Below are 55,162 nucleotides of genomic sequence, written 5' to 3' on the forward strand. Positions count from 1 at the left end.
CGATGCGCATGGCTGCTGTTGCAGGCGGGACAGTGCAACCGCTGCCGGGCCACGCTTTCGATCAGTGCCACGGCGGCGTTCTGCGATCCTGCCCCGCGCAGCAGAGCAGTGCTCGCCAAACGCTGGCGACGGCTCAGTGCGGCGAACTGGGCGATGAAGGTTTTCCATTCGGCTGGCTGCATGGAAGGCTCCCGTTTGTCTGCGATGCACAGTCAGACAGCCGGGGCTGGGGAAGATTCCTTGAGTTCCCCTATTTGTCGGGGACAGAGCCTAAAAAAAAACCGCTGCAGGCAGCGGTTTTCAGGTAACTCCAACGCTTACCTTACAGGAAGCGGTCGAGTATCTTGCGCGTCGTCTTGTCGATATTAAACATGTCGCGTATCAAAAAGTGGATGCCGTGGTTGTCGGCGATCAAGAGCGACGCGGCACCGATGCGGCGGATGTCTTCCTCGCCTTTCAGCACGAATTGCGTCTCGCCCCGGTCCGTGTCGACATGCCAGGTGCATGGCGTGGCGAAGCTGGAGACGCTTTTCACGCGCGCGATCTCGGGCATGAATTCGCGTCCTTCCAGCTCTTCCTGCAGCAGGCTGCGCGCCGGCTCCGGCATGGCGTCGAGGCGGTCGATCCACGCCACTTCCTTGCCGTTGCCCAGCACCAGCGAAATGCCTTCGTCCGGCGACTGGATGGGGAAGGCGCGCACGGGCGCCACGCCTTCAAAGACCTGGCCGTCCGCGTCCGTCATCACCAGCTTGCCGAAAGGGTCGCGGCTTAATGTAAAAGTTGTACTGGCCATGCTTATTCCTTGTCATCCAGGGCGAGTTCGTTGTTGCGCGCCTGTGCTTCGTAGAGGCGGAAATAGGCGCCCTCTTTCGCCATCAGTTCATCGTGACTGCCCACTTCGACGACCTGGCCACGGTCCAGCACCACCAGACGGTCGGCCCGGTGCAGGGTCGACAGCCTGTGCGCGATGGCGATCGTCGTGCGGCCCTGCACCAGATTGTCGAGCGCCTTCTGGATCTCTTTTTCCGTTTCCGAATCGACCGACGATGTCGCTTCATCCATGATCAGGATGCGCGGGTCGATCAGCAGGGCGCGGGCGATCGAGATGCGCTGGCGTTCGCCGCCGGACAAGCCCTGGCCACGTTCGCCCACCATCGAATCGTAGCCTTGCGGCAGGCGCAAGATGAATTCGTGCGCATGCGCGGCGCGCGCGGCGGCGATGATCTCCTGGCGCGTCGCGTGCGGCTTGCCGTAGGCGATATTTTCCGCGATGGTGCCGAAGAACAGGAACGGTTCCTGCAGCACCAGGCCGATATTGCGGCGGTAGTCGGACACGGCGAACGAACGGATGTCGACGCCGTCGAGCAAAATCGCCCCTTCCGACACGTCGTAGAAACGGCAGATCAGGTTGACCAGCGTGCTCTTGCCCGAACCGCTGTGGCCCACCAGGCCGATCATCTCGCCCGCCTTGATGTTCAGGGTGATGCCGCGGTTGACGGCGCGGTTGCCATAACGGAAACCGACTTCGCGCAAATCGATCCTGCCTTCGATCTTCTCCAGTTTCACGGGCTGCGCCGGTTCCGGCACGCTCGACACGTGGTCGAGGATGTCGAAGATGCGCTTGGCGGCGGACGCCGATTTCTGCGTCACGGAGACGATGCGGCTCATGGAATCGAGGCGGCCATAAAAACGCGTGCTGTAGGCGATGAAGGCGGTCAGCACGCCGACGGTGATTTCGCCGCGCGACAGTTGCCAGATGCCGAAGCACCAGATGACCAATAAGCCCATCTCAGTCAGGAAGGAAACCGTCGGCGAGAACAGCGACCAGACCTTGTTCAACTTGTCGTTGACGGCCAGGTTGTGCGCGTTGGCGTCGCGGAAGCGGGCCGCTTCGCGCTTTTCCTGCGCAAACGCTTTGACGACTCGAATGCCGGGGATGGTATCGGCCAGCACGTTGGTCACTTCGCTCCACACGCGGTCGATCTTTTCAAAGCCCGTGCGCAAACGGTCGCGCACCAGGTGGATCATCCACGCGATGAAGGGCAGCGGCGCCAGCGTCATGATGGCCAGCCACGGATTCATCGACCACAGGATCACGCCCGTCATGATGATCATCAGCACGTCGGAAGCGAAATCGAGCAGGTGCAGCGAGAGGAAGACGCAGATGCGGTCGCTGCCGCTGCCGATGCGCGCCATCAGGTCGCCCGTGCGCTTGCCGCCGAAAAATTCCAGCGACAGCTTCATCAGGTGTTCATACGTGGCCGAGCGCAAGTCGGCGCCCATGCGTTCGGACACCAGGGCCAGCACATAGGTCTTGCCCCAGCCCAGCAGCCAGGCCAGCAGGGCCGAACCGAGCAAGCCGCTCATGTAGTACACCACCAGCCACGGATCGATATGCTTGCCGTTCTGATACGGAATCAGCACATTGTCCATCAGCGGCGCCGTCAGGTAGGGCGGAATCATGTGCGCGGCCGTGGAGAGCAGCATCAGCATGAAGCCCAGGGCCAGCTGGCCACGGTAGGGATGGGCGAAACGCCACAGGCGGAACAGGGTCCAGGTCGATGGCGGCGTATGCAGCACCTTGGCGCAGATCGGACATTCTTCCTGCTCCGGCTCCAGAGGCGCCTTGCAGCTGGGACACACTTCCTGCTCCGCTTCCAGCACGGGCTGGCCCGTCAGGTGGCTGTCGAGGCGCTCGACGAACTGTTCCAGCACGCGGATCGCATGCAGATTCTGGCCCAGGGTAAAACGCCACGACGCCAGGCGGCCGTGGTCGTCGAACAATTCCAGGAGGCCGACGCCGGCGTGGTCGTGGTGCGTCAGGCGCAGTCCATGGCGGAAAGACCAACTTTTCCAGGTGGTATCGCCCGGGGAACGGGCCAGTAAACGCTTCTCTGTGACAACAATTATGCCTTTTGTGAAACGTAATCGCGCATCGAGGTCAACCTCAACGCTACTTAAAACGTTCTCCCCTGGAGAAAGCTTGCTTTCCACTTCCGCCAGCCAGTGTTCCGGCAGCGAGGTAAGGGGAATAGTTGTTGCAGGAACACTCAGTTCAGTTGTCATCGTAAAGCATACTCCGGCTCGAGGCCAAGCCCTTCAGGGCGGGATTTGGGGGATGGGGCAGACGCCCGATCAATGTTTGTGTATTGCGCGATGGCGAGGTAGATGCACCAGTGGCAATTTCCTGTATTGTATCGAATGGATGCCTGCAGGTAATGAATGATGGCAAAACGGAGCAAAAAAATGCGCGGCCATCGTACAGGGGCAAGTATACAACAGCCCGCTGTTGCGCAAATGCTCCAGCTTAGCCCGGAGTCGGTAACTTTATAACAAGTATGGCAACAATTAGTAACAATTAGAATGACAACACCAGCAGAATACGAGAAGCAAACGCGACAAGAGGCCGCTAAAAGTGGCACACTGCGCATACCCGGGATAAAGAACCAAGCACGAGCCTGAAAAGACTCTGTAAAGCCAACATAAAGTATCTGGCGCCCAGACGCCTGGCTTGTTATCAAGAAACCACTTACATGATCAAGAAGAAGAACATCGAATTCGTCCGCGTCACCCACTTGCGCGGCCCCAACATCTGGACTTACCGCCCGGTGATTGAAGCCTGGGTCGACATCGGCGAACTGGAAGACTATCCATCGAATACCCTGCCCGGCCTGTACGAGCGCCTGGTGGCGTGGCTGCCCGGCATGATCGAGCACCGCTGCGGCGTGGGCGAACGGGGCGGCTTTTTCGAGCGCCTGCGCGAAGGCACATGGTCGGCTCACATCCTCGAACACGTGGTGCTGGAACTGCAAAACCTGGCCGGCATGCGCACGGGCTTCGGCCAGACGCGCTCGACCAGCCAGCGCGGCGTCTACAAGATGGCCTTCCGCACGCGCGAAGAGCACGTGGGCCGCGCCGCCCTGGCCGCCGCGCGCGAACTGCTGATGGCCGCCATCAATGATGAAGCCTACGACCTGGAAGCGGCCCTGGCGCCGCTGCGCGACATGGTCGACTCGCGCTGCCTGGGCCCGAGCACGGCGAGCATCGTCGATGCGGCCACCGAGCGCCGCATCCCTTCCTTGCGCCTGAACGACGGCAACCTGGTGCAGCTGGGCCACGGCGCCGCGCAGCGCCGCATCTGGACGGCCGAAACAGACCGCACCAGCGCGATTGCCGAAGGCATCGCCAGCGACAAGGATCTGACCAAATTCCTGCTCAAATCGTGCGGCGTGCGCGTGCCCGAAGGCAGCCTGGTGCGCAGCGCCGAAGCGGCCTGGGAAGAAGCGCAGGACATCGGCGTGCCCGTCGTCGTCAAGCCGTATGACGGCAACCATGGCCGCGGCGTGTCGCTGAACCTGATGACCGAAAGCGACGTCAAGGCCGCCTATGAACTGGCCGCGCGCAAGGGCGACAGCTCCGCCGTGCTGGTGGAAAGCTTCATCACGGGCGACGAACACCGTCTGCTCGTCGTCGGCAACAAGCTGATCGCGGCCGCCAAGGGCGAATCCTTGTGGGTCGACGGCGATGGCACTTCCAGCGTGCTGGAACTGGTGAACACGCAGATCAATATCGATCCGCGCCGCGGCGAAGGCGAAGATTTCCCGCTCGGCACCGTCAAGCCGCATGAATCGGGCGAGATCATCCTCGAACTGCAGCGCCAGGGCATGACCGCCCTGTCCGTGCCGCAGGCGGGCCAGAAAGTGCTGATCCAGCCGAACGGCAACGTGGCCATCGACGTCACGGACGACGTGCACCCGTCCGTCGTGCATGCGGCCCTGCTGGCCGCGCGCGTGGTCGGCCTCGATATCGCCGGCATCGACCTGGTCACCACCGACATCACGCGTCCGCTGGAAGAGCAGCGCGGCGCCATCATCGAAGTCAATGCCAGCCCCGGCCTGCTGGCGCACATCAAGCCAGGCGTGGGCCAGCCCCGCCCTGTCGGCGCGGCCATCGTCGACCACCTGTTCGCGGCCGAGGAAACGGGCCGCATTCCGCTGATCGGCGTGACGGGCACGCGCGGCACCAGCCTGATCGTGCGCATGCTGTGCAAACTGCTCAATCTGTCGGGCCTGCATACGGGCGCCGTCTGCAGCGAAGGCATGTATCTGGACCAGCGCCGCGTCGTCAGCAGCGATTGCGTGAACTGGGACGCGGGCCAGCGCCTGCTGCTCAACCGCACCGTGCAGACGGCCCTGTTCGAGAGCAATCCGCGCATGATCCTGGCCGAAGGCCTGGCCTACGACAAGTGCCAGATCGGCGTCGTCACGGACATGGGCAGCCTCGATAGCGTCAAGGATTTCGACGTGCTGGACGAAGCGGGCCTGTACAAGGCCGTGCGCAGCCAGGTCGACGTGGTCGTGCCGACGGGCGTGGCCGTGCTCAACGCCGCCAACGCGCACGTGCTGGAACTGGCCGAACTGTGCGACGGCACGGTGACCCTGTATGCGCAGGATGGCAGCTTGCCCGCCATTGCGGCGCAACTGGCCGCCGGCCAGCGCGCCGTATTCGTGCGCGGCAACCACATCGTGCTGGCCGAAGGCGGCATCGAAACGGTCCTGCTGTGCCTGGACCTGCTGAAACCGGCCACGGCCGGCAATGTCGACAGCGTGCTGGCCGTGGCCGCCGCCGCCTGGGCCCTGAACCTGCCCGTCGACCTGATTTGCGCGGGCCTGCGCACCTTCGATGCGGCCCCCGGCTGCATCGGGAACTAAGGCAAAGCAGCACTCAAGCCCGGCTACGGCCGGGCCCACAAGAACACAACAGGATTACGGTTTAATTATGGAAGTATCTCGCGTACGGGCCTTGCGGGGCCCTAACCTCTGGAGCCACGACACCGCCGTGGAAGCCATTGTTTCCTGCACCACGCAGGAACTCGACATCGCCCAGCTGCCCGGCTTCGAAGCCCGCCTGCGCGCACTCTTTCCGCAACTGAGCCCGCTGCAACCGCTGGGCAATTACAACGCCGCGCCGATGGCGCAGGTGCTGGAACTGGCGGCGCTGGGCCTGCAGGCGCAAGCCGGCTGCCCCGTCACCTTCAGCCGCACCACGCCGACGCTGGAAACGGGCATCTTCCAGGTCGTCGTCGAATACTCGGAAGAAGCCGTCGGCCGCCTGGCCCTGGAACTGGCACAGCAGCTGTGCCGCGCCGCGCTCGACGACGCACCGTTCGACCTGGCCGGCGCCCTGCACCAGCTGCAGGAACTCGATGAAGACGTGCGCCTGGGCCCATCGACGGGCGCCATCGTCAACGCCGCCGTGGCGCGCAACATCCCGTTCCGCCGCCTGACCGAAGGCAGCCTGGTGACGTTCGGCTGGGGCAGCAAGCAGCGCAAGATCCAGGCCGCCGAAATGGACGGCACCAGCGCGATTGCCGAAGCCATCGCGCAGGACAAGGAACTGACGAAAAAACTGCTCGATTCGGCCGGCGTGCCCGTGCCGCAAGGCCGCGTCGCCATCGACGTGGACGACGCCTGGGCCGCCGCCTGCGAGATCGGCCTGCCCGTCGTAGTGAAACCGAAGGATGGCAACCAGGGCAAGGGCGTCACCGTCAATGTCACCACGCGCGAGCAGCTGACGGCCGGCTTCCTCGCGGCGCAGGAATTCCGCGACGACATCCTCGTCGAACGCTATCTGCCGGGCCACGATTTCCGCTTGCTCGTCATCGGCAACAAGATGGTGGCAGCGGCCCGCCGCGATCCGCCGCAAGTGGTGGGCGACGGCCAGCACACGGTGCGCGAACTGGTCGATCAGGTCAATCTGGACCCGCGCCGCGGCAGCGGCCACGCCACCTCGCTGACGAAAATCCGCTTCGACGACATCGCCCTGGCCAGCCTGGCCAAGCAGGGCTACGTGGCCGAATCGGTGCCGCCCGTGGGCCAGCGCGTGATCCTGCGCAATAACGCCAACCTGTCGACGGGCGGCTCGGCCACCGACGTCACCGTCGACGTGCACCCGGAAGTGGCGGCGCGCGCCGTCGCCGCCGCGCACATGGTGGGCCTCGATATCTGCGGCGTGGACGTAGTGTCCGACAGCATCCTGAAACCGCTGGAAGAGCAGAACGCCGGCATCGTCGAAGTCAACGCAGCACCAGGTTTGCGCATGCACCTGGCGCCCTCGTTCGGCAAGCCGCGTCCCGTCGGCGAAGCCATCATCGCCGCCATGTTCGCCGAGGGCGACGATGGCCGCATTCCCGTCGTCGCCGTCACGGGCACCAACGGCAAGACCACCACCGTGCGCCTGATCGCCCACCTGCTCACCACCTCCGGCCTGCGCACGGGCATGACGAACACGGATGGCGTGTACATCGAAGGACGCCAGATCGACAGCGGCGACTGCAGCGGCCCGCGCAGCGCGCGCAACGTGCTGCTGCACCCGGACGTGGACGCGGCCGTGTTCGAGACGGCGCGCGGCGGCATGCTGCGCGAAGGCCTGGCCTTCGACCGCTGCCAGGTCGCCGTGGTCACCAACATCGGCGCGGGCGACCACCTGGGCCTGAACTACATCACCACCGTGGAAGACCTGGCGGTATTGAAGCGCGTGATCGTGCAGAACGTGGCCGACAGCGGCGTGGCCGTCCTGAACGCCACCGACCCGGCCGTGGCCCGCATGGCCAAGAATTGCAGCGGCACGGTGACCTTCTTCGCCGCCGACAAGACGCATCCCGTGATGGCCACGCACCGCGCGCAGGGCAACCGCGTCGTGTACGTGGAAGACGGCAAGCTGGTCGCGGCGCAAGGCAAGGAACGCCACGAAATCGCCCTGTCGCAAGTGCCCATCACGCGCAACGGCGCCATCGGCTTCCAGGTCGACAACGTCATGGCGTCGCTGGCCGCCGCCTGGGCCGTGGGCCTGGACTGGAAAACCATCGCGCTGGGCCTGAAAACCTTTGCCAATGAAGCCGACAACGCGCCGGGCCGCTTCAACGTGTTCGACTATCGTGGCGCCACGCTGATCGCCGACTACGGCCACAATCCGGACGCCATCCTGGCGCTGGTGCAGGCCGTCGAAAGCATGCCGGCCAAGCGCCGCTCGGTGGTCATCAGCGGCGCAGGCGACCGCCGCGACGAAGACATCCGTCAGCAGACGGAAATCCTCGGCGCCGCCTTCGACGACGTGCTGCTGTACCAGGACCAGTGCCAGCGCGGCCGCGCCGACGGTGAAGTCGTGGCCTTGCTGCGCCAGGGCCTGGACGGCGCCAAGCGCACCAGCCATATCGATGAAATCAACGGCGAATTCGTCGCCATCGACAAGGCCCTGGCGCGTTTGAGCGAAGGCGATCTGTGCCTGATCCTGATCGACCAGGTGGAAGAAGCGCTGGCGCACATCGCCAAGCGCGTCGCCGAAGCGTAAGCGCGCCAACTGCGCGCAAGGGCGGCCTGCGGGCCGCCTTTTTTTTCGCCTCTGCGCGGCCGGCGCACCGGCGCGCATTTCATCGGCAGCGAACAGCGATGCCTGGGTGCGCCGCCAGGGCGCATGAATGCAGCAGGGATACCGGAATTGATATTGACTTCGCAAAAGAAGTCATTTGTGGGGCAAAGTCATTCCCACCTACCATGTTTCTTGAGCAGGTTCCAGCTCTGGCGGCGACTGCCGCAGCGTTCTCAACATAACTAAAATACAGGTGGAGACAAGATGAAGCAATCGATGGCAACGGGCACCCGCACGTCCCGGCACAACACACGTCTGACCTTGAAGGCCACAGTGGCCGCGCTGGCCGGCGCCGGCCTGCTGAGCAGCGCGTCCGTCTGGGCGCAACAGGCGCCCGCCGCGGAAACACCAGCGGCAGAAGTGGCAGAAACAGCACCGGCGGCAGCGCCAGCCGACAGCGGCATCGCCGTCGTCGCCGTCACGGGCGTGCGCAGGGCGGCACAGAGCGCGCAGACGATCAAGAAAAACAACGACCAGGTGGTCGACTCCATCGTCGCCGATGAAATCGGCAAATTCCCCGACAAGAACGTGGCCGAAATCCTCGGCCGCGTGACGGGCGTGCAGATCCGCCGCGAAAGCGGCGAGGCCGGCACCGTCATCATCCGCGGCTTGCCCGGCGTGGTGACCCTGCTCAACGGCCGCGAGATGTTCACCTCGGTGGGCCGCAGCCTGTACCTGGCCGACATTCCGACGGCCATGCTGCAGCGCGTGGACGTGTACAAATCGCAGGGCGCCGACATGGTCGAAGGCGGCACGGCCGGCGTGATCGACGTGCGCACCAACCGCCCGTTCGACTTCAAGGGCTTTACGGCATCGGGCAATGTGCGCGCCGAACACCGCGACAAGGCCGGCTCGACGGACCCGAACGTCAGCGGCATGGTCTCGAACCGCTGGAAGACCCCATACGGCGAATTCGGCGCCCTGCTTGGCTTGTCCTACCAGCGCGGCAGATACTATGACGAGACGATCTGGAACGCCGAACCCGTCAAACGCCCCGAAGCGGGTAACATCACGGGCCCCGATTCCGTCGGCATGATCCCGACCGTGGGCGACCGCAAGCGCTACGCGGCCAATGCCGCTTTCCAGTGGCGCCCGAACTCGCAGGTGGAAGTGTATGCGGAAGGCATGTCGACCCTGATCAAGCATGCGTTCGACAGCCAGTTCTTCGTCGGTTCGCTGCCCTGGGGCCAGAACCCGGACATCACCCTGATCCCCGGCACCAGCCAGGCGGCCACGGTGGGCAAGATCGACGGCCCGTGGTCGCCGTTTACCCTCGGTTCGACACAGGCGCGGCGCGACCGCTCGATCGGTTCGCAAGGCGCCATCGGCGCGCGCTGGGACATCACGCCGCAGCTGCGCGCCACGACGGAACTGGCGCGCACGGTGAGCAACTTCGAGCGCGAATTTCCCATCCTCGACTTCCTCGCCCATCCGACCAGCGTGATCGGCAGCACGAACGTCAACGGTGGCGCGCAGATCAGCTACCCCGGCTACAACATGCTGGCCCCGAAGAACTACACGCTGCTCGGCTTCTACGATAACCACAGCCACGACGAAGGCAGCTCGACCGACTGGCGCGGCGACCTTACCTACGACATGGACAGCACGGGCTTTTTCCGCGAATTTTCGGGCGGCGTGCGCCTGGCCAAGCGCAAGGCCGAATCGATCCGCGAAAAAAATGGCCAGGGCGGGTTGACGTCGATTATGACTGCGGACGCCATTCCCGGCCTGGCTTGCGCCTCGCACGAGAACACGGGCAACTTCGGCCTGCAAAGCTGGCTCACGCCCTGCCGCGACTTCATGCTCAACAACACGGCCGCGCTGCGCCAGCTGTTTACGGGCAGCAGCGAACGCAGCCCGGACGATCCGATGACCCACTACAAGGATGTGGAAAAAACCAATGCCGTCTACGGCAAGGCCCGCATCGGCTTTGACCTGGCGCAGGTGCCGGTCGATGGCACGCTGGGCGTGCGCGTGGTGCAGACCAAGCAGGACTTGCAAGGCAATTCCTCGCAAAACGGCATCGTCACTCCCGTGCGCGTGACGACGTCGGATACGGACGTGCTGCCCAGCCTGACCCTGAAAGCCCTGCTGCGCCAGGACCTGATCGCCCGCCTGACCGCCGGCAAAGCCGTGCAGCGCCCGAACTTCGCCGACTTCAACCCCGGCGTGAGCCTGGGCCAGAGCCTGGAAATGGTGCGCCCGACTGGCAGCGGCGGCAATCCCGACCTCAAACCCGTGGAAGGCAAGAACCTCGATGCAGCGCTGGAATGGTATTTCGCCCAGACGGGTTCCGTCACGGCCACCGTGTTCCGCCACAACTTCAAGAACTACATTCTCTCCGGCTCGGCCAAGGAAACGTACGGCGGCATCGAGTACGACATCACGCGTCCGCGCAACACCTCGAAGGGCCATCTGCAAGGTCTGGAAATGGCTTACCAGCAGTTCTACGACAAGCTGCCCGGCTGGATGAGCGGACTGGGCCTGCAGGCGAACGCCACCTACATGACGGGCGAGCTGGAAGAGTTGAATGGCAGCGTGCACCCGTTCACGGGCATGTCGAAGTGGTCGGCCAATATCGTCGGCCTGTACGAACAGGGACCGTGGTCGGCGCGCCTGGCCTACAGCTGGCGCGACAAATATGTCGACGACTACAACTACCGCGGCAAGGGCATCCACCTGACCGTGGCGCCGACCAAGACCCTGGACGCATCGGTCTCGTACAAGCTCAACCCGCACACCACGGTGACGCTGGACGCGAACAACCTGCTCGACTCGACCTACCGCGACTACCACGACACGCCCGACTATGTGCGCGATGTGCGGCGCTATGACAAGGTCGTCGGTTTATCGATACGCTGGAGCTACTAACTCATATCCCCCTTTCTTCCTTCGAGGGTTTTCAGCGCCAGCCGGCAACGGTTGGCGTTTTTTTGCCTTGTGGAATCTATCCGACAGTGGAATTGATCTGGCGCAAAGCGGTGGTGTCGGGGCGCTTTTATGCTGGCAGCTTGACTAGCGAACCCGGCGGGGGACAGCATGCGCGATGCACGGCACGTCGATATACAGTTATTTCAACCCGACATCCCGGTACGGCTCGACATGCGCACGGCGGCGCTGGTCGAACATGCGCTGGCCTTGCAGGAAATGGCCGGCACGGGCGCCGCCGCCCTGTTTTTGCATTGCCACGACGTGCCCCTGCCCACCGCCTTGCGCGTGCTGACGACGGGACCGCGCCGCAAACCGGCCGGGCCGCATCTGTTTGCCCGCCTGCGTCCGCGCACGGCCGCCCGGGTGCAAGGCGCGCCGCTACCGGCGCGCTGACGAATCCTGTACCATCGCCGCAACCTATCAAATGAGGCACGGCGATGCAGGCAGCGACACCCCACGATTCCTATGCGGCACTGATGGACCTGATCAAGGCGCGCCATGCGGAACTGAGCCCGCAATTCCAGGCCGGTGCCCGCTACCTGGCCGACCATCCGGACGAAGTGGCCGTCTCATCGATGCGCAGCATCGCCGCGCGCGCGCAGGTGCAGTCGGCCGCCCTCGTGCGCCTGGCGCAGCAGCTGGGCTTTGCCGGCTGGCCCGAACTGAAAGCCATCTTCGTCGAACGCCTGCGCGCGGGCCAGGCCGGCTATGCGGCAAAGGCGGGCGCGCTGGCCGGCAAAGAGGGGAAAGAGCGCGACCTGGTCACGGAAGTGTTCACGGCGCAGCAGCGCAACCTGGCCGCCACGGAAAGCGCCAACCACACCGCCCTGGACGCGGCCGCCAGCCTGCTGCAGGCGGCACCCCGCGTGCACGTGGCCGGCTTTCGCGCCGCCCATCCGATCGCCTACACCCTGCACTACCTGTACCGGCTGCTGCGCCCCAGCGTGCAGCTGCTGAGCGGCCAGGGCGGCACCCTGGAAATGGACTTGCGCGCCCTGCAGGCGGGCGAAGCCGTCGTCATCGTCAGCTTCGCGCCGTATTCGAGCGAAGCGCTGCTGGTGGCGCAGGCGGCGCGCCAGGCCGGCTGCCAGGTCGTCGCCATCAGCGACAGCGCCATGTCGCCGCTGGCCCTGCAGGCAGACGCCAGCATCGTCATCGCCGTCGACAGCCCCTCGTTCTTCCCTTCCATCGTGGCCGGCGTCGCTGCCGTGGAAAGCCTGGTGGAATTGCTGGTGGCGCGCGCGGGGCCGGATGCCGTCACGGCCATCGGCGCGGCGGAAAGCCAGCTGCGGGCGCTGGGCGCCTATGCAAAAACATCGAATGATGTAAATTAAAACAAAATACATCAATCGTTGTAATGCGGCGCAACGCCTCCTATAATCGGCCATTCCCCCTTTGCCGATAAGAAAGCGATGCCATGAGCCATGTCTTCCACCGCAGCCTGACCGCCACCTACCCTGTCGCCGCGGGCGGCGACGGTCCCTACCTGATCGATGCCGACGGCAAGCGCTACCTGGACGCCTGCGGTGGCGCCGCCGTCTCTTGCCTCGGCCATTCGGATGCGGCCGTGACCGCCGCCGTGCAGCGGCAGATTGCCACGATGGCGTACGCGCACAGCGCGTTTTTCACCAGCGCACCGATGGAGCAGCTGGCCGATTTTCTCGTCGCGCGGGCGCCAGACGGCATCGACAGCGTGTATTTCGTCTCGGGCGGTTCGGAAGCGGTGGAAAGCGCGCTGAAAATGGCGCGCCAGTATTTCGTCGAGCGGGGCCAGCCGCAGCGCCGCCACGTCATCGCGCGCCGCCAGAGCTATCACGGCAACACCCTGGGCGCGCTGGCCACGGGCGGCAACGCCTGGCGCCGCCAGCAGTTCGAACCGCTGCTGATTGGCGTGACCCACGTATCACCCTGCTATGCCTGGCGTGACCAGCAGGCGCATGAAACGGATGCTGATTACGTGGCGCGCCTGGGCCAGGAGCTGGAAGACCATATCGCCGCGCTGGGCGCGGAGAACGTCATGGCCTTCATCGCCGAGCCCGTCGTCGGCGCCACGGCCGGCGCCCTGCCCGCCGTCGCCGGCTATTTTGCGCGCATGCGCGCCATCTGCCAGCGCCACGGCATCCTCCTGATCCTCGACGAAGTCATGTGCGGCATGGGGCGCACGGGCAGCCTGTTCGCCTGCGAGCAGGAAGCCATCACTGCCGACCTGATCTGCATCGCCAAGGGCCTGGGCGCAGGTTACCAGCCCATCGGCGCCGTGATGGTGTCGAAGGACATCCGCGAGACCATCCGCGCCGGCACGGGCTTCTTCCAGCACGGCCACACGTATATCGGCCACGCCACGGCCTGCGCCGCCGCCCTGGCCGTGCAGCGGCAGATCGAGGAGCGCGATTTATTGGCCAACGTGCGCGCCATGGGCAGCTTGCTGCAGGAGCGGCTGCGCCAGCGTTTCGGCGAGCACCCGCACGTGGGCGACATCCGCGGCCGCGGCCTGTTCCTGGGGCTGGAACTGGTGCAGGAGCGCGCCAGCAAACAGCCGTTCGACCCGGCCCGCCGCCTGCACGCGCGCATCAAGGCGCAAGCCATGCAGAACGGGCTGATGTGCTACCCCATGGGCGGCACCATCGACGGCCTGCACGGCGACCACATCCTGCTGGCGCCGCCCTACATCATCGACGCCAGCCACGTCGAGGAAATCGTCGACAAGCTGGGCATGGCCATTGATGCCTGCGTGGCGTAGCCGCGCCTGCCTGCAGCGGAAGCGCGCAAAGGCGACTGCCAGCAACTTTTGTTCACCCCTTGTCAATACCAATTGACTTATTCGAAACAATCGTTTTAAATCAGGAAGTTACTCAAAATCAATCATTTTGCGCACACAGCCATCACAATTCCCTTCCCGATGCCTGCTGCGCATCTTGATGCACTCTGAAGCCAAGGTATATGGAACTGCTCGACTCCCTGCGTCAGACCCCGTCGCAAGACGACACGATCAGCGGTCACTACGAAGTGCGCCGCTTGCTGGGCGAAGGCGGTTTCGGCCATGTATTCGAAGCGTGGGATGCCAAGCTGTGCCGTAGCGTGGCGCTGAAGCGCCTGAAACCGCAAGCCGATGTGCTGCATCCCGAAAAACTCATCAATGAAGCGCGCCTGGCCGCCTCGCTCAGGCATGCAGCCTTCGTACGCATTTTCGCCATCGAAGGCCAGGGCACGAGCCAGTCCATCGTCATGGAACTGGTCGAAGGCCAGACCCTGGGACAATTCATGCACAGCGGCAAGGCTGACCTGCAGTCTGCGCTCGACATCGCCTACCAGATCGCCGACGCCATGGACGAGGCGCATGCGATGGACTTGGTCCATGGCGACCTGAAACCATCGAACCTGATGCTGGAAGCAAACGGCAGGGTGCGCATCCTCGACTTCGGCCTGGCGCGCCACATCGACCCGCAAGCCACACAAACGACCACCCTGTGCGACCTGCAGGGCACGATCGCCTACATGGCGCCCGAGCGCCTGATGGGTCGCCTGCCCGACACGCGCGGCGACGTGTATGCCTTGGGCGCCATGCTCTACGAAATGCTGGCCGGCCAGCGCCACTTCGCCCACCTGAACGGCCTGGCCCTGGCCGCCGCCCACATGCAGGCAACAGAACCGTGGCCCGACCTGCCGGACTCCGTCCCGCCCGCCATCAACGCCCTCGTGCGCGCGATGACGGCGCACGATCCGGCCGAACGGCCACGCACCATGCGCGACGTGCGCGAGGCGATAGGCGGGGGGCACAGGGAGACGACAACATTGGCAACACCTGTCGTGGCGACGCCACCGCCATTAGATGTGGCGCCCGCAGTCTCTATCCGCTTGCCCATTCCACGCAAGCGCACATTACAAATCACTGCCGGGATTGCGCTGCTGGCTTTGGCTGCATGGCAAATGCCAATCATTTCTTCCACAGTGAAGTCATTCATCACAGCCAAAGAAGCGCCCGCACCTTTTTCGGAAATCGCCAGCATGGCAGCCGGTATGGAAGCTCTGCGGGTTTTCGACCGCGAGACCAGCCAGACGCAAGCGATCGAACATTTCAACACGGTACTCAAGCATAGTCCGCACAATGCGGCCGCAGCGGCAGGTCTCTCCCTCGCCTACAGCCTGCGCTACATTGGCGATGGCCGCGATGATACCTGGCTCCAGCGCGCCGATGCCAGTGCCCAGCAGGCCCTGATGTCCGACAATCAAGTGGCACTGGCCCATGTCGCCCATGCTTGGGTTCTGGATCTTCAAGGCAAGCAGGATGCGGCAATGCAGGCAACGGCGATTGCGCTCAATCTCGATCCACATAATATGCTGGGACTTGCAGGCAAAGCGCGCCTGTTGATACAGGCAAGTAAATTTGACTTGGCTCAAGTGACGCTGGACAAGGCCATCGAAATTTATCCACGCGAACGCCTTTTCCCTTTGCTCTTAGGCATGATGCGTTATCGTCAAACAGATTATGCAATGGCAGAGCAAGCCTTCCGCACCAGCATAAAACTGGACCCGCAATCGTCAAACGCCTACGCCTATCTGAATGCGGTTCTCCTACGCCAGAATCGCAATGATGAGGCACTTCAAGTACTTCAACAAGGCTTGCAACTACAACCGCATTGGGAGCTATACAGCAACCTTGGTACAAGCCTCTTTGCGAAAGGCGACTATTTAGGAGCAGTGCAGGCTTTTGAAAATGCAGTCTCATCCAATAAGGGTGGCCCTGGCATTTATATGCTTTGGGCTAACCTTGCTGATGCACAACGTTGGATCCCTGCACAAGCCGCCGCCTCCAAAAAATCTTATCAACGCGCAGTCACATTGCTCAAGCCGATATTGGCGCGCCAGCCTGACAATGCCACCTTTAACTCCCGTATGGCGCTGTACTCAGCCTATCTGGGAGAAAAAAAATATGCCATGGAACGGATGCGGCAAGCTATTTCAATTGCACCTGACAGCGCTGATGTCCATTTCAGAGCAGCCTTGACCCATGAGTTACTTGGCAATCGTACAGAAGCGATTCAGGCAGTGCTACATGCCTCCAAACTCGGCTACCCCATCAACCTGATCGATTCGGCCCCCGATCTGTTGAACCTGCGGCGAGATGCCCGCTACCAGCAATTTCTTATCAACATGGAAAGAGATAGTAAAAAATGACACTTGTAAGCCCTTGGATGAAGCTATCCGTACACTTCGATGCAGATCAAATCACCAACCAATTGGATTACAGCTTCACCTCGTGCGATGGAACGGCAGACCCCCGCCACGGTCCCTACATGGGCGGCGTACACTTCCAGAAAGGCCAGCACGTTTACCTCGACGTTACCTGCTGTGGCTCCAAGGAAAGCGGCTTCACCTCGTTCCAGATCGTCGACTGCTGCATCATCACCGTACCGCAATTGACGCAAATCGGTCCGAAAGTACCGACCGTGTACTCGCCGCCATCCCCATTCTTGCAAGCCGTGGGCGCCACCTATCATTTACCACTGGACTTCGAAATTCAGCAACTGCTGGGCGAACCGGAACTGCCGCCCCTGCACCGCATCCGCCAGGAGTGGAAACACAATCTGGACGTAGGCTATGCTGCCGGTCGCTGGGAATTGTCCTTCGTCATGACCGTGCGCATTATGCGCGGCGAAGACGTTCAACCGGAACTGCGCGTATTTTCTTTCGACCCGGAAAGTTCGGTCGGCGGTACCGTCGCTCTTTAAGGTCTGGCACCACTGGCTGAAACAGAAACGCATTACTGGAACAGGGCGCGAGCCCTTACGCGCCACTACCCTGTAAAACGCGAATGACGCCAGGCTTTATGTCAGCACACAAGCTAGTGTGCTGACCGTCAGTAGTAGACGCGTTGTTGGCTGGAGATATTCCTTCCTCGCAGGTATCTACTCCGCCTCGGCCGACTTTGAAAAATGGACGTGTCCCGCGACCTTCGCCAGTTCCAGTGCCAAATTTCAGTAATATGGATGGTGACATAACCATTCTGACGCCACTCACTTCCTTGTCCTGACCGCATCGAAATAAAAGCCGTTCCAATAGACCAGGATGCGGCCCGGTTCCTTCAAAAAGAGGTGGGTGCAGCAGACGTCGATCGCCGTGACCGGGTCGGGCAACCCCATGTTTGCCGAGCTCACATGCCCCTGCTCTCGAAACGAGCGCGCCAAGTCGTTGACGCTTCGCTCGTAGCTCGGCGATGCAAACGCCCCTCCATTAAACACGAACTTGTCCTTGGTGACCGCGACGGTTTTGCCGATCAACGCGCGCGCCTGCCGGTCCGACATCGAGGCGATGTCGGCGGCGTCGATCACCTTCGTCAACCGCTACTGGCCAAGGATGTCCGCGTTGAGCTCGGCTCCGGCGCGCACGCCAGGAACTGGCTCGGCATCCACAGCCGCCGTTATGACGGATGCCCACACCAGCACCACGAGGAAGAGCGCGAGACCACCTGCAATTTGCGGATCCTTCCAGGAACGGCGCTCATCGACATGACTCTTCCTTTCGTGATGTGGTCCTGATGCTCTGTGGCCTTATGCTGCGTGCCTTTGGTGCTGTGGCCAGGTGCTGAGCCTGAGCTGGCGGGCTACTTCGCCGCGTCGCGGAAAGGTGTACGTTGCTGGTATGGCCGGTGAGAAAAGTCTATCCAATCGATTAGGTGTAGGGGCGTATGACGCGCAGCGTGGCGTTTCCCCTCATGCGGCACCATAGCGATGCAGATGGCAATGCTAGATCAAACCCATACCTCGCCTGCTCTCGGTCTTGTTTTTCGCGCGGCAGTTGCGCCAGATTGCCACCGGCCATCGTGTAAAAATAGTCCAGAACCTGATTTGGGTCTTCGAGCTTCAGCATAGTGTGATGCCGATGCTCGGGCAGGACGATGGCCACGGCATGCGGCCCGCCTGTCCACATGCTACGCTCAATTGCGCCCCTTTGCAGTAGCCTGCGGAACAGATTCCATTCGTAGATTGCGACACCATCGATCTGATAAGCGCTGAAAGACGGCAGCGTGTGCACAACGACATAATGCGAGTTCGCGAGAATATGCTGGTCGGTCAGCCTGATATCGCCCAGTGCGCCCTTAATCTTTGCAAGCACGTCCTTTTCCGTAAGTCGTTGGCGCAAGGCGACCAGTCGCTTCACGCCTTTCGTCAGCGGCCAATTCTTGCCGCCCCAATAATTCAATTCATCGCCCAGATCAGCCGTACGGCTATTGCGCTTCCACTTCGCCTGGATGAAAAATATCTGCCGCCGCGCCACCTCGAAAATGATCAGGTCGCAGTCGTACATCTTGCCTTTGCCATTTTCGCTCCGCTTGAATCCGGCCCGCGCCACATAATCCGCTGGAGAAACGCGTCGCGTGATGTATTCCGTAATTTCCTTTTCAAATTTTTCGCCGAGGTCACGGGCCTGCTCCCCGCTCAAGGCGGCGGATTTGCAGCAATGGACCGCGTGTCCGAGCCCCGTTTTTCCCAGGCTCAGGCAGCCGCCAGCGTGCACGTAAATGCCGCGATTAGATGGAATAGCAGCGGCGCGATCAGCCAGCACGAGGTTCAGCAGGTCTCGATCAAGTTCAAGTCGCTCACATAGAGCATCGTTCGGTATGACACCCGCTTCGTCGGCGAGTCGGACAATTTCAAGCAGCGCGAACCAACGACACAGTTCGCGCGCGCCGCTGATCAGTTCCGACGAGGAGGCATCGCGTGCCATATACGCGCCGATAGAGAAGAAACTGTCCAGAAAAGCGTCTTCCAGCGTGTCGAGCAGCTCGGGCCGCAACAGTGTCAGGATGCTGGCGGTGCGGGTCAGGTCGCCATGACGCAGGTGGGTAATAACGTCACGCAGCACCAGCGTCAACGACAGTTGAGACTGCGCCTCCATGGTCGTTGTGATCGTCCGGTTGTACAAGATTTCTCCACCGTGCGGCGTGAAGGAAAACGTCACCAGTTGGCGCGTTACCTGCGCTTCCAATATCCCCATCAGCGTCAGGAAGACCACTTCGTGGAAGCTGAATGCACGCACGGCAACCCGGCTGCTGTCAGCGTCGAGCTTGAACCGCTGGTTTGGCTGCTCGCTGCGCTGATGAACGAAGTCGGCGTGATCGCGGACGAGTTCCTCCAGCAGTTCGACCTGTCGGGCGAGCACCAGTTCCGGAACCAGCGGAAGTTGGTCAGGTCCCAACTGCGCGACCTGCTGAAAGACGCGCTCAGCCTGGTGCACCTGCGACAACAATGTTCCACCTCGCCACGTCGGCATTGAGCTTGCCAGCGCCCGATAAACCTGCGCCAGATGCGGCAACCGCTCAGCCACCAGCGCACAACTTTCGTCGGTAAAGGGCTTTCTAAAAAAACGGGAAAGTGTCTTCCTTTCCGGCTCTTCCAGCATGGCGGCATCGAGATATATCAGCATGGGCAACAGAAAGCGATGGCATCAGGTCGAATAATGATAAACGAGTTTATGATTGTTGCCACCTGTTGCTTTTGAGAGCGGCCCTATGACCAGCGTCTTTCCAGCTGCAATCGCCAGAGCGCAGCATGCCAAGATTGACTGGGCCCACGAATAACGATGGCCACTTTCGCGAAATGGAGAGCGGAGCCTCCCCGTCCCGAAACACTCGCTCGATGGTCTACTTGAAGACTTGCTCTGCAAAGGCGGCCACGGCCACGGCCAAAGCAAGCACATCGTCTTGCGAAATGGAAATAGAATTTCATTCTACCCAGGCCGCCCCGACCTCCACGAGCGCGGCTTTTTCACACCCGCACGCAATACCCCGCTCCGCCCGCCGAAAGCGGTAAAATGACGGCCTTGAACCCAAGCTCCGCTCCACTGGCGCGGCTTGGCACGCACAACAGCACCACCCACAGCCCGGCAGGCATGCCTTCCCTGCCGCCGGACCAACGACAAAGAACACATGACCACCGTCCCAAAAGAAATCAACGCCGCCGCGGCAAAGAAGAATTCGGCTGAAAAGCTCACGCCCATGATGCAGTAGCGTGTTTCCTCTATGGCGCACTCAGCCGTACTTCAAAAGTTACGCCAAAAGATACGCTTCATCAGACATTGAAAGACCTTGCACTGGACGTTGATGCGACTCCGCCCCCCCTGCCATGGCGAACTAAATACTCCATCATATTTTTCTTGCTTTTCGGGCATAATGAGTCTTAAAGCATCTACAAAAATGAAAACATGGCCACTCGTAAAACTCCATTACCTCCGGCGCAGGCCAACTTGAATCTTGAACAGATGCGGAAGGGAATCACGCGCCTGTATCGCCTAATAGAAGAAATTGAAAACTTTGACGCAGCGATACTCACGCAGCGTTGGGGGCCTGAGCAGAAGGCTCTAGAAACCACTATTGAAGGAACCTTAACCTCCGTTTTTGGCCATCAAACAGTTGAATATCAGCGTTACGCAGATGCGATCCGGCTAGACAATGGGGGGGTTTACTTCACGTACGGCGGAACGAATCGCCATGAAGAGGCTCTGAAGGCACGTACTTACGTGGCAGAAGGTAAATCTGCGTCAGTTCAAATTTTGAAATCTGCAATCAACTGGCTGCAAGAAGAAATTAACGACTTACCTGAGCCTGAGACTAACTCAGGTGTCTCACCAGCTGCCACCAAGGTATCGCGAAAGATTTTCATCGTGCACGGCCACGATGATACTGCCCGGCTGACTGTTGCGCGATTTATTGAGCGCATTGGCTTTGATGCAATTATATTGAGTGAGCAAGCAAATCAGGGTAGAACCATCATTGAAAAGATAGAAGCACACGGCGATGTGGGGTTTGCCGTTGTTCTGTTGACCCCCGATGACGTAGGAGGGAAAACTGCTGATACATTGCAACCACGTGCCCGTCAAAATGTATTACTTGAACTTGGTTATTTTATGTGCCGGCTTGGACGAAGCCGAGTCTGCACACTAGCAAAAGGGAGTTTAGAGATTCCAACTGACTTTGCTGGAATGGTATGGGAACCCTTGGATGATGCCGGCGCTTGGAAGTTGGCGTTGGCACGCGAGCTTAAAGCCACGGGCTACGCTGTTGATTGGAATCTGGTTATGGGTTGACGACACAGGGATTGTGATTCCTGTTGTCGTGGGTTCGAGCCCCATCAGCCACCCCACAGAATGAGTAGGAAAATCAAAGGGTTACACGCTTCGGCTTGTAACCCTTTTTTTGTATTTTCCAACGATTTTTTAGATTTTCCAATGCCCCAACAACGCAGACACCGTTCAGCCAGCGCTCAGTGCAGACGTCTGCAATTACCTGGCTCCCCTGTAAAACCGATCTAGCCACTGTTTGCGCTTGCACAGTTCGCTCTGGAATGCACGTTGTAAGCTGGTGCAACTCGGCAAAGCCCACTCCTTTAATCTCCGCCATGTTTTATCCGCAGGCAATTCCCGTTTGTATTTTTCTCGCAGCCTGCAGTGGCACGGCCGGTACTAACCGCATGGAAAATACGATCCTACTTGGTGAAGATAGTTTCACATTGGCAGCACGTATCGGAACGCCCACCAGCCATCATCACCAGGGCGACATGCTACAGCTCAACTACGGCAGCGTGGCCGCCGGCTGCCAGGTCATCGTGCTGATCGACCAGGCGCAGCGCGTAGCTGGCTGGGCGTCATCGGGCAATCATTGCGTGAAAGGTGGGATAGGCCTTAAAGACGTGCTGGAGTAACTTTATCGCAGTATGCGCGCCTCACTCTTCGACAACTCGCGTTCTTTGAGATCGATATCGATCAGCCACCCGCCTCGTTCCAACTGCTCGGGCCGGCTCTCAAATGCGTCCCGCAAACGCAAGCCTCCCAGCTCGAACGACTCTTCCGACATCCACTCGATGTGACAGTCTATCAAACGCCCCTCCGGAAACGTGGATATCTGATGACTGCGCAGCTCGGCGCAAGTGGTGTGCCGCTGTAGCACATTTGAGTAGTCGTCGGCCACAGCCAGCAACCCGCGCGAGCCACTGCTCTCGCGCGCAAGTTTTTTCGGTAGCGCTACTCCGGATCGATACAGTTCCTTGACCCGGAATCCGATCGCTTTTTCCGGCACGAAAAGTTTGCACACCCAGGTCTGGGCAACCTCGCGGGCGTGGCCAGACTCGCCCCTCGTTGCCTCAATGCCGCTCAGCACCAGATTCCATCCCTGTGCCCGCACCAGCTTGGGCCTGCCAAGCTGCGCCAGAATGCGCGGCGCGCCTATCGTCTGCAAGCGCGCTACTTTTGACGGACGTCGATTCCCCTCCAGCGTGACTTCAACCACCAGCAACTCCAATAGTATGGCACCCTCGACCACCGGCGCGGGTGCTCCCAGCACTGCCCCGCCCTCGCGCCGTCGCTTCGCCCATACCTTCATCACGCACTCCGAATGAACTGTACATACATACAGTATATTGGCAAAAATAAGCAACGAGAAGGCGAAATTTGTAACTAGAAGAGCCCGCCCTGCCCCACGGGCGTAACTGGCGCAGACGCTTTCGCACGGATTCGAGACTGCATCGGATCTGGCTGCGCAACGAGCAGGTCGGCAGGATACTGCCGATAAACGTCCTCTTCCGACACCAGCGAGCCGTCCAGCCAGCCTTGATACTGGTCCGGGTCCAGGATCATCACCATGCGCTTTTCGTCGTCTGGCTTGTGGAAGCGCTGCATCAACGGGTGCCCGTCGGCGTTAATCGTCAGCATCGAGAACGACAGCAGCTGGTCGACCGGGCGGTATTCCCAGATGCCAGCAATGGCCACCGGCCCGCCATCAGCGCGCTCGATGCGCCAGCGAACTGGCTTACCAGTTTCGTAATTAGGCTCGAAGAAGTTGGTGGCAGGGATGATGCAGAATTGCTTGCGCTTCCAAGCATTGCGGAAGGATGGCTTGTTGGCCACCGTCTCGGTGCGGGCGTTGTAAGTCTGACGGGCCAGCTTGTGGACGGCCCAGTGGGGCACCATGCCGAACATGGCGGGGGCGATTTCCAGCTCGCTTGGCGCCTCGTGCGAACCGCGCAGGATAGGTGCCATGTAGCCGGGCCATGCCTCCGGAGGTAGATCAAGCAGAGGGTATCCGGCCCGAAAGCTTTCTTCGATCTGCTCTTTACGGCTTGGGGTGTAATCAGCGCACATAGATCACCATACTTAAACATTGACAAGTATAGCTAAATTAACGGTTAAGCAATCAAAGCCGCTGTCGCCAAACTCCTTGCCCTTTCAGCACTAGTAATGGTCACTGTTGCCATCTGCAATGCAGCAGCGGCCTCCTGAACAGTGAAATCTCGAAGTATAAAATAATCCGCTTTCTTCCGAAGATGCTTCAATTTGGCTAGATTACGGGCCACAACTATTGCCTCACTACGGCCGGGGCGTACGGTCTTCGACCAAAGAATGACTGCGTCGATTACGGCCTTATGTGAACTCTTACCAGAAATATCAGCCTCAGACGGCTGGATGTCCTTAGGAAGCGAATCAGATGCCGCATGCAGTGTCGCATAGTAGGCGCGCGATGCAACACTTCGCAAATCAGACTCGCATGGGTCTTCTCCCACTATATTGCTTACGGACAAGCGACGCGCAGTACCCAATAAATCAACATGAGTGATGCTCATCGCACCTCCTCCGAAAGCACCGAGTACCCTACCCAGTATTTAGAAGGGTCAAAATCTGGAACTTGGTCAAACAAACGTTCGCCCAGCTCGCGGTCTAGCTCATCAACTCTCTCCGCGCTAACAGGAAGTGTAATGAAAGCCATTATGCAATTATCTTGTTTATCACTTTCAACGATAATTGAAAAAAACGACGTTCTTCGCTCACGAAGAACTTCAAATGCAACACTGTTGCACTTCACCAACATTGCCTCATCCAACTCCGCTGCCAAGATCACCGAACTTGCAGAACGAATACCCTCCTCCTCCGGATATGGCTGGGTAGGAGAGCGAGTGTTGTATTTTTCACACAAGAGTGCCGCTTGTTTGAGTTGACCGGAGTTAGACGTGTAGCGGATTAATTCTCGGAACAAAGCAAGGTCGGTTGGCGTATGGTCACTTGCCTCCTGCACATATGGCAAAGCCTCGGCGAATTTCCCAAGTACTTGCAAAGCTGTAGCATAATTTGAGAGCGTCAGCGAGTCACGCTGCAAGCGCAACGCGTTTCGATAATTAGAATCCAGCCCCTCTTCATCCCACTCAAGCAATGCTATATTTCCAAGAGCCATATAGCCTAAGTGAGGATCAACCGCGAGGTTGCGAACCACATCATTCTTAATCCGACGAAGTGTCATTTCATCAATAGAAACAAGTGGGTTTAGATACGGGCTTAGCTTATCAAAAGCATCTTGAATTTTAGTGAGCGCGATTGGTGTCATGCGTGTGATTATTGCACAAAATTTACGACATATAAATTTACCCTAGTCCGACGGATCTTGCGATAGCGCAAGAAAAGGCAAATTCCACACAATCCGAACAGGCACATGGTACGAAAACGGAGCAAGGTTTAGGGATTGATCGACCCATCGTTAGCGCCGTTAAGCATACAAACGACAGATCGAAATTGCGGGATGATGCGGTCGGCCAGGCGTCGTTTGCCGCCGATCCAGGGGATGATGGGTAGTGCCAAAATGTGTACCTCCTAGTGGTAAAGTCAAATTCCTCCCGTGAGGCAATCCAAGCCTACTCACCAGGCGCCGGCTGATTGCTGCTGTTAGCGCAGCGGCAATCAACCATCCGTTCTATGGCGCCATGCCATTTTCACGCACGAATGCCTGGCATGCGCGGCCTGTCGCAGCCACTTCCTCCGTCTGCAAAATCAAGGCTTGAATATCTCGCGCCACCGCGTCAGGAAGTAGCCCGCCGGCGGGATCGGCTGCAGCGCCTCCTTCGGCGCCACTGGCACCGGCCGGGGCGGCAGGTCCTGAATTTGCACAGAACGCGGGGCGCCGCATGCGCTCAGCAGCAGCAAGGCGAACGCGAATATCGTTGATTTCGTCATCGTAGACTTTCTTCACGGCCGCCGCCTTGGCGGCCTGTTGTCGGGCTTGCGCCAAGTTCTCGGCAGCGCGCCGCGCCACCGCCTTCGTTTCCGCTGCCACGCGGGTCTTCTTGTCGGCATCCCACAACGACTGCACGGCCGCACGCCCCTGGCCAATGCCCTGTGCACGCTGGTGTAGCATGCCAGCGCCGGCCAGCACGCACACCAGCGTAGCGCCATAAAGCCAGCTAGGCACCATGCCCGTCAGCCTGGACAGCGCGATCACGCCAGCACCCGCTGCGCCACTGCGAACAGCGCCAAGCGCTCAGCCAGGCCATTCGTGCCGCCGTTGATCCGCCGTGTAACCTTCACCTGGTCGCCAGCATCGGCCAGGGCGTTCAGTCCCTTCGTCTGCCAGAACCAGCCGGCCGAGCGGCAGGCGTCGATGGCCTGCTCGAGCAGCTCGGGCTGAGCCAGCAGGTCCAGGCCCAGCGCCATGCCGCAGGCGGCGTAGTTCGCGCGGCCGGTTACCTGCAACAGGCCACGCCCACGGAAGCGCCCGCCGTCGCCCGCGCGCACGTTGCCCAGGTCGGCGCGACCTTCGTAGGCTTGGCCGCTGGCCAGCTCACGCACATAACGCAGCTGGCCAGACTCATGCCCGACCTGGGACAGGAACGACGCTTGGCGCGCCGGCGTTGTAATGCAGAATTCCACCATGGCCGCATTCAACGGCGCCAGGAAGGTGACCGCACGAGTGCGGGCCAGCGGCATGATGGCCACTAGCTGGGCCAAGGTGACGGCGCTCACAGGCCACCCCGCACGTCCTTGACTGCGGCGGCCACGTCGCGCGCAAGCTCGCCGATGTCCTTGTCCTTGCGCTTGTCGAGCCAGCGCACCGTGGCGCCCAGCACCCACCAGGCAGGCAAGCCAGCGGCCACCATCAGCGGCGCGGCGATGAAGAGGAAGCCCACCGCAGGATCACTGCCATACAGGGCCGCCACATCCTTTGCGCTATCGAACAAGGTTGGCCACCAGGAGCGCACGGCGACGACCAGCGCGGGGCCGAACAGAATGGAAAAGAGCGTGGACACGAAAAAGCGCGTAAATGCTTCTTTCTTGGTCTTGGGCCACATGAACATGAATCCCAGCGAGGTTGCGGCAGCGCCGGCCAGGACCGGGAGGCCAAAAAATTTAATCAGTGCGCCGCCAGCGGCGGTCGTTTCGAGGGCCATGAATACCTTTCAGGTAGTTGAAATAAAAAAACCCGCCGAAGCGGGTAATTGGAGAGGGGGTCGGTTAGATCGCAGCTGAATCGAACGCCTCGCGGATGACAGGGGGCGCTGCCGCGATGATTGCTGCATAGGCAGACTTCACAGCCGCCTTTAAGCTATCGAGGTCTGTCGCCCCCATCACATCGGGAACCACGGTGATGTCGAGCAGCGCCTGGCGGGCGCTCGCAACTGCCTGAGCGGTCATGGTATCGGCGGCCAGCAATGCAGCCATCCCGATCCCGGCCAAGCGGTTGAGTACCTGTTCGCGGATAACGCGAACAGAGTCCAGGTATGCGGTTGCGATTGGCGCGAATGGGGGCGCTGGTGCGGGGGTAAAGGTAAACTTACCTTCGCAGAACGCGATTGCGTCGCCACGGCAAATTGCCGCACGCAGGTCTCCTTCGGTGACCGCATCATCAATCTCTACCGCATCCGCCGGCCATGTTCCAGCAACGTCATAGTCTTCCCGCAACTCCGAGGCATAAAAGCCTCCGGTTGAAACTGAGAAAAAGATACTCATTTAGCATTTCCTTTATTTGCCGATTGCAATGTATGACGGGGTAATTCCCCCAGAGATAGTTATGCCATTCCAGGTAAAAATCTTTGCCCCCGACAACGAAGTTATGCCAGCATTAATAACGGATGGATTGGCTGAAGGAACGTTTCCGCTGGATTCGTAGAATGGAAATATGTGTAAAAGTGCCGTGGGGAACGCCGTAGGGAATGTCACAGTTGAAGTACCAGACCCGTCTGAGGTTGAGCCATAACCCCACTGCATAATCTCGCCGCTTGGCAATTTCCGCCACCCGTTCGGTGCGAGGGACGCGCCAAAAATAGCAGCATAGACCGAGTTCCCCAATCCGAGCAGCTCGTTTCGTACTGCGGCCATTGTCGCCACTTTCGTGGTGTTGTCGAATTGCGCAGCAGTTTGAAAAACCCCAGCAGAGCGAAGCGCTTTGAGCAGCTGGGTATAGTCAGCTTTGGCCGGCACTACGCCAGCCGCCAGCACGATATTGCGCAACTCCTCCTGAAGCATATTAAGAAAACTTGCACGTACCAGCGTGGCCTCTTTCACACCGGGAACGCCCTCGGTAAAAAAACCCTCTCTGCCAGCCGCTTCCGGCTCTGGTAACGCCGCTGCGGCGCTAGGATCATCAATACGGTACATAGAGTTCCTTGTTAGGTGTAAGTAAAAAAAACGACTGTGTGAGCTGGCGCGACCTTCCGGAGTTCGCACTCCAGCACTGCATTGCCAATCGATGTCAACGGCTCACCAGCCATCGACAAGCCCGCGCGAAACGCAAACGAACTATGTAATGGAGTGCTCACCCGCCAGGCATGCGCGAAGGCATTTCCACACAGGGGCAGGCCAGCACGCAATATCCCAGCCCGCGCCGGGATGAACTGCGTAATATCAATGGCATACCCAAGGCTCAGGGCAAACGACTTCATGTAGTTAACGGACTGGCCTCCTGTCGCTGTAAAACGTGCGACCACCTGTGCCCGACGGCCTTGCAGCGTGGGAGCTGGACCTGCGCATGGGTCAGGCAATCCGAGCGCGGCCTCCCATTCAGGCAGTAATTCAACGGTTGTCGTTGGGAATCCATCAACCAGTAAATGGTTGGCGCGCAGGTTCTGTCGCGCATAGATCGGCGTCAAGCCGGCAAGTGCAGACGTCTGCACTGCATCAGGCGCGCGTGGCCAAGCAGGCCCGCGCGGCAATAGGGACTGCAACGCGCTGAGGTAATCAGCGGCGGTATATACTGGTGCCATAGGATTATGAGTAGGTAATAACGCCGACAGTCGGCAGCGTGCCGGCGGCGTTGATGATGTCAGTCGTGGGCGCAACAATCACAAAGTCACTGACGCCTGCAACCGCAGCAATGGCGGACCAGGCGAACGCGATCGGCGTACTGCCTCCGGTAGCCTTCCCTGTACGAAAAAACACATCGGCAAGTGCGGCCCGGACAGCGTCTTGCTTCCCCACCGGAATACCAGAAAGCGAAAAATTTACGGGGGCGGCCAATGGCGCAACCACATAGACCAGCGCAGTGACGGGCTGCACTGGGAAAATATGATTGGCAACGACCAGCTGGTCGCCGTTCGCCGCGATCGCCCGAGGCTCTTCCGAAGCCACACCATTCCCACCTTGAGGAAAACCTGCTTGCGCTGCGTTGGCGTTATCAAACATGACGTACAAAACGACCGTGCCAGCACCGAAAGAGTTAGGGGAGCACCATGCGCGCGTAACACCAGGCACCTCTTTGGCCCAGCCCACGTAATCGCTACGATCGCCGCCTTGCGGCGTGCTTTGGTAGGCTTCAAGCATGCGGCTACGAAAAGGGGCGTCTTTTTCAATATCAGCGCCGCCAGTGAAGGCTACACTCACCACGCCGTTGGCCTGAATGCCGGCGTGCGCTTGGCTAAGGGACATGACAACGCCCACCGCCGCATTGCCAAATGCCCCCGCGCTACCTGCTGGATCAGCGGTGATGGTGGCGCGGACCGTCACGCGGCCACCAATCTCCACCGCATCATCCAAGGTGGATGCAGTTGCGCCATCGCCGCGTACCAGGGTTGTCCCTGCCCCGATAACCGAACCACTCGTGGCAGAGAAAGTCACCTTCCCTGTTGCCGACGTCGCCCCCTTACGGTAGATTCCTTTCAAGGCTGCCCAGCCTTCAAGATACTCGTCTGTGGCGGTAAATGGATTGGCCTGCAGGGCGATCCAGTCCAGATAGCCATAATGCAAATTTGCTAGGTTCGCCTGCGCAATGCCTGCGATATTGAGGTTAGAGAAGCGCAGCAAGGCATCTGCGCCTGGCAACGCTGCGGAAATGTCCTGCGCGACCTGGCTACGCAGATCGCTTAACGTGGGACGTGTATATGGCATCAGTTAATCACTTTCCAAACCCAGCTTGAATTCATCGGAATTAATGAACCCTGGTCGTTGTAGGCCACAACATTGGCCGCGAGCATCGTGGGCGCCGACCATTGCGTCGTGATATCGAACCTGGCCACCACGCGATCAGCAATGAGCCATTGCAGCGCCTCAGCGATGTAGTCGTTTGCCCGCCGTAGCGTTTCCGTGGTTTGCTTGGCTCGATCGAGCAGCCACATGCGCGAACCCACCTTGTACGGCTGGTCGACGTCGCCAACCCATCCACGAGGATCGCGCGTTCCGTCAGAGATGACATCATCTGGATTTGCCTCCCGATCGGAAAAGAGGCTGATAATGATGGCCGTCTCCAGATCGCTACCTGTCTGCAGCGCCAGGCCGTCCATCGCCCAGTCAGCGCGACCCAGGTCGCGCACCCATATTGTTGCTGTATCACTCATGTTGGTATCGGCTTTCCTGATTGATCGCTGCCAGACTTCACACCAGCGGTCAGATGGCTGACCAGGCTGACGCCAGAGGCTGTGACATCGCCGGTTGCGTCAAGATCGCCATGCAGCTTGATACTGCCGTGTATCGTGATCGGCAGCTCTGCACTCTGGATGACAATGCCGCCATGGGTGAGATGCACCGACTGGCCGAGGCTGTCGTAAATGGCGACTTCACCCGACGCCAGGCTTTTCATGCGGTAGGCCTGGCTGCCGATAGTGACCGCGATTCCATTGGTCCGATTGCCACCCATGAATGAAACGAACACATCAGATCCGATTGGAGGATTCGACGTAAAGCCGAAGTCGTGTGGCGCCGGCAGGTTGTCGATGATTTCCATGCTGCCGAACCTCACCTGCAGTTTCTGCACTGGTCCGCTGTCGTCCACAAAGGTCACACGTCCCCGGCCGAACGCCAGCAGCATGCAACGGTACAGCCGCTCAATCGCCCCGATCATGGCGCGCCCGCTGCCGGCACATCAGCCAGCACCTTGTACAGCAGCATTGGCTGCGGAATGAAGGCGTCCGGCGGCATGATTACCAGCTCGCATGTCGTACCGCTCTGCCCATCACGCTTGTAGCTCACTTCACTGATCAGCCAGGTCGTGGGCGCCAGCTTTAATGCCGGAAAGTCCACCGCTACCAGAGTGTTCGGTGCATACAACGCACCGGCGGAATCACGCCAGCCGTCGGTGCGTACCTGCAACCGCCGCGAGCGGCCAGATCGGCGGGCCACTTCCCAGTTGGCGCGCCGCTTGAGCACATCAAATCCGCTATCTCCCGATTCCGCGATCAGCACCTTGCGACGATGACGCGGCACATTCGGATCGGTCACGGTGGCGACCAGGTTCCCGTCATCGCCGGCATCCGAGAACGTGTCCAGGTTCTGAATGAACGCCAGCACTTCGGAAAATCGTTGGTCCATGGAATACTCCAAGGAAGCTGACTGTACGTTGACACCCTGCTTGAAACCGCTGGCCGCCGATACTTTCCCCGTTTGAGTCAGAAACAGATTGCCCGCAGGATCATCATAGGCAAGCAGCCCCGCATACCGGCACAGGCGTTCGATGATCTCGAAGGCTTTTTCTCCCAACATCAGGTTGAACTGATGTAGAGGCGGCCCGGCGTCAGTTACATCCGTGCTGACGCTGATCGGATAGGAGGCATCGCCCGTCAGTGAAATCCCATACGGAGCAGCGAGCTTGCGTGCGATTTCCAGCACGCTCGATCCGCTAATCTGTCCACCTGGCCACTCGGCATCGCAATCGACCAGGTCCGCACACTTACCTCGGCCGACAACACGGATTGCGTGAGTTCCGGCATCCATGGAAGGAATGAAGCGGTCGACGTAGCCGGTCATGACCAGATCGCTGCCTAACAACACCTGACACGCGTCGCCTGGTTGAATGACGAAAGCACCAACCTCCTCTGGATAGAGTTCGGTCATGACCACCTCGAAATCACTAGGGCACCGTTCGATGCCGCGCGTGACTCGTACCGAGGTCCAACCGGACAAAAGTCGACCTCCGACAATTAATGTGAGATCATCAGCCATATTGTTCTTTATGAAATGTGAATACCATGAGCATCGTTGTTGCGTTGACGATCATCTTTTCGGATGGATATATGGGCGGCTCAGTGCATGCCAGGGACTTCAAGACGATGGCCGAATGTCGGAAATTCGCGCCCCAGTTGGTGCGCTACTACACGTCCAATGGGCATCCCGCATCGTTCGTATGCGAACGGGCCGAAAAAATGGAGCGCAGAGGCCCCCCTGAAACACACTCTATTCAAACCCTGCCAGCCGGCTAACTACGAAGAGCGCGCTTTGAAGCTGGTGGGCATAAAGGCCGGATGAATCGGATTTGCCTGTCCCACCAACTCATCGGCCCGCCCAGGTGTGCGATACAACCGCTGGGCCAACACCGGCGCCGGCACCGGCTGCACGCTGGTGACCTCGATAATGGATGCCAGGCCGGCGCCACGCGTGGCCAAATCCAGCGACACCGCAGACCGCACTTCTCGCAATCCATTGAATGTGGCATCCTGCCCCTGGTCGCCAGCGATCGTAATTTCAGCATCGAGCAACGCGCAAACCGCATCGCGCACCGCCGCCGCATCCTCCACGGAAGTGGGCTGATAAGCAGCAGACGCACGGGCCAGTGCTACGACAGCGGCCCGTCGAAACATGTCGCCAGTGGCGTGTTGCACCAAGGCCATTGCCGATCCAATTGCCGACGACGTGGCCGGATCAGGGGGCACATTGACAGCCAGAATGGACAGCAAACGCATAGCGTCGCCCGGTTGCACTGCCGCATCCTTGACTGCGGCCGCCAATTCCTGCGCCGCGTCAACAAGTTCACTTCCAGTACTCATGTTCCCAACCCCGATGCCGTTGACGTTAGTTTTTCGACTGCACTCGACACAGCTGTGCGAGCGGCCGAGCCAAGCGCTATCAGCTTGGGAATGGAATTGGCAGCACTGGAGACGGCACCAGCAGCCACTGCGATGCCGGCTATACCACCGCCCTTGGCATAGCGGCCAAAGCCCCCCTTGAGCGTGCCCACCATGTTGTATAAGTTCGTCGCATCGTTGGCCAAACGCTGCGCCTGACGCCCCCAGATAGCCGCCGTGCTGGCGACCTTAGCAACAACTGCGGCACCTTGTTTGAGAGCAGCGCCGGCACTCGCCAGAAAGTCGCCCTTGGCTGCAGCATCGGCTTGTGCGCATGCCTTCATGACCGCCGAACCTGTCGACACCAGCACACTCGGGAAAACCCGTTTCCCTGACTCGATGAACGTGAAACTTAGTTGGAATACCCGTCCCTGCTCCCACTTTTCCTCAGCCACGCATTCAACTGCACTGGCGGTGAGCTGACCAAGCGTCGGGTGTATCAGCTCCCCACTACCTGCGGTCTCAGCTGCGGCGATCATGCGGTCACGCTGGGCAATCACGTCATCACCAACCAGGAATCCCGTCATGGTGATGCGACGCACCGCTCGGCCCAAGTCTTCCACCCAGACTGTATCGCGGTACGGATATTCATGAACCGCCGTGCGGCGGCCGAACTTGATACCTCCTCCCAGGACACCAAAAGGCACACCGCGCCAGGAGGCGGGCCGCAGCTGGCCGGCCCAACCTGCACCCGAGCCACCGCCCAGGCCACTACTACCGAAATCGGCGGCAACGCGCTTGATGGTGTTATCAGCAATGCTGATAGTAGTAGTGATCGACTGCAACGCGCCCAGGGCGCTATCGATACTCATCCTGCCGCCAACGTCGGCATCGCGTGACTGACCCTTACTGGGACCATATTTCCACCTTTCGTACTCGCCGTTGCCGTCGTGCCAGCTGGCGCATTTTTAAAATCGACCACAACCCTGGCCACAGCCTTCTCGACCATATCCTTGCTAAAGCCGCCCTGGTTACCCTCTTGCCTGATGATGGCCGATACGAGTGGTGCCACAGTTGCCTTATCTGTGAGATCGAGCTTCTGATTCGGGCCAAAACCAGTATTCTTGGCCATCGCATCGATGTAGGCTGCCGTATTGTTTTCGCTTGCTGGCGCCCACTTACCGATAATGCTGGCGATAGTGTTGAGACCATGCTTGCTTTGCTGAGTTTGCAGGTTTTGGATCATCGCGCTCAAGCCGGCTTCAGGCGTCGCAAACCGGGCAAAACCGTCTTCACGTGGGGTATTGCCCCATGTGCGCAGGTTGCCCGGATTGTTGTTTCGGATGCCGCGTGGGCGCGTGTCGCTGCCTGGTGACGACTCCCAGTCACCAGATGCGCCGTGGCCGTTAAACCGTCCACCTCCTGGCATGGCCGAGGAAGCCCCCTGACCTTCGGGCGTAGCACTCCATCCATCGCTGACGCCCTTTGCGCCCTTAGCGAGCTTATCGGTAGATGCGGCGATCTTGCCCTGTCCACTGGCAGCATCATCCGACATGTCACCCCACATCCGGCGCCACCACTTGGCGAGCCGGTCCCAGTTCTCATAGATGAGCACCGCAACTGTCGCAATGGCGGTCAGGATGGCAGTAATTGGATTGGCCAGCATCGCAAGACGCAACAGCCCCAGCGCACGGATCAGCACAGGGATGGTGACGGCTGCCAATCTAACCAGAGTGATACCAAACGAAGCGATGCTGAGCAGAAATGGCCCCGCCATGACGCCCATTACCAACAGAGCGGCAGTCTTCCAGCCACCGAGTGCATCGACAGTGTCTGAAATGCGAGACAGGAAGCTACTCATGCCGTTTAGCACGTCATTAAAACTGATGCGATTTAGCCAGTTTGCAAACGCCTCGACAAACTCGGTGACACGGGTGGCGATCAGATCACGATTGGCCACAATCCACGCGGTCAGCCGTTCGATAAATGGCTGCAGCACCGGGATCAGGCGGTCACCGATAGATGTCTTAAGGCCATCCGTCGCCATATTAAGGTAGATCATCTTCAGGCCAAAGCCCTCTGCAGCTGCAATGCCAGCCTGCGTGCGCGCCCCACCGAACTCAGCGACCTGGCGCTGATACTCCTCGATACCCTGCGCTCCTTTTCGCAACAAGGGCAATGCGGCTTCGATGCCGAACTGGCGGGCCACCAGGCTTTGCACCTGGGCACTCTTGATTCCGGCGATATAAGTTGCAATGTCTTTGAAGCCACGGGCCGCATCAATGGAGCCATCAGCAGTCTTATGGATACTGACGCCAATCTTGTTAAGAAGCATCAGCGCGGACTGGTTGCGCCCGAACAGCGCATCTTCCATCGTATCGCCAACCGCTTTTAGGCTACCTGTGAGCTGTTCTGACGACACGCCGGCCAGGCGCGCCGCGCCACGCATCGACATCAGGTCCGAGGTGGCCACGCCCAGCGTTCCTGCCGTCTTGCTCACTTCAAACCCAAGTTCCCCCCAACCTGTGGCCAGCGCGAACAGGCCTGCAATCGAACCGACACCAATCACGGCGGTCATTGGCGCGACGATCGACGACACCTTCCCGGCAACATCGCCGGCCGCGCGCCCCACGCCAAGCATCGCCTTTCCCACCTTGTCCAGACCCATGGCATTGGAAAACTGCCGTACAGACTGTTGAATTCGCACCAGCGGCTGGGTCACGCGGTTTAGCGAATTATTAATCCGCTGCACCGTCTGAGTTGCCCGGTCCACCGCCGAAATGACGATCTGAAAATTATTTGCCATTTACTCAGTCCCTGCCGCTTTGATGATCCTGTGCGCCTGGTCATTCCACCATGCCAGTTCGGTCCAGGTCAGGGACCATGCATCATGCGGCCCCCAACCGTAGTACTTGGTAAGTTCTGCGACTACATCTCGCCAGTTGCCAGGCCACCACCCGTAAAGCTTCCCAAAAAATCGGCGGCCTCCTGAAAGTCGCGCTGCGACAACTTCTCAACAGCGCCACGAGGTACCTTGGCGATGATCGAAATCAGTGCAATGGCAATGTCAACGTTGCCGCCGGCCTTCGATGCTTTCGACAATTCACCTGCCGTCGGCTCACGCAGGTTCAGGGTGCTGTATTCGACTTCGCCCAGCTTGACTGGTTTGCGCAGCTCCAATGTTTTCTCTTCTTCGGCCGGAGCCACCACTGCGGTATTTACTTGATTCATGATTTACGCCTCCTCGACGCTGAAACCTTCCCATTTCACTTCGAATGTTGCCTCGGTGGTTTTCACCTCCAAGTCACCCACGGTCCACATGTTGCGACCGATAATCGTCTTGCCATTGGCCAGTTCGACAGTGACGGTAACGTTCGTCATTGCATTGAAGCTAGCCACGCTCAAGCCGCCGGCATCACGGATAGATCCGGACATGCTGCCTTGCTTCGGCTTTTCCGAATAACCATGCACCCGGTCCTGCCCCATCAGCGTCTCGCGGGCCACCTTCGACACGCTATAGGCGAAATCACCAGCCAGCATGTAGTTGGTGCCGTCGACTGTCAGGTAAGCAATCCCGGCCAGCCGGTTGGTTGTATCTGCCATAAAGGCTCCCTAAAATATAATTGGCCGCACGTGGCGGCCGCGGTTAGCTTACTGAAGACGGAACTGATTCAGCAACGCAAAAACGCGCAACTGGTTGATCAAAATTCCGGGGAACAGGACGTCCACCCGGTTCGGATTCTGACTGTTTTGCTGCACAATCAACCCTTCCTTGAAGGCATCGCCGTTCTGCACGAAACCATCCGCTTCCAGCTCGCGGTACTTGGCGATCAAATCGGCCCGGATAATGTTCGGCGTGACGATGGCCGAGCCGGACGCAAAGCGCGTGCCATCTGCCGCCAGCTTCACGCGTGCGTATTTCGACGTCACCATCGTCTTGAGCGCACGAAGGACATAGGCCAGTGTGAACATCGTTTCGATCTGCAAATAACTGTTGTCGACGTTGCCGAAACCGTTTTTCTGATACGTCGTAATCAGGTTTTGAATGGCCACCGTCCCGTCGTCAGCCACAGAAAATGTTGAAATACCGGAGTACAGCAAGGAATTTTGCTCCGTCAGCTGGAAGCGCATCTGCAACGGTGGCGCCAGCACGCCCTGAATTGCCACCGTTTGCAGCGGCAATGCGGGGTCCGCTCGCAGGCTTACCGCTGCGGCGCCAGCCATCGATGCCGCCCAGAGCCAGGTGGGCGTGGGCGAGCCGTTGACGCCCATTACGGTTCCGTGCTGATCGTTACGCGCAGTGCCAAAGGTCACCTGCGCGCCAAAGGTGCCCTTGTAAGCAGCAAAATAGTGCCCGTACAGTTGCTGATTCCAGGCCCAGCGCCCCGTGCTGTCATTGAGCAAGCTTTTGAGGGCATCGAGGGACGCTGTGTCCGTGTACGGGCTGACGATGAAATCAAACTCCTGGCTACCCAAGTTCGCCAGGGCCACAGCCAACGAGGGTGCGGTGGCGCCGCCAGCCATTGGTCCCAGCGTTGCCGTCAATCCGGCCGGCAGCGCCTCGCCACCGCGCGTGCCCAGGTAATTAAACTGCAGGTCGATATCGTTGCCGCACGGCCCCTTATTGACGGCGGTAAGCGTGACGACGCCCACCGCCGCCACCGCATTCACAGGGCAGGCCGCATCGGTATTGATCAGCGCGGCCAAGGCAGTGGCCAGCTGGGCCACCGTTTGGCTGGTCAAGGCCGGCAAAGCGTAGCGCACGCCTGCGATGTACAGGTACACCGTGCCGTTGATCGTAGGGGGCATCAAAAAGGTGACCGTGCCGACAGCGGCCAATGCAGCCGCATCGTCCGAGAGGGGCAGGTACCACACCTCACCGAACGTATCGTTCACGCGGTACGCCGCTGTCATCAATGCCAGCATCGAATCCTGACCGCCGGCAATTGCGGCGTCCGCCGCCCCCTGGGAAATAATAGGGACATTGGGCACGGCAGTTCCAGCGGCCGTGATCTGGCCAATGATCAGGGCGCGCTGATTGGACTGGGCGCTGTTGGCCCGCGAGTTGTCAACCTCGGCGTAAAACAGGGGTACCCGGATATTGGCCGGGATATTTTTAAAAGGGAGGGTCATTCCTTGCTCCGGTTTTTCGATGTCGCTGCATCGGCCATGGCCGATTTCTCCGCCACTGCCACTGCAATGACGACATCCTGGTCATGAATCCGGCGCTGCCAATAGGGCGCGTCGGGCACCTCCCTGCCCTGTTCGGGCAAGAAGTCGTGCAAATCAGGGTCCGGAATCCGCAGACCCGGCGCAGGTTTTAAAAACATGGTGAACTCCTGAAGTAAGAGCGTGAAATTGCGTCAGCCAGCCACATCGTGGCTTGATGCGAACATTGGATTGGGATGATTACCGGTTGAGTCGTAGGCCTGGCCAGCGGTAAAGACAAGACCGAAGTCTCCCAAATCCACTGGATCACCGGGTTTGAATGCGTCGAAATTTTCCGGCAACTCGGCCTGCAAAGTCATACGGGCAGCCCCAAAATGAACGCGGCCATCCGCCGTAACCTCTGTGCGCGTATCGCAGGTGACCAGGGCCGCCGCACAGGTCAAGTCATAACTCGAAAAGAGCGCCGTCTCGATGGCGAAACACAATGCCTCAATGGCATCCTGTGCGGACTCAGCGGTCATCCCGCTCACTCGTGCCTCAATTTCGATACCGACGGTCGTAGAGAATGTCGGCTGACCTTTCGATAGGGAAACCTTCCGGTCATCCGGCGAGCGCAAGAGAATCGCCGGCAAATCTTCCGGAGGCGTATCCCAGTCGCCAGGTGAGTCAATGGTCACCTGGGAAAAGGTTTCTCCGGTCAGGGCAGCCAGGGCAAGCAGGCGGATATGCCTGCGCGCCAGGATGGATGTGTTGGCCATCACTCCCCCACGTAATTCAGCAGCAATAGCGCGCCGCCTATACCGCTCAGCTGCACTTCCTTGACTACGAAGGTACCGCCGCCATGTAACGCGGTCGACTTGATAGCCACACGATCCTTCTGCTTCGGAGGAATAGGAAAGTCGGACAACAACACCCCCAATGCAGGCATCTCCGTCGTCACGCCCATACCACCTGTCAAGTCGAGGCTTTTATAGGCTTCATGGAAGGTTCCCTGGATATCAAACGCTGCACCAGCCATCGGCTGGTAGCGCGCCTGATCACCAAACACAGCCATGACTGGACCGTTGACCATCCGGTTCCAGTCGATCATTCTGCAGGAGGGGGTTGTTCACCGTCCCCGTCCTTTTCAAAAGCCGGCCCCGGCGCGATGGTTGGCGCGGTCGCCGCAGGATCGAGCAGGTAGCCCCCCTTGCGCAGCCACGCCACTTCATCCGAAGGCAGTGTCACTTCACCACCTGGGCCGACGTTAACGCCGTCAAATTTGACGGTGCGGCCTGGCGCGACCACCGCTTTAACAAGCTTTTCAGTTTTGGCCATGATCAGAATACTTTCGGAGTTGCGACGGTTGCGCAGAGCGAGGCGTTGACTCGGGACGGGATGACAATCGGCGATGACTGCATCATGATCAGGCGCTGGGCCGGATCGTTTTCGACCCACGTCTTCGGTGCGTATGGCAAGGCCGTGTAGTTAAAGGCCGGGTCCAGGATCAGGCCGAAGGCGCGCGTACCCATCAGGTCGGGGCCGCTCATGATGACCTTGCCGTCATCCACCATGGCACGCTCGACGCCGTTCTCATCGATGTACCAGTCGTTGTAGACCCACAGATCGTACTGGCCCCATTTGCCCTTGTACTGGGCGCCGCGCTGGACCTGCGCGCCGATATTCACGTTGTTGCCTTCGCCGGAACGTGGGTAATGCAGCGACGTTTTGACGTTGCTGTCGAGCTTGAAGTATTTCCACGAAGTGGTCGTGAAAATCAAATCGGTAGCAGTACCGCCCGATTTTTTCAGGATGACATGCCCCCACTCTTCGATGCTGTCCGAAGGCGCGGTATAAATGCCATTGGCGCCGACCGCCGCAAAAGCCGTATCCCATTTGTCAGCGCCCGTCAATGCGAGTGACAAGCTCGGATCGCGGCCGAAGTCGACCAGTACGGCCGGGAAACCATCGCCCACGATCAGCACCGTACCATTCATGAGGGCTGATGCCGCCATCCATTCCAGGCGGCGGTCGATCATGTCGATCTGATCCGACAGTTCTGCTTCGAGGTTGGCTGCTTCGCGGTCGGCGCCGCTCAATTCCCCGCCGATACGCTCGCCGATCATGCGACGTACAGGCTTGCGCAGGTCCGGGGCACGCTTATCCTTGATATACGCCGGCTTAAACTGGTTGGTCTGTTGACGGCGCTGCTCGACCAGCTTGCCCTGCACGAGCGGCGAGACAAATGGCGACATGCGGCGCAGGCCGACATCAACGTCGATCGAAACGAACTCGGTGTCGGACATCACGATGTTCGGGAAAAAGCGATCCAGCAGAAACTTCTGCGGGCGCTTCAAATTGGGCACCACACCGATCAAGGCATTGGTGTTAAACAAAAACGAGCCAGTAGGCATACATTACTCCGGGAGTTTGGACGAAAAAAAAGCCCTCGTTAGAGGGCCTTAGTGGGCGTTGCTGGTCAGGTCGGATCGGCAGCGGATACCGAACCCTTGACGTAGATGGACAAGGGCCGCAGGGCAGCGGCTGCGGCACCGAGTGTGATGCCAGTGCCAAGCGTCATTGCGGCGCCGTTGAATTCCCCGGCGATATAAACACCGGCGCTCACATCGCCAGTGGTCGCATCAACGTTGTCGACAGCAACGACTGCCGGGTTCTGCGAACCATCCGCTGCAGCGGCGAGCGCCAGAACGTACTTCCCCGAGGCCGTGATACGGCCAAGTACGGCGCCACGCGGGAACACCTGGCCCGCCAGCACGGTCACGTTATCCGTAACAAGAGCATGGCGACCCGCGATCAGCTGATCCGGGACAAAGGTTTCGGCATAAATGCCGGGGATCTGCGGGCTACCACCCACCGAGTTGACGGTCAGACTCATGTTGCGCTTCCTTTAAGTGACGGGTTGAAAACTATTTTTCGCCGCGACGGGCCCTGCCGGCGGCGACAATCTTGGCCGCGATGGCCGCATCGCTGCCATTTGCAGGAGCAGCCGCAGCACCAGCGCCGACGTTCTGCGGCTTGACACCGGCCATGCGGCTGGCCAGGCTGGCCGGCTGCGGCGCGCCACTCGCAGCGAAGGTCTCCAGCATGCTGATCGCATCGGCGCTGGACATGCTCGTATTGAAGGCCAGGTGCGCGGCCACGTCCGGCCGCGTGCCTGCTGCAGCGCATTTGAAGATCGAGGCGCAGCGGGCGCGCTCAGATTTGCGCGCTGCCTTTTCCTTGTCGTCTTCGTCATCTTCAGCTTTCTTGGCCCTTTTGGCTTCGTCTTCCTTTTTCTTTTCTTCTTTTTCTTCTTCTTCCGCGCGGCGGGCGTCTTCTTTCTTTTTCTCTTCTTCCTCTTCGTCTTCCATGCGCCGGGCATAGTCTTCGTCGGATTCGTCACTGCGCTGCTTTTTGTCGTCATCATCGTCTTCGACTGCAGCCGAGGCGGACATGCCCAGCAAGTGGGCAAAAGGCAAAGCTGCTGCCATTCTCGAAATTTTGCTCATGTGTTCTCCAAAGTAAAAGGTTAGGCAATTTCAGTAAGCAATGCCCGAAATGCGGCATCAGGGGCCATCACATCATCCGCAAGCGCCTGGCCGACACCAGCCGCCCCCAGGTACGTTGCGGCCTGGGTATCGCGGACCAACTTGTCCGAGATATTCCGATTGCGGGCAACGGTAGTCACAAACAATTCACCCATCATGTCGATATCGCCCTGGAAGCGCGCAAGCGCCTCCGGGGACAGGGGAATTTCAGGATGTCCATCGGCCTTCGACTCGCCGTAGGTGATGAACGTCACCTTGAAGCCGGCTCCGGTCAGCGCCTTCGACCAGTCCATGTGCATCCAGATGACGCCGACCGAGCCGACACCACCAGTACGCGGGACCGTGATACGGTCAGCGGCGCTGGCAATCGCGTAGGCCGCAGAATAAGCGCACTCGTTCAAGATCGACCAGATCGGTTTCTTGCCGCGTGCACGGTAGATTGCGTCTACCAGGTCGAAGCAGCCAGCCACTTCACCACCCGGACTGTCGATATCGAGCATGATCGCCTTCACATCAGGATCGCTCAACGCGGTCAGGAAGTTCTGGCGGATACCGTCATAACCAGTCATGCCGGAAAATGGCCGCAACGAACCAAGTTTCTGCACCAGCGTGCCGTACACCTCGATGATGGCGACGCCAGCGACCACCTCATAGCCCGCGCGGCCATTACGACCCGGCGATGAATAGACCTCATCGTCCTCCATCATCAGCGGCGCAGGGTTCAGCCGTGCGATCTGGCTGATACCCAAGCGGTCGGCCAGCGCCGCCATGATCACCTCGGCCTTGCCGGGTGCGATTGCCAGCGGCGTGTTGAACAGGCGCTGCGCCAAAAATTCAAATTTCATCAGGTTGCCTTTTCATCTTCAATTGCAGACGTCACTTCGTACCCGGCCGCCCATTCCGGCAGCTTGATGCCCAGCTCTTTGAAGCGCGCGATCTCGATGGCACGCTGGTTCAGCGTCTCGCGCCAATCCACACCACCAAGTTCGGCTGCCTCGTCTTCCAGCGTGGACAGACCTGCATCCATGCCGAGAATGGCACCCTGGCGCTCTTTCACTGGATCGATGATGCCGCGACCTGGTCCCATCCACTTGGCCCGTGAGTAAGCCGTCCGGAACTCGTGATACTGCGGTGCGCCACGTGGCAAAGGCAGGTTGTCGACTTCCATCGCTTCTTCGGCAAAGACGCTGACAAGCGACTGGCCGAAGCCCACCGCATAATCGTTGCGCCGCCGCGATAGCGTTTTCCACGCCTCCAGCATGGCGCCACGCGCCGAGCTGTAGTTCACGTCCGACCAGTCGTTGCTGACCTGCTGCGCGGACAAACCGGTACCAGCCGCAAAATTGCGCAGGACCGCAGCCTCAAACGCCTGAAAGTTGGCGTTTGGCCGCGTCGCCGTGACCGCGTTGATTTTCTCGCCAGGGAACAGGATTGGCATGCGTGAGCCGCCCAGCTTGATCCTGCGGTCGTCATGAAACTCTTTGCGCTGCTCCTGGTAGCCTGAAAGCTGTTCGCTGTCCATCGCCTCTTCCACCAACGCCGGGTCATACGGCGATTCGATGTAAGCGGCAAAAATGGCATTGATGATCGATGCATCCAGCTCGGCGCCGTCATACTTAACCAGCATTTTCAGCCGCTGCAGCACGGGAGCAAAGATGCCTACGCCTCGGTGTTGACCGCCACGCTCGTGGTCAAAATCGTGGATGATGATCGGCCGGCCCCAACTGGTTTCGCGCTCGATGCGCTCCCACGTCACCGACTTGGCACCGGCGAAGAAGTCACCCTGGTGCGCGCGGCGGATGTGATACGCAACAGCCGCGCCGTATGCATCAATCTCGACGCCGCCACGCACTTCGTTGTTGTCAAACACCAGCTGCGGGTTCGACAGGCGATCCGGGTCGAGAATCTGGATGGCGGTTGCATATCGCGCACGCCCAGGGCCCTGACGCTCGGGGAGCCAATGCACCATAGCTAGCGCATCGCCATCAACAATCTTGTGGCGAAAGCCCAACCGCATTTGCTGGCCCACCGTCATTTCGCGCTGAGTGTCGCTGTAACGGCCAATATCGTTCGACCAGGTTCTGTAGCTGGCCTCCAAGCACTGGCCGAACTCATCGGCCCACACGTGGTCGAATTCCTTGATTCCCGTGTGAGCGCGCAAGGCTGCATAATCCGGCTTGAAAATAGGCCGGAAGGAAGCACCGATCGCGTTGTCCAGGATGCGTGTGACAGCGCCGGATGCCCAGCCATCGTTGCGTACCATGTCGCGCACACGCGAGATGATTCGGTCGCGGTGCATGTTGAGGTCGCCATCAGGCGAACCCAGGTATGGATTCCAGTCGGCCATGTGGTCGCCGTACATGTCGGCGGCGTCGTATGGAGCACCACCGGCACCTGACAGCATCAACGCGCGGCCGCGATGCGGAGGCAGCGGCTGACCATTTGGCCCGAGAATTTTGACGGGGCTGCCCATCAGAATCGGAACCGCATTGGTCGACGCGCACGGCTGACGATGCCCAGTTGCTGCTGCAGCGTCCGGATCAGCACGACCAACTGCGAAATATTCGTCTGGGTATAGGTTACGGCGCGCGCACCGTCGCCCTGGGTATACGAATAAGACGTTCCCTTAGCGCCCGACGACAGGTCGATGTAGGCTTGCTGCGCCTCAGCCAGCGTCTTTTTCAGCGCGTCAGTGGATATGCCGGCCAGCAAGCTGGTGGATGCATTAAATGGTGTCATGAAATTCCTACGCGAATCGATTGGTACGTTTTTTCAATGCCGACGGAGCGGCGACGGATACGACTCGCACGGCTACCGGCGCCGGCGCGGTTGTGGCTTCTACCGGTTGCTGTGCCACAGCCGGTAGCATGGCTTCCAGCGCGGCTGCAACTGCGCTCTTGAGCGGTGCCGCGACATCACTCGGCAGCACCGGCACATCGGGCTGCTCATCGTCGTCAAACAATGCGGCCTGGCTCAACTTGGCCTCCAGCGAACTCCACTGAGCCGGCGTGCGAAGATGAACCTTTGCCGCGCGGCTTGCATGCAACGCATACACCTCGCAGTCCAGTACCTCGTTGCGGCGCCCGATCTTCTTTTGCCAGGCCTTGACGATATGGCCGTTGCTGGTCCGAACTGGTGCCTTGACCTCCGACTCCAGCAGCTGGCTGTAATACTCCGGGCTGGCGTTCCGGTAGGTATGGAACCTGCCAGGCCCGTCCCCTTCCAGCGACACCCGGCCACGCTCGCCTATCAGCAGGTCCTTGGCGCGCGACGTGCCGACGATGAACACCTGCAGGCCATACTTCGCGGCCTTGGTGTTGCGCCGGTTCGTGTCCTTTGTGGGCACCGGCCGCGCAAAGATCTCGGAATCCGTCAGGCTCGAACCCTTGATGGCCATGACGAATTCGATACCCTTGCGCTGGCGGTTTCGCACCCACTTGTATGTGGCGTCGGACGTCGTGCCGTCCGACGTATCCAGGCTGACGGCGGAAACGCCAATCTTGAAACCACGCACCGAGCGGTATTTATGAAACAAGATTGCGTCCAGGTCAGCCCACACGGGATCTTCATACACGCCAGGCGTGCCGAATATCCGGATGTACTGCACCAGCCAGCTCTCTTCGCCACGGCCATAAGCGCGCAACACCACCTCGATGCGGTCATGCTGGATATCGATACCGGCGACAAGGATCAGGCCACCAATCGGGATCGTGTTTGCCTCGTAATCCAGTTCGCGCTCCTGCAGCGCACCAGCGGTAGGCATGTCGCCCTTATACGTATAAGGCAAGCCCTTGCTGCTGTTTACAAATGCGATCAGCGGCCCCGCATCGCCCCGACTCAGGTCATGTAGTGCCGTCAACCACTTTTCCATCAGCAGCGACATGCGCGAGCCGGGGAACGGGCTCATCAGTTCATTGAAGTAAAAGCCGGCGACGCCACGAAACGGCGCAGTAGCAACCCAACTCCCCTTGCGCACGTAGCGATTTTTTTGTGCATCGTTCCAGGTGCTGCCGCAGGCCGGGCATGCGTAGTAGGCTGTCTCGGGCTGCTTGGTGCCAAAGATCGGATGGTTCTGCAGCGGGTCTTCCAGGCAGCGCAGGTTCTCAAAGTCGAGCGGATGCGCCTCGCCACAATCGCCGCACGGGATCATCGCCTGGCGCTTGTCCGAATTATCCATTTCAGCGACGACAGCCGAAACACCCTCGATCGTCGGCGTGCCGCCAATAATCAGCTTCGGCCGAGCGTAGGTCTTCACCCGCTCCTCGGCCAGCTTGATCGAGTCCCCCTGCCCCCTCAGATTCAAATTGCAATCGTCGGGTTCTTCCACGAACACTCGCGGCGTCGGCGTCGACTTCACCGAGGACGGCGAATTCGAGCCGACCAGCTTCAAGAAGCCGCCAGGGAACCGCTTGAATAACTGGCGCTGCTGCGCCTTCCTGCTGCGCAGGTCGATCTTGCCGCGCAAGCGGGGCGTCGCGTCGACCATTGGCTCAAACTTCTCGGCCATGTATTCCTTGGCCGACGCTTCCTTCGGGAACAGCCCGAGGATCGGCGACGGGTCACTGTCGACCCACTTCGCCAGGGCGTTGCCAATCACGCCCGAGGTCCATGCGATCTGTGCGGATTTCTGCCCGACCACCTTGCGCACGGTTGGATCGTCGATCGCATCGAGCGGCCCGTTTTCCCAGGCCAGGTAGGGTGTCACGTCCAAGTTGTACTTGCCCGGCAGCTGCGACTCCAGCTCGGACAAGTAACGGTATTTCCGCGCCCAGGCGCGGGTACTGATTTTCGGTGCAGGCGCCCAGCGCCGCTGGACTTCTTTAATCGTCGTCGTCACCGTCGAGCGCATCATCGCTTTCAGGATCGGGTTCATCAGAATCGAATGCGTCAACATCAAAACTCTCCAGCTTGGCCAGCGAGGCCTCGATCTGCACCAGGATCAGATCGGTATCGACCGTGACGTTATGCAGTGCATGAATCTCACCAACCAGCCTGAGCGGCAGCGACAGCAGTTCTGTCTTGGCCGCGATGATATGGTCAGACCAGGCGCGCTCGAATAGCGCGGCCGGCGCCAACTGGCCCAGCCGTTCGGCCAGGTCCACCTCCACCATGTCCGCCTTCAACCTGTCCAGGCGGTCACGCGGCTTTTCTGCTGAGCGGCGCGCGATGTCGCGCTCGATCATCCACTGGATGACCTTGGCAGTGTCGTAGCTGTTTCCAACGCCCCGCCCCCCATTGATTTCAAAAGGGAAGCCAGGTTCTTTCTGCCACTCGGTGAATGTCCGCTCTGACACTCCCATGATTTCCGACAGGTCGCGCTTGTTGACCAGCTTTCCCATATCGGTACCCAGTAATCTAAAAAGGAAGGAAGCGTATGCAATTCCTCAGCTAGAGAAAGAACGGGGCGCGCAATGCCCTCGGGAGCAAAACCCCCAGGGAGGACCCGTTGATTTCCGCACTGCCCTTACACTCGACCGGCCGGTCCTCAGGGACGGGCAGTCCCCATTGCTTTGATCATTGCCTTTTCCATTTCGGCATTGAAGTTGGCATTGACCATTGCCGTTGCCCGAGCGTGGTAGCCTAGATGTATCCTGACTGCGAGCGCATCACCGAATCGAATCAACAGCTTCAGTGCCCCGGACGTGTTGACACCCCGCGAACTGATGCGCGTCTTGCCTGTCTTTTTGTTGGTGATCGTTGCCTTAGCTGCAGTGCGCTGCCATACACCATTGACGATGCCTTTCTTTGTCCTGACCGGGCCAATGAAGATATCGCTGCGCCCCTTCAACGCGGCCAGCGTACCCTTGCGTAACTGCCCATACTGATTGAGCGCGATGTCCTTGGGATTGAGGAGCGCCTTGCCGGCCAGCTTATGCACACCGCCACGCTCATAAGGCTCCAGATACTCTGCCGCCTTGTCCATCACGTACACCTTGGCCACCAGGTTATCCTTGCGCGCCGCCATCGCCTTCACCGAGCGCAGCGTAAACGGCGACGGGTTCTTGAGCTTGGCGGACAGGTTCTTAACCGCATCAGCAGCTACCAACTTGGACAGCGACGTCAATGCTAAGGCTGTGGCATATGGCATTTGCCGCTTGGCCAAGTCGCTCAACCCGCGCTCTACGTCTGCGAGATTGGTCCGGACGGATATTTCAAGGGCCATTCTTTCTCCATCCAGTACATGTGCAGACGTCTGCACAAAACACCCCACAAGAAAAGCGGCCGCCTTGTGGTTGAAGGGTGCGCCCCTGCGCCCTATCATCAACACAAATAAAAAAGCCCACCGAAGTGGGCAAGCACCAGAAACGAATGTATCCCCCGCTATGGAGCGGATCGAGATAGATCACCTCTTTCGCTGTTGAGAAATCGTCTCGTTAAACGCAAAAAAGCCCGCTTGTGCGGGCTTTAGGCGTTACTGCTGCGAGAATGACCGAAATATACACCCGCTGTAACAGCCACGTCAAGCTATTGCAAAAACTCCTCGACCACGCCATCAGCAACAAAGCTTGGTGCGAGGCGGCTATAGGCCATCTGTTCAAGCTCCCGCACATGCCCGTGCAGCTTTGTCGATGCCCGCTGGTAGGTCATGTGGCTTGCGCCGAATGACTTGGCCAGGTCGCGCACCGTGATGTCCAGTTGCTTATGATTGGCGAACAATCGCCCCAGCATGCAGTCGATAGCATGCGGGTTCAGTCCAGGGAACATTGGCCGGAACCAATCCGCCAATCCCTTGATGGCCTCGATGCGCTCAACCGAGAATGCAAAGCGGCGATGGCCATCCACATCTTCGAAATCCGTCTGCCCGTACTTCGCCTGCAGCACCCACATTTCCGTCTTCGGCAGCCGATGCTTTACCGCCTGCAGCACCAGGGCGCACTGGGCGCGGACCTCGTTGCCATCCAGTCCGCCAAAGTTAATTGTTCCCGACGCCGTGCCGCGCAGCTGCTCCAGCCAGCAACGCTGCCGGCCGTTCAATTGCACCGACTCCATGGCCTTGATCAGCGCCGCCCGTAACGGCGCATCTTGCTTTGCCTCCTGGGCCATGATAAGGAATGACACATGCACCGCCTGCCCCACATTTTCAAATACCGCTTCTTCCGCTTTCACTTCCATCGCCTAGCCCCTTTTCTCGTTATCAATCGCTTGCTGATCCAATGCTGCCTGCCATGCCACTTCACCCGTCCGCCTCTCATACTGCCCAGGCGTCCTATCCAGCGGCACGCCCCAATAAACCGGCGTACCCACCTCATGCCCATTCTCGATAGCGTGAAACCCCTGCCCACCGCGCACGCCGCGCCGTATCGCCGCGTCCACCACCTCCGCCCCAAATGCCTCACGGAACGCATCTATGATTGCCGCTACTTGGGGCATCTGCTCCCTCATGTTGCTGTTGCTCATGCCACTCTCCTGCTATTTCGTCCTACCTCAAAAAGGTGGGCCAAAAGGTTGGACGGCTGAAACCCGCATGCTTGCTTGCTTTGCCAACCTCCCAACCTACCCAACCTATTTCTAGGTTTGACTGGAAAGGGGTTTGCCGAAAAAGGCCATACACGCGCACGTATACGTGCGTGCGTACGCATGTGCGCTTGCGCGGTTGGGTTGGCGAGGTTGGAAGGTTGGCGGGGCCGCATTCCATGCGGGTTCCAGCCGTCCAACCTCAAATTGACGAGGTTGGACGGATGGTCCAGCCTGGTCGATGTGACGCGCACCGCCGCCCGCAATTCCGCCTTTTCCGCCTGCGCACACGGCGCCCACGATCCCTGGCAGACGATTGCTATAGCAATGCCCGTTACGTTAGAAGGGAAGCGGAACATCATCGTCCTCCCGTGTTGGTTCAGCACCGGGCTTAGGCGCCGGCGCTGGGCGCGCGTAGAACCGCTCGCGCGCACCCGATGTTTCCCTGTCCTTGGTCCAGCCCAGCTTGCGCATGATCGCGCCGATACGCATCGTTTCCAGCTTGGCCGGGCCCAGCTTCGATATCTCGAAGTGCAGGCCACGCGTCAGCAGGTCCAGCACAGTGACTCGATTGATCTTGCCAGTGACTTTCTCATTGCCATCGCCATCTATGCCTTCCAGGTAGCGGTAGATATGGCCATGCCACGGATCTGGTATCTCGCGGTACTCCTGCTCCGGCGAGATCAGGCGGTCCTGCTGCTCGCGCGTCGGGTACCACAGCACGCCGGCATTCATCATCGCCACCGCCTCGCCGAACAGCTGGTCGCGGTCATTGATCAAGGCATCCATGTCGATGCGACCAGTGGCCACTGGCCAGAAGCGCCGGTTTCCGGTCGTGTCCTTGAAATACTCGCCCTCATTGGTCGTTGCCGCAAAGGCGCAGCGGCGCGGCATATTCTTCATGCGTCGGCCGTACGGCTCCCGGAATCGGTCGACGGTCGACGACATGAACGCCTTGATGGCGGTGACTTCGGATCGGTTGAACTGCTCCAGTTCGGCAACCTCGTACAGCAGCACGCCCTGGATCGACAGGTAGCCGTCTTTTTCACCCATGCGGAATGGCGTGTCGGCAAACCAGTCGCCGCCCAACACCTTCAGCGCGGTCGACTTACCCTCGCCCTGGCCACCCTCGAACACGGGCGCATGATCGTGCTTCACACCTGGGCGATAAGCACGTACCACCACGCCGACAAAGAACATAGTGGCCACCAGGCGCAGATATTCGCTGTCGACGCAGCCCCAATATTGCGACAAGGCCGAAGCAACGCGCGGCACGCCATCCCACATGGCGCCGCAGCGGTCCATATAGTCGGTCACAGGATTGAACGCATGTTCGCGCGCGGCTTGGGCGACACCGCGCTCGATGTCGCCGATGGCGGCCAGCAGCAGACTATGGTGCTGCGACAGATACACGCCGAGGTGGAAATCGTCGCCCTCGGTCCACTCGCCCGGCTCGCTGCGCCATGGCGTTGGCCGTCGCTTCACCTGCAGGCCGGAAAACAGGTCCAGCCCCACCAGGCCGATCAGGCGTGGATCGCCCTGCATGACCATGTACACATTCTCGCGGCAGCCCTTGACACCACCGTTCGCCGTCTGAATCAACTGCGACCGCAGCTGCTTAGGCGACATGCCCGCGCCAGCTGGCAAAGGGGTAGATCCATCTCCAGGCAAGGAATCCATTTGCTCGTCGACCCAATCAGGTACGTCATCCCCGGTCTTGGCCGGCGCCGCGACCGGCTCGGCGACATGCTCTGTCTCGACCTCTGCGACGCGCAACTTCGTCACCCAGGACATCACCTCGTCGACGCTGGCGCCGCCATCGATCAGGTCGGCCACGTCCCAGCCATCGGCCACTTCACCTGGTGCAGGAACGTCAACGAAAAATACCGTGCAGCCCAAGCCGCGCAGGATGCCGCCAATCTTGATCATCGCCGCCATACCGGGCTGGTCCGCTTCCGGCATCAGCTCGCCGGCCCGCTTGTGCTTTTCTTTGTAGCGCTTGGCGTCAGCGTCAGACCACAAAATGACCGTGCGGCCGGCCAGCGGCGTCCAGTCGCTCTTGTCCACCGCCTTGCTGCCGCCAACCCAGGACACGGCGTCAAACTCGGCGGCGAGCATGTCGTGTACACGATCGGCGCATTTCTCGCCTTCAATCACCAGTACCGGCAATTCCGGCCGCAGCGGGCCACGCAGGTAAAGCGGGCGAGGCACTGGAAACGACATCCACCGCCATTCACGCCGATTCGTTACAGGGTGGTGCGCGAACACGCACGGCAGCACTTCCTTGCCGCCGTCCGAGGTAGTGAAGCGATAGATCACGCCCAGCAGCTGGCCGCCCTGGTCGCGGTATTCCCACGACATATCGGGCTTGCCGCGCACCACATGTGCCTTCGGATACGGCCCAGCATCGGCCGGGACGGGCAAAATTGGCGCCCAAGGCGTCTTTATTTTTGCCTCGGAAAGCGCCTGTACCCCTTTGTCCGCTTGCGCGGGCGCGCGACTAGGGGTGTTTTTCGGCTGGGCCGAAACGATAGGGCGCGTTGCCCCAGGTGACGAAGAATCGGAGGGCGTCAGCGTAATGCCCAGCTGCGCGGCTAGGTCGGCGCACGCCTTGCCCTGCTTCACGCCGTGGATGTGCGCATAGAGGGAAATGAGATCAGCGCCGGCTACGCCGTCGTCGGAAAAATCAGCCCATACGCCGGCTTTATCCCCTTCGAGCCGGATACGCATTGATTTGCCGGCTTCGCCGGAGGAAGAACCAATACAAAACTCGATCCCTTCACGCACGCCGCTCGGGAACCAGGAGCTAAGTAGGGACTCAATGGAAAGGATGGCCGCGCTGTTGACTGCGGAAAAATCGTCGAGAGTCACGCGGTACGCACCTTCGCCTTGTGCGCAACGCGCTGGCTACCGTAGCGGGACGGAATCTGTGCGTAGTCCAGTGCACCTTCGCGCACCAGCCCGGCCCGCGCCATGTGACGAGCAGACAATGGTGCCTTAGATGGCACATGGCGCGGGCCTGCAACTTGACCTACCGTCGACATCGCCGTGATAGTCGCAGGACAGGCATACTCGCGCCCGCGCTGCGTAACTGTGTACTGACCAGCCTCGATACGCACCACGTTGCAGCGAGTCAGCGAGTTGACAATATCGCGCTCGAACGAGGTGATGGTGCCACTCCAGGCTATGGCATGCATCCAGGTTGTCAAGTCCGTGCGGCCGCCCAGCTGGAGCAACTTGCGCAGGGCGATGTCAGGACGCGTACCGGTGCGAGGGACACGATACGCACTCATGCTGCACCGTCCTGACCACCGTCAGGTTGGCAATAGACGCGGATGGTCAACGCCATCAGCTCGGCCAGCCCGCGCTGCAGACCATCCATATCGGCATCGAGACAAGCACGCTCACGCGCATCGATGACCTCGTCTGCAGTCGCATCCTCGAAGTGAGCTGCGAAGATACCCAAACGGACGTAAATGTCGCGGAACTTCTTTGCCAGTACCTCGTTGCCATCGGATATGTCTGCTGGCAGCTTGACGAATGCGCCGCCACTCGATGCGGCCACGGCCTCAGCGAACAGCGTAGTGCTGGAAAACGCCTGCAGCTGCAAAGCAGTATCCACAGTGACGCCCTGCCCTTTGCGTTCGTACACGCGATTTTCCAGTCCGTTGCGACTCATGTCCAGGGCGGCTGCAATTGCATCCCAACCGCCAGGAAAGGCCTTGATCATTGCAAGGTACGATTTTTTAATTTTCACAACATTTCCTTCTTCATGGTGGTTGTTCTTGTTACGCGGTCAAGCTACGCTTGCGACATGAAAATTGATCCAGCTCACACCCTGCTTCGCGGATCGACACCGACAACGGAATGCTCCGGTACGGTGTCGAGAATGTTTGTTGACGATGGCAACTGACGGCCTGCGTGCCCGGCATCCATCGAAGCAAGTTCCGGCCAGATGCTTTGCCAATCCAGTGGGCGCAAATCCTTACGCGACACCCGACCACCAGTTGCCCTTTCAATTGAGAAGCAGCACTCAATTGGCACGCCGCGCGCACGCCAATTTCCTAGCCGCGAGGGGCTAACGCCAATTGCCTTGGCAAGGGCGGATGGGCCGCCACACAACTGAACTGCTTTATCTAATGGGTTCATGGAAACGGATAATACACGTTTTGTGTATTCACAACAAACAATTTGTGTAACACGCCTTGTGAAGTGTTGACTATTCTGTGTCTATGAATAAAAAGGCCAATATCCCTTGGGGAGTCGTAGAAAATCGACTAGCTCAATTGGGGAAAGATCAGCAATGGTTGCGCGAAGCCCTGCAGCTCTCGCCAAGCGTGGTTACAAACTGGAAGACTCGCGGAGTTCCCAGCGGGAAGGCTGTGTCTGTCGCTAAGATTCTTGATCTCACCACAGACCAACTCTTGGGATTGGATAGTGCAAGCATCCCCTCAGGCGCCTCGCGCGTCCAGGCAGTCGAGCGAGGCGATCCAGCCTATGCACATATCAAAAAAGTAAAGCTGCGACTGTCTGCCGGGGTCACGGGCTTTCAAGCAGATCCCGAGTTCGATAGTGGCGGTACCGTCGCCCTTGATCCTCGATGGCTTGCGCGCCATGGCTTCGCCACTGATCGACTGATTGCGATCAAAGTAAAAGGGGAAAGCATGGAGCCCACGCTCTATGAAGACGATTTAGTGATCCTTAATACTGCGGACACGCAAATGGTAGACGGCGCGGTGTACGCGTTCAACTATGAAGGCCAAGCAGTTGTAAAGCGTTTGTCTCGGGATGCGGGGGAATGGTGGCTCACCTCAGACAATCCAGATCAGCGCAAGTACCACCGAAAATTATGCAGGGGCGGCGATTGCATCATAATTGGGCGCGTCGTCCGCAAGGAAAGCGATCACATCTAGTAAGCAGCGCTATCTAGACAAACTACACATCAAAAACCCGCATATTGCGGGTTTTTTTATGCCTACACTTTGGCAAATTTTCCTCGTCGGGCGGTTGCAATAAAGTAGCTCGGATACACAATCACACAAAACAATACACATTTTGTTTGATTGGGTACACATATTGTGTAATACTCCACCCCATCAAAAACAGCAACCACAACGATGGGGTGATGCCGATGGGAAACTCAAACGCCTTTAATGTCACGGTTCGCATGCCTGGCCAGCTGCCTTGCGATGGGCTTCCACTTTCCGCCATCGCCGCAGACGCTGCGTCCGTGATCATGAATATGATCGATCTTTTCGGTCCTTGCTTGGTATCCGTCCAGCCGCTCAAGGCAGCGCAATGAAGCCCGCCACCAAGCCGCTGGCACACGACCAACACCTGAGCCAGGCTCTCGCCGCGTCCGCCGCACTGGCGCGCTTGCAACACTTGGCAAAGTCCGTTCGCTGTACCCCAACTGACCTGTCGTCCGACGGCGGCCGCAGTATCGACATGCTGCGCTTGCTCGACGTCATGCGGGCACGCGGCTACCGCATCGAGCCGCCCTTCATGGCCACCGCGCAGCCCAACCCCCAGCACACCGTCTGGCTGATCAACGTAGTCGTGCCGACCGGCGTGGGCATCAGGCTTGGCATACCTCTGCCACGAGTGCTGGCATGACAGCCCCGCTCGTCCACCTGGCAATCGACGTGCGCAGCGTGCTGGCCAGGCCGCTCCAAGAGCTGCGCGGCTTCTCCCGCCCGGACGGGCGCGCCATAACTCCGCGCCAGGCCAAAGCTGCATTGGTGGCGCAGCTGGCCGAGGGCCATGAATTGCTCCCCATCGGCAACAGCACCCCATTCGATTTCATTAAACGCTAACCGGGCCGTACCCGCCCACAACCAGGAGACGTACATGAGTAGCGACCTCGTAATACCCACCATCGGAGGCATGAAGAATGCCCCGGCCCGCAGCGAGAAACGCATAGTCGTCGACGAGCTGGTCGACGACCAGGTATTCGCAATCACCGACTGGGCCGACATCCGCCCCAGCTACACCAACCGCAAACGATTCAACCAGGCCGCGCTTGAGCAACTGGCCGCCAACATCAAGGAAGTTGGAATTGTCCAGCCCATCCTGATTCGCCCCGTCACGCCAACCGCTGACGCGCCTCAGCATTTCGAGATCGTCGCCGGCGAGCGCCGCTGGCGCGCCGGCAACATCGCCGAGCTGGAGCACGGTCCGACCATGATCCGCAAGCTAACGGACCTGCAGGCGCGCGAAATCCAACTACTGGAGAACCTGCAGCGCGAAGACCCGCACCCGATGGAAGAAGCTGAAGGGTTACAGGAGCTGATGCTCAATGCCGGCTACACCGCTGATCGCCTGGTGGAAAAACTGAAAAAATCGCGTAGCCACATCTACGGCCGCCTGAAGCTGTGCGCCCTGACGACCGAGGTGCGGGAGAAATTCCTAGACGACGCGATCACGCCGTCGACCGCGCTGCTAATCGCACGCATTCCCGTGCCGGCGCTGCAGATCAAAGCTCTCGGCGAAATCAGCGCCCCTTCCTACCAGGGCACCGGCGAACCTATGCCTTATCGCGCCGCACTTCGGCACGTCCAGCAAAACTACATGGTCGACCTGACACGCGCATTGTTCAAACTGACTGACGCTACCCTGCTGCCGCTGGCCGGCGCC

General features: G+C 59.8%; 60 protein-coding genes and 1 pseudogene (2 of these 61 only partly in view). 15 read left to right on the plus strand and 46 right to left on the minus strand.

Going from position 1 to position 55,162, the window contains the following annotated elements; translation table 11 throughout:
- The 3 genes from AC1RBA_RS08945 to AC1RBA_RS08955 all read right to left on the minus strand — a co-directional run.
- A protein-coding gene (locus AC1RBA_RS08945) for an IS1595 family transposase (protein ID WP_492417719.1) crosses the window boundary here: on the minus strand, nt 1-182 show its start. It extends 787 nt beyond the left edge of the window; 182 of the gene's 969 nt are visible here — the first part of the coding sequence; its start codon is at nt 180-182; the stop codon falls past the left edge of the window.
- Between the two features lie 140 nt (nt 183-322).
- Nucleotides 323-793 carry a cyanophycin metabolism-associated DUF1854 family protein gene (locus tag AC1RBA_RS08950; RefSeq protein WP_070221406.1) on the minus strand — a complete coding sequence of 157 codons (471 nt, stop codon included), beginning with the start codon at nt 791-793 and terminating at the stop codon, nt 323-325.
- 2 nt (nt 794-795) lie between these two features.
- A complete protein-coding gene (locus AC1RBA_RS08955) occupies nt 796-3,066 on the minus strand; it encodes a cyanophycin metabolism-associated ABC transporter (protein WP_492417721.1) in 2,271 nt (756 codons plus the stop codon).
- A gap of 467 nt (nt 3,067-3,533) precedes the next feature.
- Here AC1RBA_RS08955 and AC1RBA_RS08960 point away from each other — a divergent pair, with 467 nt between their 5' ends.
- The 8 genes from AC1RBA_RS08960 (at nt 3,534) to AC1RBA_RS08995 (ending at nt 17,087) form a co-directional block, all read left to right on the plus strand.
- On the plus strand, nt 3,534-5,711 hold the full coding sequence (locus AC1RBA_RS08960) for a cyanophycin synthetase (RefSeq protein ID WP_230505725.1): 2,178 nt from the start codon (nt 3,534-3,536) through the stop codon (nt 5,709-5,711).
- A gap of 67 nt (nt 5,712-5,778) precedes the next feature.
- Nucleotides 5,779-8,349 carry a cyanophycin synthetase gene (cphA, locus tag AC1RBA_RS08965; RefSeq protein ID WP_492417723.1) on the plus strand — a complete coding sequence of 857 codons (2,571 nt, stop codon included), beginning with the start codon at nt 5,779-5,781 and terminating at the stop codon, nt 8,347-8,349.
- 282 nt (nt 8,350-8,631) lie between these two features.
- Nucleotides 8,632-11,298 (plus strand): TonB-dependent receptor, encoded by a 2,667-nt coding sequence (locus AC1RBA_RS08970; protein ID WP_492417725.1) that lies wholly within the window; start codon nt 8,632-8,634, stop codon nt 11,296-11,298.
- Between the two features lie 168 nt (nt 11,299-11,466).
- Complete coding sequence (locus AC1RBA_RS08975; RefSeq protein ID WP_139143546.1) at nt 11,467-11,751, plus strand: hypothetical protein; 285 nt, start codon at nt 11,467-11,469, stop codon at nt 11,749-11,751.
- Between the two features lie 44 nt (nt 11,752-11,795).
- On the plus strand, nt 11,796-12,692 hold the full coding sequence (locus tag AC1RBA_RS08980) for a MurR/RpiR family transcriptional regulator (protein WP_083293507.1): 897 nt from the start codon (nt 11,796-11,798) through the stop codon (nt 12,690-12,692).
- A gap of 83 nt (nt 12,693-12,775) precedes the next feature.
- The gene (locus AC1RBA_RS08985; protein ID WP_492417728.1) at nt 12,776-14,098 is read left to right on the plus strand and encodes an aspartate aminotransferase family protein; all 1,323 of its coding nucleotides are present in this window, start codon (nt 12,776-12,778) and stop codon (nt 14,096-14,098) included.
- A 200-nt stretch (nt 14,099-14,298) separates the two neighbouring features.
- Nucleotides 14,299-16,533, plus strand: coding sequence for a serine/threonine protein kinase (locus AC1RBA_RS08990; protein ID WP_492417729.1), 2,235 nt, complete (start codon nt 14,299-14,301; stop codon nt 16,531-16,533).
- A gap of 17 nt (nt 16,534-16,550) precedes the next feature.
- Complete coding sequence (locus AC1RBA_RS08995) at nt 16,551-17,087, plus strand: hypothetical protein (protein ID WP_070221418.1); 537 nt, start codon at nt 16,551-16,553, stop codon at nt 17,085-17,087.
- Nucleotides 17,088-17,372: 285 nt separating this feature from the next.
- On the opposite strand, the gene AC1RBA_RS09000 is transcribed toward AC1RBA_RS08995, so the two are convergent.
- Entirely contained in the window at nt 17,373-17,696 is a 324-nt protein-coding gene (locus AC1RBA_RS09000; RefSeq protein ID WP_492417731.1) for a hypothetical protein, read from the minus strand.
- Nucleotides 17,697-18,027: 331 nt separating this feature from the next.
- Nucleotides 18,028-19,782: a hypothetical protein gene (locus AC1RBA_RS09005; RefSeq protein ID WP_492417733.1), complete on the minus strand. Its 1,755-nt coding sequence runs from the start codon at nt 19,780-19,782 to the stop codon at nt 18,028-18,030.
- Between the two features lie 777 nt (nt 19,783-20,559).
- Here AC1RBA_RS09005 and AC1RBA_RS09010 point away from each other — a divergent pair.
- Entirely contained in the window at nt 20,560-21,441 is an 882-nt protein-coding gene (locus AC1RBA_RS09010; protein WP_492417735.1) for a TIR domain-containing protein, read from the plus strand.
- A gap of 73 nt (nt 21,442-21,514) precedes the next feature.
- On the opposite strand, the gene AC1RBA_RS09015 is transcribed toward AC1RBA_RS09010, so the two are convergent.
- On the minus strand, nt 21,515-21,754 hold the full coding sequence (locus AC1RBA_RS09015; RefSeq protein WP_492417737.1) for a hypothetical protein: 240 nt from the start codon (nt 21,752-21,754) through the stop codon (nt 21,515-21,517).
- On the opposite strand from AC1RBA_RS09015, the gene AC1RBA_RS09020 reads away from it, so the two are divergent.
- Nucleotides 21,753-22,055 (plus strand): hypothetical protein, encoded by a 303-nt coding sequence (locus tag AC1RBA_RS09020; RefSeq protein WP_492417739.1) that lies wholly within the window; start codon nt 21,753-21,755, stop codon nt 22,053-22,055. The genes AC1RBA_RS09015 and AC1RBA_RS09020 overlap by 2 nt on opposite strands.
- A gap of 2 nt (nt 22,056-22,057) precedes the next feature.
- Here AC1RBA_RS09020 and AC1RBA_RS09025 read toward each other — a convergent pair whose 3' ends face one another.
- The 15 genes and pseudogenes from AC1RBA_RS09025 to AC1RBA_RS09095 all read right to left on the minus strand — a co-directional run bounded on the left by AC1RBA_RS09025 (nt 22,058) and on the right by AC1RBA_RS09095 (nt 31,536).
- Nucleotides 22,058-22,732, minus strand: a complete 675-nt coding sequence (locus tag AC1RBA_RS09025) for a hypothetical protein (protein ID WP_492417741.1) — start codon at nt 22,730-22,732, stop codon at nt 22,058-22,060.
- A gap of 74 nt (nt 22,733-22,806) precedes the next feature.
- Nucleotides 22,807-23,490, minus strand: coding sequence for an SOS response-associated peptidase (locus AC1RBA_RS09030; protein ID WP_492417743.1), 684 nt, complete (start codon nt 23,488-23,490; stop codon nt 22,807-22,809).
- A 44-nt stretch (nt 23,491-23,534) separates the two neighbouring features.
- Nucleotides 23,535-23,969, minus strand: a complete 435-nt coding sequence (locus AC1RBA_RS09035; RefSeq protein WP_492417745.1) for a hypothetical protein — start codon at nt 23,967-23,969, stop codon at nt 23,535-23,537.
- On the minus strand, nt 23,966-24,724 hold the full coding sequence (locus tag AC1RBA_RS09040) for a hypothetical protein (RefSeq protein ID WP_492417747.1): 759 nt from the start codon (nt 24,722-24,724) through the stop codon (nt 23,966-23,968). Before AC1RBA_RS09040 ends, AC1RBA_RS09035 begins: the two co-directional genes overlap by 4 nt.
- Nucleotides 24,725-24,891: 167 nt before the next feature.
- Nucleotides 24,892-24,975 (minus strand): annotated as a pseudogene (locus AC1RBA_RS09045) (DNA adenine methylase); the annotation flags it as partial.
- A 112-nt stretch (nt 24,976-25,087) separates the two neighbouring features.
- Nucleotides 25,088-25,612, minus strand: coding sequence for a hypothetical protein (locus AC1RBA_RS09050; protein WP_492417749.1), 525 nt, complete (start codon nt 25,610-25,612; stop codon nt 25,088-25,090).
- Entirely contained in the window at nt 25,609-26,133 is a 525-nt protein-coding gene (locus tag AC1RBA_RS09055) for a glycoside hydrolase family 19 protein (protein WP_492417750.1), read from the minus strand. Before AC1RBA_RS09055 ends, AC1RBA_RS09050 begins: the two co-directional genes overlap by 4 nt.
- Entirely contained in the window at nt 26,130-26,459 is a 330-nt protein-coding gene (locus AC1RBA_RS09060) for a hypothetical protein (RefSeq protein ID WP_254679549.1), read from the minus strand. Before AC1RBA_RS09060 ends, AC1RBA_RS09055 begins: the two co-directional genes overlap by 4 nt.
- A 163-nt stretch (nt 26,460-26,622) precedes the next feature.
- Complete coding sequence (locus AC1RBA_RS09065; RefSeq protein ID WP_492417752.1) at nt 26,623-27,117, minus strand: hypothetical protein; 495 nt, start codon at nt 27,115-27,117, stop codon at nt 26,623-26,625.
- A 12-nt stretch (nt 27,118-27,129) separates the two neighbouring features.
- Complete coding sequence (locus tag AC1RBA_RS09070; protein WP_099419326.1) at nt 27,130-27,765, minus strand: gp53-like domain-containing protein; 636 nt, start codon at nt 27,763-27,765, stop codon at nt 27,130-27,132.
- Nucleotides 27,766-27,776: 11 nt separating this feature from the next.
- On the minus strand, nt 27,777-28,370 hold the full coding sequence (locus AC1RBA_RS09075; protein ID WP_492417754.1) for a YmfQ family protein: 594 nt from the start codon (nt 28,368-28,370) through the stop codon (nt 27,777-27,779).
- Nucleotides 28,371-28,374: 4 nt separating this feature from the next.
- Nucleotides 28,375-29,490, minus strand: coding sequence for a baseplate J/gp47 family protein (locus AC1RBA_RS09080; protein WP_492417756.1), 1,116 nt, complete (start codon nt 29,488-29,490; stop codon nt 28,375-28,377).
- Nucleotides 29,490-29,936 carry a phage GP46 family protein gene (locus tag AC1RBA_RS09085; protein WP_492417758.1) on the minus strand — a complete coding sequence of 149 codons (447 nt, stop codon included), beginning with the start codon at nt 29,934-29,936 and terminating at the stop codon, nt 29,490-29,492. Before AC1RBA_RS09085 ends, AC1RBA_RS09080 begins: the two co-directional genes overlap by 1 nt.
- A complete protein-coding gene (locus tag AC1RBA_RS09090; RefSeq protein WP_492417759.1) occupies nt 29,933-30,439 on the minus strand; it encodes a phage baseplate assembly protein V in 507 nt (168 codons plus the stop codon). Before AC1RBA_RS09090 ends, AC1RBA_RS09085 begins: the two co-directional genes overlap by 4 nt.
- Nucleotides 30,436-31,536, minus strand: a complete 1,101-nt coding sequence (locus AC1RBA_RS09095) for a phage baseplate assembly protein (protein ID WP_099419331.1) — start codon at nt 31,534-31,536, stop codon at nt 30,436-30,438. Before AC1RBA_RS09095 ends, AC1RBA_RS09090 begins: the two co-directional genes overlap by 4 nt.
- A gap of 26 nt (nt 31,537-31,562) precedes the next feature.
- Between AC1RBA_RS09095 and AC1RBA_RS09100 the strand changes: the two genes are divergently transcribed.
- Nucleotides 31,563-31,793 carry a hypothetical protein gene (locus AC1RBA_RS09100; protein WP_099419332.1) on the plus strand — a complete coding sequence of 77 codons (231 nt, stop codon included), beginning with the start codon at nt 31,563-31,565 and terminating at the stop codon, nt 31,791-31,793.
- Here AC1RBA_RS09100 and AC1RBA_RS09105 read toward each other — a convergent pair whose 3' ends face one another.
- The 25 genes from AC1RBA_RS09105 to AC1RBA_RS09225 all read right to left on the minus strand — a co-directional run bounded on the left by AC1RBA_RS09105 (nt 31,794) and on the right by AC1RBA_RS09225 (nt 52,675).
- The gene (locus tag AC1RBA_RS09105) at nt 31,794-32,357 is read right to left on the minus strand and encodes a hypothetical protein (RefSeq protein WP_492417762.1); all 564 of its coding nucleotides are present in this window, start codon (nt 32,355-32,357) and stop codon (nt 31,794-31,796) included.
- Nucleotides 32,354-33,247 carry a DNA circularization N-terminal domain-containing protein gene (locus tag AC1RBA_RS09110; protein WP_492417764.1) on the minus strand — a complete coding sequence of 298 codons (894 nt, stop codon included), beginning with the start codon at nt 33,245-33,247 and terminating at the stop codon, nt 32,354-32,356. The genes AC1RBA_RS09105 and AC1RBA_RS09110 overlap by 4 nt, the downstream gene beginning before the upstream one ends.
- Nucleotides 33,244-35,181 carry a hypothetical protein gene (locus AC1RBA_RS09115; protein WP_492417766.1) on the minus strand — a complete coding sequence of 646 codons (1,938 nt, stop codon included), beginning with the start codon at nt 35,179-35,181 and terminating at the stop codon, nt 33,244-33,246. The genes AC1RBA_RS09110 and AC1RBA_RS09115 overlap by 4 nt, the downstream gene beginning before the upstream one ends.
- Nucleotides 35,182-35,303: 122 nt before the next feature.
- Nucleotides 35,304-35,606 carry a phage tail assembly protein gene (locus AC1RBA_RS09120; protein ID WP_070290977.1) on the minus strand — a complete coding sequence of 101 codons (303 nt, stop codon included), beginning with the start codon at nt 35,604-35,606 and terminating at the stop codon, nt 35,304-35,306.
- A 3-nt stretch (nt 35,607-35,609) separates the two neighbouring features.
- Complete coding sequence (locus AC1RBA_RS09125; RefSeq protein ID WP_070290976.1) at nt 35,610-35,978, minus strand: phage tail tube protein; 369 nt, start codon at nt 35,976-35,978, stop codon at nt 35,610-35,612.
- A gap of 48 nt (nt 35,979-36,026) precedes the next feature.
- Nucleotides 36,027-37,508 carry a phage tail sheath subtilisin-like domain-containing protein gene (locus tag AC1RBA_RS09130; protein WP_492417769.1) on the minus strand — a complete coding sequence of 494 codons (1,482 nt, stop codon included), beginning with the start codon at nt 37,506-37,508 and terminating at the stop codon, nt 36,027-36,029.
- Nucleotides 37,505-37,705 (minus strand): DUF2635 domain-containing protein, encoded by a 201-nt coding sequence (locus tag AC1RBA_RS09135; RefSeq protein ID WP_492417771.1) that lies wholly within the window; start codon nt 37,703-37,705, stop codon nt 37,505-37,507. Before AC1RBA_RS09135 ends, AC1RBA_RS09130 begins: the two co-directional genes overlap by 4 nt.
- A 33-nt stretch (nt 37,706-37,738) precedes the next feature.
- On the minus strand, nt 37,739-38,302 hold the full coding sequence (locus AC1RBA_RS09140; protein ID WP_492417773.1) for a hypothetical protein: 564 nt from the start codon (nt 38,300-38,302) through the stop codon (nt 37,739-37,741).
- Nucleotides 38,302-38,634 (minus strand): head-tail joining protein, encoded by a 333-nt coding sequence (locus AC1RBA_RS09145; RefSeq protein WP_492417775.1) that lies wholly within the window; start codon nt 38,632-38,634, stop codon nt 38,302-38,304. The genes AC1RBA_RS09140 and AC1RBA_RS09145 overlap by 1 nt, the downstream gene beginning before the upstream one ends.
- Nucleotides 38,631-38,861: a hypothetical protein gene (locus tag AC1RBA_RS09150; RefSeq protein WP_492417777.1), complete on the minus strand. Its 231-nt coding sequence runs from the start codon at nt 38,859-38,861 to the stop codon at nt 38,631-38,633. The genes AC1RBA_RS09145 and AC1RBA_RS09150 overlap by 4 nt, the downstream gene beginning before the upstream one ends.
- 2 nt (nt 38,862-38,863) lie before the next feature.
- Nucleotides 38,864-39,937, minus strand: a complete 1,074-nt coding sequence (locus AC1RBA_RS09155) for a major capsid protein (protein WP_492417779.1) — start codon at nt 39,935-39,937, stop codon at nt 38,864-38,866.
- A 65-nt stretch (nt 39,938-40,002) separates the two neighbouring features.
- Nucleotides 40,003-40,419 carry a head decoration protein gene (locus AC1RBA_RS09160; protein ID WP_070217922.1) on the minus strand — a complete coding sequence of 139 codons (417 nt, stop codon included), beginning with the start codon at nt 40,417-40,419 and terminating at the stop codon, nt 40,003-40,005.
- A gap of 31 nt (nt 40,420-40,450) precedes the next feature.
- Nucleotides 40,451-40,987, minus strand: a complete 537-nt coding sequence (locus tag AC1RBA_RS09165; protein WP_492417781.1) for a hypothetical protein — start codon at nt 40,985-40,987, stop codon at nt 40,451-40,453.
- 65 nt (nt 40,988-41,052) lie between these two features.
- Nucleotides 41,053-41,916, minus strand: a complete 864-nt coding sequence (locus AC1RBA_RS09170) for a S49 family peptidase (RefSeq protein ID WP_492417783.1) — start codon at nt 41,914-41,916, stop codon at nt 41,053-41,055.
- A complete protein-coding gene (locus tag AC1RBA_RS09175; protein WP_492417785.1) occupies nt 41,916-43,544 on the minus strand; it encodes a phage portal protein in 1,629 nt (542 codons plus the stop codon). Before AC1RBA_RS09175 ends, AC1RBA_RS09170 begins: the two co-directional genes overlap by 1 nt.
- Nucleotides 43,544-43,810 (minus strand): gpW family head-tail joining protein, encoded by a 267-nt coding sequence (gene gpW / locus AC1RBA_RS09180; RefSeq protein ID WP_492417787.1) that lies wholly within the window; start codon nt 43,808-43,810, stop codon nt 43,544-43,546. The genes AC1RBA_RS09175 and gpW overlap by 1 nt, the downstream gene beginning before the upstream one ends.
- A gap of 7 nt (nt 43,811-43,817) precedes the next feature.
- Entirely contained in the window at nt 43,818-45,965 is a 2,148-nt protein-coding gene (locus tag AC1RBA_RS09185) for a phage terminase large subunit family protein (protein ID WP_492417789.1), read from the minus strand.
- Nucleotides 45,892-46,410: a terminase small subunit gene (locus tag AC1RBA_RS09190; protein WP_492417791.1), complete on the minus strand. Its 519-nt coding sequence runs from the start codon at nt 46,408-46,410 to the stop codon at nt 45,892-45,894. Before AC1RBA_RS09190 ends, AC1RBA_RS09185 begins: the two co-directional genes overlap by 74 nt.
- A gap of 146 nt (nt 46,411-46,556) precedes the next feature.
- Entirely contained in the window at nt 46,557-47,234 is a 678-nt protein-coding gene (locus AC1RBA_RS09195) for a hypothetical protein (RefSeq protein ID WP_492417793.1), read from the minus strand.
- 302 nt (nt 47,235-47,536) lie between these two features.
- Nucleotides 47,537-48,184, minus strand: coding sequence for a hypothetical protein (locus AC1RBA_RS09200; protein WP_492417794.1), 648 nt, complete (start codon nt 48,182-48,184; stop codon nt 47,537-47,539).
- A 3-nt stretch (nt 48,185-48,187) separates the two neighbouring features.
- On the minus strand, nt 48,188-48,469 hold the full coding sequence (locus tag AC1RBA_RS09205) for a hypothetical protein (protein WP_492417795.1): 282 nt from the start codon (nt 48,467-48,469) through the stop codon (nt 48,188-48,190).
- Nucleotides 48,470-48,865: 396 nt separating this feature from the next.
- On the minus strand, nt 48,866-51,397 hold the full coding sequence (locus AC1RBA_RS09210; protein ID WP_492417796.1) for a VapE domain-containing protein: 2,532 nt from the start codon (nt 51,395-51,397) through the stop codon (nt 48,866-48,868).
- Nucleotides 51,394-51,819 carry a hypothetical protein gene (locus tag AC1RBA_RS09215; protein WP_492417798.1) on the minus strand — a complete coding sequence of 142 codons (426 nt, stop codon included), beginning with the start codon at nt 51,817-51,819 and terminating at the stop codon, nt 51,394-51,396. The genes AC1RBA_RS09210 and AC1RBA_RS09215 overlap by 4 nt, the downstream gene beginning before the upstream one ends.
- The gene (locus AC1RBA_RS09220) at nt 51,816-52,283 is read right to left on the minus strand and encodes a YmfL family putative regulatory protein (protein WP_492417800.1); all 468 of its coding nucleotides are present in this window, start codon (nt 52,281-52,283) and stop codon (nt 51,816-51,818) included. Before AC1RBA_RS09220 ends, AC1RBA_RS09215 begins: the two co-directional genes overlap by 4 nt.
- A gap of 74 nt (nt 52,284-52,357) precedes the next feature.
- Nucleotides 52,358-52,675, minus strand: coding sequence for a transcriptional regulator (locus tag AC1RBA_RS09225; RefSeq protein ID WP_348645768.1), 318 nt, complete (start codon nt 52,673-52,675; stop codon nt 52,358-52,360).
- Between the two features lie 83 nt (nt 52,676-52,758).
- Here AC1RBA_RS09225 and AC1RBA_RS09230 point away from each other — a divergent pair, with 83 nt between their 5' ends.
- From AC1RBA_RS09230 to AC1RBA_RS09245, 4 genes are all read left to right on the plus strand, one after another.
- Nucleotides 52,759-53,439: a S24 family peptidase gene (locus AC1RBA_RS09230; RefSeq protein ID WP_492417802.1), complete on the plus strand. Its 681-nt coding sequence runs from the start codon at nt 52,759-52,761 to the stop codon at nt 53,437-53,439.
- 385 nt (nt 53,440-53,824) lie between these two features.
- Nucleotides 53,825-54,142 carry a hypothetical protein gene (locus tag AC1RBA_RS09235; protein WP_492417804.1) on the plus strand — a complete coding sequence of 106 codons (318 nt, stop codon included), beginning with the start codon at nt 53,825-53,827 and terminating at the stop codon, nt 54,140-54,142.
- Entirely contained in the window at nt 54,139-54,342 is a 204-nt protein-coding gene (locus AC1RBA_RS09240; RefSeq protein WP_492417806.1) for a hypothetical protein, read from the plus strand. The genes AC1RBA_RS09235 and AC1RBA_RS09240 overlap by 4 nt, the downstream gene beginning before the upstream one ends.
- A gap of 34 nt (nt 54,343-54,376) precedes the next feature.
- Nucleotides 54,377-55,162, plus strand: partial view of a ParB/RepB/Spo0J family partition protein gene (locus AC1RBA_RS09245; RefSeq protein WP_492417808.1) — the start only. The gene runs 1,374 nt beyond the window's last position; 786 of the gene's 2,160 nt are visible here — the first part of the coding sequence; its start codon is at nt 54,377-54,379; the stop codon falls past the right edge of the window.

The sequence above is a fragment of the Janthinobacterium sp. GW823-FHT03B06 genome, assembly GCF_058796955.1.

What these genes read in the sequence shown, in the direction of transcription:
- AC1RBA_RS09205 (WP_492417795.1), bottom strand. Translation starts at nt 48,469, where the DNA reads ATGAGCAACAGCAACATGAGGGAGCAGATGCCCCAAGTAGCGGCAATC.
- AC1RBA_RS09135 (WP_492417771.1), bottom strand. Translation starts at nt 37,705, where the DNA reads ATGTTTTTAAAACCTGCGCCGGGTCTGCGGATTCCGGACCCTGATTTG.
- AC1RBA_RS09190 (WP_492417791.1), bottom strand. Translation starts at nt 46,410, where the DNA reads ATGGGAAAGCTGGTCAACAAGCGCGACCTGTCGGAAATCATGGGAGTG.
- AC1RBA_RS09125 (WP_070290976.1), bottom strand. Translation starts at nt 35,978, where the DNA reads ATGGCAGATACAACCAACCGGCTGGCCGGGATTGCTTACCTGACAGTC.
- AC1RBA_RS09155 (WP_492417779.1), bottom strand. Translation starts at nt 39,937, where the DNA reads ATGCCTACTGGCTCGTTTTTGTTTAACACCAATGCCTTGATCGGTGTG.
- AC1RBA_RS09075 (WP_492417754.1), bottom strand. Translation starts at nt 28,370, where the DNA reads ATGGCACCAGTATATACCGCCGCTGATTACCTCAGCGCGTTGCAGTCC.
- AC1RBA_RS09040 (WP_492417747.1), bottom strand. Translation starts at nt 24,724, where the DNA reads ATGACACCAATCGCGCTCACTAAAATTCAAGATGCTTTTGATAAGCTA.
- AC1RBA_RS09175 (WP_492417785.1), bottom strand. Translation starts at nt 43,544, where the DNA reads ATGGGCAGCCCCGTCAAAATTCTCGGGCCAAATGGTCAGCCGCTGCCT.
- AC1RBA_RS09235 (WP_492417804.1), top strand. Translation starts at nt 53,825, where the DNA reads ATGAAGCCCGCCACCAAGCCGCTGGCACACGACCAACACCTGAGCCAG.
- AC1RBA_RS08950 (WP_070221406.1), bottom strand. Translation starts at nt 793, where the DNA reads ATGGCCAGTACAACTTTTACATTAAGCCGCGACCCTTTCGGCAAGCTG.
- AC1RBA_RS09020 (WP_492417739.1), top strand. Translation starts at nt 21,753, where the DNA reads ATGTTTTATCCGCAGGCAATTCCCGTTTGTATTTTTCTCGCAGCCTGC.
- AC1RBA_RS09105 (WP_492417762.1), bottom strand. Translation starts at nt 32,357, where the DNA reads ATGAGTACTGGAAGTGAACTTGTTGACGCGGCGCAGGAATTGGCGGCC.
- AC1RBA_RS09145 (WP_492417775.1), bottom strand. Translation starts at nt 38,634, where the DNA reads ATGATCGACTGGAACCGGATGGTCAACGGTCCAGTCATGGCTGTGTTT.
- AC1RBA_RS09060 (WP_254679549.1), bottom strand. Translation starts at nt 26,459, where the DNA reads ATGTGGCCCAAGACCAAGAAAGAAGCATTTACGCGCTTTTTCGTGTCC.
- AC1RBA_RS09160 (WP_070217922.1), bottom strand. Translation starts at nt 40,419, where the DNA reads ATGAGTCTGACCGTCAACTCGGTGGGTGGTAGCCCGCAGATCCCCGGC.
- AC1RBA_RS09230 (WP_492417802.1), top strand. Translation starts at nt 52,759, where the DNA reads ATGAATAAAAAGGCCAATATCCCTTGGGGAGTCGTAGAAAATCGACTA.
- AC1RBA_RS09005 (WP_492417733.1), bottom strand. Translation starts at nt 19,782, where the DNA reads ATGCTGATATATCTCGATGCCGCCATGCTGGAAGAGCCGGAAAGGAAG.
- AC1RBA_RS08990 (WP_492417729.1), top strand. Translation starts at nt 14,299, where the DNA reads ATGGAACTGCTCGACTCCCTGCGTCAGACCCCGTCGCAAGACGACACG.
- AC1RBA_RS09025 (WP_492417741.1), bottom strand. Translation starts at nt 22,732, where the DNA reads ATGAAGGTATGGGCGAAGCGACGGCGCGAGGGCGGGGCAGTGCTGGGA.
- AC1RBA_RS08980 (WP_083293507.1), top strand. Translation starts at nt 11,796, where the DNA reads ATGCAGGCAGCGACACCCCACGATTCCTATGCGGCACTGATGGACCTG.
- AC1RBA_RS09065 (WP_492417752.1), bottom strand. Translation starts at nt 27,117, where the DNA reads ATGAGTATCTTTTTCTCAGTTTCAACCGGAGGCTTTTATGCCTCGGAG.
- AC1RBA_RS09015 (WP_492417737.1), bottom strand. Translation starts at nt 21,754, where the DNA reads ATGGCGGAGATTAAAGGAGTGGGCTTTGCCGAGTTGCACCAGCTTACA.
- gpW (WP_492417787.1), bottom strand. Translation starts at nt 43,810, where the DNA reads ATGACACCATTTAATGCATCCACCAGCTTGCTGGCCGGCATATCCACT.
- AC1RBA_RS08985 (WP_492417728.1), top strand. Translation starts at nt 12,776, where the DNA reads ATGAGCCATGTCTTCCACCGCAGCCTGACCGCCACCTACCCTGTCGCC.
- AC1RBA_RS09185 (WP_492417789.1), bottom strand. Translation starts at nt 45,965, where the DNA reads ATGTTGACGCATTCGATTCTGATGAACCCGATCCTGAAAGCGATGATG.
- AC1RBA_RS09240 (WP_492417806.1), top strand. Translation starts at nt 54,139, where the DNA reads ATGACAGCCCCGCTCGTCCACCTGGCAATCGACGTGCGCAGCGTGCTG.
- AC1RBA_RS08975 (WP_139143546.1), top strand. Translation starts at nt 11,467, where the DNA reads ATGCGCGATGCACGGCACGTCGATATACAGTTATTTCAACCCGACATC.
- AC1RBA_RS09140 (WP_492417773.1), bottom strand. Translation starts at nt 38,302, where the DNA reads ATGGCCAACACATCCATCCTGGCGCGCAGGCATATCCGCCTGCTTGCC.
- AC1RBA_RS08960 (WP_230505725.1), top strand. Translation starts at nt 3,534, where the DNA reads ATGATCAAGAAGAAGAACATCGAATTCGTCCGCGTCACCCACTTGCGC.
- AC1RBA_RS09070 (WP_099419326.1), bottom strand. Translation starts at nt 27,765, where the DNA reads ATGTACCGTATTGATGATCCTAGCGCCGCAGCGGCGTTACCAGAGCCG.
- AC1RBA_RS09130 (WP_492417769.1), bottom strand. Translation starts at nt 37,508, where the DNA reads ATGACCCTCCCTTTTAAAAATATCCCGGCCAATATCCGGGTACCCCTG.
- AC1RBA_RS09195 (WP_492417793.1), bottom strand. Translation starts at nt 47,234, where the DNA reads ATGGCCCTTGAAATATCCGTCCGGACCAATCTCGCAGACGTAGAGCGC.
- AC1RBA_RS08955 (WP_492417721.1), bottom strand. Translation starts at nt 3,066, where the DNA reads ATGACAACTGAACTGAGTGTTCCTGCAACAACTATTCCCCTTACCTCG.
- AC1RBA_RS09080 (WP_492417756.1), bottom strand. Translation starts at nt 29,490, where the DNA reads ATGCCATATACACGTCCCACGTTAAGCGATCTGCGTAGCCAGGTCGCG.
- AC1RBA_RS09010 (WP_492417735.1), top strand. Translation starts at nt 20,560, where the DNA reads ATGGCCACTCGTAAAACTCCATTACCTCCGGCGCAGGCCAACTTGAAT.
- AC1RBA_RS09030 (WP_492417743.1), bottom strand. Translation starts at nt 23,490, where the DNA reads ATGTGCGCTGATTACACCCCAAGCCGTAAAGAGCAGATCGAAGAAAGC.
- AC1RBA_RS09100 (WP_099419332.1), top strand. Translation starts at nt 31,563, where the DNA reads ATGAGCATCGTTGTTGCGTTGACGATCATCTTTTCGGATGGATATATG.
- AC1RBA_RS08970 (WP_492417725.1), top strand. Translation starts at nt 8,632, where the DNA reads ATGAAGCAATCGATGGCAACGGGCACCCGCACGTCCCGGCACAACACA.
- AC1RBA_RS09090 (WP_492417759.1), bottom strand. Translation starts at nt 30,439, where the DNA reads ATGATCGGGGCGATTGAGCGGCTGTACCGTTGCATGCTGCTGGCGTTC.
- AC1RBA_RS09215 (WP_492417798.1), bottom strand. Translation starts at nt 51,819, where the DNA reads ATGAGTGCGTATCGTGTCCCTCGCACCGGTACGCGTCCTGACATCGCC.
- AC1RBA_RS09035 (WP_492417745.1), bottom strand. Translation starts at nt 23,969, where the DNA reads ATGAGCATCACTCATGTTGATTTATTGGGTACTGCGCGTCGCTTGTCC.
- AC1RBA_RS09085 (WP_492417758.1), bottom strand. Translation starts at nt 29,936, where the DNA reads ATGAGTGATACAGCAACAATATGGGTGCGCGACCTGGGTCGCGCTGAC.
- AC1RBA_RS09150 (WP_492417777.1), bottom strand. Translation starts at nt 38,861, where the DNA reads ATGGCCAAAACTGAAAAGCTTGTTAAAGCGGTGGTCGCGCCAGGCCGC.
- AC1RBA_RS09200 (WP_492417794.1), bottom strand. Translation starts at nt 48,184, where the DNA reads ATGGAAGTGAAAGCGGAAGAAGCGGTATTTGAAAATGTGGGGCAGGCG.
- AC1RBA_RS09170 (WP_492417783.1), bottom strand. Translation starts at nt 41,916, where the DNA reads ATGAAATTTGAATTTTTGGCGCAGCGCCTGTTCAACACGCCGCTGGCA.
- AC1RBA_RS09095 (WP_099419331.1), bottom strand. Translation starts at nt 31,536, where the DNA reads ATGGCTGATGATCTCACATTAATTGTCGGAGGTCGACTTTTGTCCGGT.
- AC1RBA_RS09120 (WP_070290977.1), bottom strand. Translation starts at nt 35,606, where the DNA reads ATGAATCAAGTAAATACCGCAGTGGTGGCTCCGGCCGAAGAAGAGAAA.
- AC1RBA_RS08995 (WP_070221418.1), top strand. Translation starts at nt 16,551, where the DNA reads ATGAAGCTATCCGTACACTTCGATGCAGATCAAATCACCAACCAATTG.
- AC1RBA_RS09225 (WP_348645768.1), bottom strand. Translation starts at nt 52,675, where the DNA reads ATGAACCCATTAGATAAAGCAGTTCAGTTGTGTGGCGGCCCATCCGCC.
- cphA (WP_492417723.1), top strand. Translation starts at nt 5,779, where the DNA reads ATGGAAGTATCTCGCGTACGGGCCTTGCGGGGCCCTAACCTCTGGAGC.
- AC1RBA_RS09115 (WP_492417766.1), bottom strand. Translation starts at nt 35,181, where the DNA reads ATGGCAAATAATTTTCAGATCGTCATTTCGGCGGTGGACCGGGCAACT.
- AC1RBA_RS09110 (WP_492417764.1), bottom strand. Translation starts at nt 33,247, where the DNA reads ATGAGTATCGATAGCGCCCTGGGCGCGTTGCAGTCGATCACTACTACT.